The 57,671-nt window shown below is 41.4% G+C and carries 61 protein-coding genes (2 of these 61 cut by a window edge); all 61 read right to left on the bottom strand.

The annotated features are described in order from the left end of the window. Positions 1-448, bottom strand: partial view of a hypothetical protein gene (locus AC1TO6_RS04935; protein ID WP_482100488.1) — the 5' portion only. 326 nt of this gene lie to the left of the window's left edge; only the first 448 of its 774 coding nucleotides appear in the window; its start codon is at positions 446-448; its stop codon lies off the left edge, out of view. Next, positions 435-713 (bottom strand): YlmC/YmxH family sporulation protein, encoded by a 279-nt coding sequence (locus AC1TO6_RS04930; RefSeq protein ID WP_482100487.1) that lies wholly within the window; start codon positions 711-713, stop codon positions 435-437. The genes AC1TO6_RS04935 and AC1TO6_RS04930 overlap by 14 nt, the downstream gene beginning before the upstream one ends. Positions 714-784: 71 nt before the next feature. Next, positions 785-2,032, bottom strand: coding sequence for a M16 family metallopeptidase (locus tag AC1TO6_RS04925; protein WP_482100486.1), 1,248 nt, complete (start codon positions 2,030-2,032; stop codon positions 785-787). A 123-nt stretch (positions 2,033-2,155) separates the two neighbouring features. Further along, on the bottom strand, positions 2,156-4,273 hold the full coding sequence (pnp, locus tag AC1TO6_RS04920) for a polyribonucleotide nucleotidyltransferase (RefSeq protein WP_482100485.1): 2,118 nt from the start codon (positions 4,271-4,273) through the stop codon (positions 2,156-2,158). Between the two features lie 296 nt (positions 4,274-4,569). Next, on the bottom strand, positions 4,570-4,839 hold the full coding sequence (gene rpsO / locus AC1TO6_RS04915) for a 30S ribosomal protein S15 (protein WP_482100484.1): 270 nt from the start codon (positions 4,837-4,839) through the stop codon (positions 4,570-4,572). Between the two features lie 128 nt (positions 4,840-4,967). Continuing rightward, a complete protein-coding gene (locus tag AC1TO6_RS04910) occupies positions 4,968-5,915 on the bottom strand; it encodes a bifunctional riboflavin kinase/FAD synthetase (protein ID WP_482100483.1) in 948 nt (315 codons plus the stop codon). 14 nt (positions 5,916-5,929) lie between these two features. Further along, positions 5,930-6,841, bottom strand: coding sequence for a tRNA pseudouridine(55) synthase TruB (gene truB, locus AC1TO6_RS04905; RefSeq protein WP_482100482.1), 912 nt, complete (start codon positions 6,839-6,841; stop codon positions 5,930-5,932). Between the two features lie 85 nt (positions 6,842-6,926). Beyond that, positions 6,927-7,277, bottom strand: a complete 351-nt coding sequence (rbfA, locus tag AC1TO6_RS04900; protein ID WP_482100481.1) for a 30S ribosome-binding factor RbfA — start codon at positions 7,275-7,277, stop codon at positions 6,927-6,929. A gap of 22 nt (positions 7,278-7,299) precedes the next feature. Then, a complete protein-coding gene (locus tag AC1TO6_RS04895) occupies positions 7,300-7,578 on the bottom strand; it encodes a DUF503 domain-containing protein (RefSeq protein WP_482100480.1) in 279 nt (92 codons plus the stop codon). Continuing rightward, entirely contained in the window at positions 7,575-10,094 is a 2,520-nt protein-coding gene (gene infB / locus AC1TO6_RS04890; RefSeq protein WP_482100479.1) for a translation initiation factor IF-2, read from the bottom strand. The genes AC1TO6_RS04895 and infB overlap by 4 nt, the downstream gene beginning before the upstream one ends. After that, positions 10,042-10,419, bottom strand: coding sequence for a YlxQ family RNA-binding protein (locus tag AC1TO6_RS04885; protein ID WP_482100478.1), 378 nt, complete (start codon positions 10,417-10,419; stop codon positions 10,042-10,044). Before AC1TO6_RS04885 ends, infB begins: the two co-directional genes overlap by 53 nt. Then, the gene (rnpM, locus tag AC1TO6_RS04880; protein WP_482100477.1) at positions 10,416-10,694 is read right to left on the bottom strand and encodes an RNase P modulator RnpM; all 279 of its coding nucleotides are present in this window, start codon (positions 10,692-10,694) and stop codon (positions 10,416-10,418) included. The genes AC1TO6_RS04885 and rnpM overlap by 4 nt, the downstream gene beginning before the upstream one ends. Positions 10,695-10,713: 19 nt before the next feature. Further along, a complete protein-coding gene (nusA, locus tag AC1TO6_RS04875; protein WP_482100476.1) occupies positions 10,714-11,901 on the bottom strand; it encodes a transcription termination factor NusA in 1,188 nt (395 codons plus the stop codon). Between the two features lie 22 nt (positions 11,902-11,923). Continuing rightward, positions 11,924-12,400 carry a ribosome maturation factor RimP gene (gene rimP, locus AC1TO6_RS04870; RefSeq protein ID WP_482100475.1) on the bottom strand — a complete coding sequence of 159 codons (477 nt, stop codon included), beginning with the start codon at positions 12,398-12,400 and terminating at the stop codon, positions 11,924-11,926. A gap of 359 nt (positions 12,401-12,759) precedes the next feature. Beyond that, a complete protein-coding gene (locus AC1TO6_RS04865) occupies positions 12,760-17,070 on the bottom strand; it encodes a PolC-type DNA polymerase III (RefSeq protein WP_482100474.1) in 4,311 nt (1,436 codons plus the stop codon). 68 nt (positions 17,071-17,138) lie between these two features. Continuing rightward, on the bottom strand, positions 17,139-18,845 hold the full coding sequence (locus AC1TO6_RS04860) for a proline--tRNA ligase (protein WP_482100473.1): 1,707 nt from the start codon (positions 18,843-18,845) through the stop codon (positions 17,139-17,141). Between the two features lie 104 nt (positions 18,846-18,949). Next, positions 18,950-20,215: an RIP metalloprotease RseP gene (gene rseP / locus AC1TO6_RS04855; protein WP_482100472.1), complete on the bottom strand. Its 1,266-nt coding sequence runs from the start codon at positions 20,213-20,215 to the stop codon at positions 18,950-18,952. Positions 20,216-20,258: 43 nt separating this feature from the next. Continuing rightward, positions 20,259-21,404 carry a 1-deoxy-D-xylulose-5-phosphate reductoisomerase gene (locus AC1TO6_RS04850; protein WP_482100471.1) on the bottom strand — a complete coding sequence of 382 codons (1,146 nt, stop codon included), beginning with the start codon at positions 21,402-21,404 and terminating at the stop codon, positions 20,259-20,261. A gap of 18 nt (positions 21,405-21,422) precedes the next feature. Beyond that, positions 21,423-22,217 carry a phosphatidate cytidylyltransferase gene (locus AC1TO6_RS04845; RefSeq protein WP_482100470.1) on the bottom strand — a complete coding sequence of 265 codons (795 nt, stop codon included), beginning with the start codon at positions 22,215-22,217 and terminating at the stop codon, positions 21,423-21,425. Beyond that, positions 22,214-23,008: an isoprenyl transferase gene (locus tag AC1TO6_RS04840; RefSeq protein ID WP_482100469.1), complete on the bottom strand. Its 795-nt coding sequence runs from the start codon at positions 23,006-23,008 to the stop codon at positions 22,214-22,216. The genes AC1TO6_RS04845 and AC1TO6_RS04840 overlap by 4 nt, the downstream gene beginning before the upstream one ends. Positions 23,009-23,412: 404 nt before the next feature. Continuing rightward, positions 23,413-23,970 carry a ribosome recycling factor gene (frr, locus tag AC1TO6_RS04835; RefSeq protein ID WP_482100468.1) on the bottom strand — a complete coding sequence of 186 codons (558 nt, stop codon included), beginning with the start codon at positions 23,968-23,970 and terminating at the stop codon, positions 23,413-23,415. After that, positions 23,970-24,695, bottom strand: a complete 726-nt coding sequence (pyrH, locus tag AC1TO6_RS04830) for a UMP kinase (RefSeq protein WP_482100467.1) — start codon at positions 24,693-24,695, stop codon at positions 23,970-23,972. The genes frr and pyrH overlap by 1 nt, the downstream gene beginning before the upstream one ends. A 77-nt stretch (positions 24,696-24,772) precedes the next feature. Next, positions 24,773-25,657, bottom strand: coding sequence for a translation elongation factor Ts (gene tsf / locus AC1TO6_RS04825; RefSeq protein ID WP_482100466.1), 885 nt, complete (start codon positions 25,655-25,657; stop codon positions 24,773-24,775). Positions 25,658-25,743: 86 nt separating this feature from the next. Next, on the bottom strand, positions 25,744-26,472 hold the full coding sequence (gene rpsB / locus AC1TO6_RS04820; RefSeq protein WP_482100465.1) for a 30S ribosomal protein S2: 729 nt from the start codon (positions 26,470-26,472) through the stop codon (positions 25,744-25,746). A gap of 143 nt (positions 26,473-26,615) precedes the next feature. Continuing rightward, positions 26,616-27,128 (bottom strand): hypothetical protein, encoded by a 513-nt coding sequence (locus AC1TO6_RS04815; RefSeq protein WP_482100464.1) that lies wholly within the window; start codon positions 27,126-27,128, stop codon positions 26,616-26,618. A gap of 5 nt (positions 27,129-27,133) precedes the next feature. Next, positions 27,134-27,433: an RNA polymerase subunit sigma gene (locus AC1TO6_RS04810; protein WP_482100463.1), complete on the bottom strand. Its 300-nt coding sequence runs from the start codon at positions 27,431-27,433 to the stop codon at positions 27,134-27,136. Continuing rightward, the gene (locus AC1TO6_RS04805; protein WP_482100462.1) at positions 27,430-28,212 is read right to left on the bottom strand and encodes a FliA/WhiG family RNA polymerase sigma factor; all 783 of its coding nucleotides are present in this window, start codon (positions 28,210-28,212) and stop codon (positions 27,430-27,432) included. Before AC1TO6_RS04805 ends, AC1TO6_RS04810 begins: the two co-directional genes overlap by 4 nt. A gap of 370 nt (positions 28,213-28,582) precedes the next feature. Continuing rightward, on the bottom strand, positions 28,583-29,077 hold the full coding sequence (locus AC1TO6_RS04800) for a chemotaxis protein CheD (protein WP_482100461.1): 495 nt from the start codon (positions 29,075-29,077) through the stop codon (positions 28,583-28,585). 1 nt (position 29,078) lies between these two features. After that, positions 29,079-29,711 carry a chemotaxis protein CheC gene (locus AC1TO6_RS04795; RefSeq protein WP_482100460.1) on the bottom strand — a complete coding sequence of 211 codons (633 nt, stop codon included), beginning with the start codon at positions 29,709-29,711 and terminating at the stop codon, positions 29,079-29,081. After that, a complete protein-coding gene (locus AC1TO6_RS04790; RefSeq protein ID WP_482100459.1) occupies positions 29,701-30,168 on the bottom strand; it encodes a chemotaxis protein CheW in 468 nt (155 codons plus the stop codon). The genes AC1TO6_RS04795 and AC1TO6_RS04790 overlap by 11 nt, the downstream gene beginning before the upstream one ends. A 16-nt stretch (positions 30,169-30,184) precedes the next feature. Next, positions 30,185-32,242, bottom strand: coding sequence for a chemotaxis protein CheW (locus AC1TO6_RS04785; protein ID WP_482100458.1), 2,058 nt, complete (start codon positions 32,240-32,242; stop codon positions 30,185-30,187). 13 nt (positions 32,243-32,255) lie between these two features. Next, positions 32,256-33,404: a protein-glutamate methylesterase/protein-glutamine glutaminase gene (locus tag AC1TO6_RS04780; RefSeq protein WP_482100457.1), complete on the bottom strand. Its 1,149-nt coding sequence runs from the start codon at positions 33,402-33,404 to the stop codon at positions 32,256-32,258. Position 33,405: 1 nt separating this feature from the next. Beyond that, positions 33,406-34,272 carry a MinD/ParA family protein gene (locus AC1TO6_RS04775; protein ID WP_482100456.1) on the bottom strand — a complete coding sequence of 289 codons (867 nt, stop codon included), beginning with the start codon at positions 34,270-34,272 and terminating at the stop codon, positions 33,406-33,408. Further along, on the bottom strand, positions 34,265-35,371 hold the full coding sequence (gene flhF, locus AC1TO6_RS04770) for a flagellar biosynthesis GTPase FlhF (RefSeq protein ID WP_482100455.1): 1,107 nt from the start codon (positions 35,369-35,371) through the stop codon (positions 34,265-34,267). The genes AC1TO6_RS04775 and flhF overlap by 8 nt, the downstream gene beginning before the upstream one ends. Then, positions 35,371-37,401, bottom strand: a complete 2,031-nt coding sequence (gene flhA, locus AC1TO6_RS04765) for a flagellar biosynthesis protein FlhA (RefSeq protein ID WP_482100454.1) — start codon at positions 37,399-37,401, stop codon at positions 35,371-35,373. The genes flhF and flhA overlap by 1 nt, the downstream gene beginning before the upstream one ends. Positions 37,402-37,569: 168 nt before the next feature. Further along, positions 37,570-38,652 carry a flagellar biosynthesis protein FlhB gene (gene flhB / locus AC1TO6_RS04760; RefSeq protein ID WP_482100453.1) on the bottom strand — a complete coding sequence of 361 codons (1,083 nt, stop codon included), beginning with the start codon at positions 38,650-38,652 and terminating at the stop codon, positions 37,570-37,572. Position 38,653: 1 nt separating this feature from the next. Next, positions 38,654-39,430: a flagellar biosynthetic protein FliR gene (gene fliR / locus AC1TO6_RS04755; protein WP_482100452.1), complete on the bottom strand. Its 777-nt coding sequence runs from the start codon at positions 39,428-39,430 to the stop codon at positions 38,654-38,656. 4 nt (positions 39,431-39,434) lie between these two features. Next, complete coding sequence (fliQ, locus tag AC1TO6_RS04750) at positions 39,435-39,704, bottom strand: flagellar biosynthesis protein FliQ (protein ID WP_482100451.1); 270 nt, start codon at positions 39,702-39,704, stop codon at positions 39,435-39,437. A 12-nt stretch (positions 39,705-39,716) separates the two neighbouring features. Beyond that, on the bottom strand, positions 39,717-40,382 hold the full coding sequence (gene fliP, locus AC1TO6_RS04745; RefSeq protein ID WP_482100450.1) for a flagellar type III secretion system pore protein FliP: 666 nt from the start codon (positions 40,380-40,382) through the stop codon (positions 39,717-39,719). After that, positions 40,375-41,070, bottom strand: a complete 696-nt coding sequence (locus tag AC1TO6_RS04740) for a flagellar biosynthetic protein FliO (RefSeq protein WP_482100449.1) — start codon at positions 41,068-41,070, stop codon at positions 40,375-40,377. The genes fliP and AC1TO6_RS04740 overlap by 8 nt, the downstream gene beginning before the upstream one ends. Before the next feature lie 16 nt (positions 41,071-41,086). Continuing rightward, on the bottom strand, positions 41,087-41,449 hold the full coding sequence (locus tag AC1TO6_RS04735; protein ID WP_482100448.1) for a response regulator: 363 nt from the start codon (positions 41,447-41,449) through the stop codon (positions 41,087-41,089). Positions 41,450-41,468: 19 nt separating this feature from the next. Then, positions 41,469-42,659, bottom strand: coding sequence for a flagellar motor switch phosphatase FliY (gene fliY, locus AC1TO6_RS04730; RefSeq protein WP_482100447.1), 1,191 nt, complete (start codon positions 42,657-42,659; stop codon positions 41,469-41,471). Continuing rightward, on the bottom strand, positions 42,652-43,650 hold the full coding sequence (gene fliM / locus AC1TO6_RS04725) for a flagellar motor switch protein FliM (RefSeq protein WP_482100446.1): 999 nt from the start codon (positions 43,648-43,650) through the stop codon (positions 42,652-42,654). Before fliM ends, fliY begins: the two co-directional genes overlap by 8 nt. A 46-nt stretch (positions 43,651-43,696) precedes the next feature. Beyond that, positions 43,697-44,122, bottom strand: coding sequence for a flagellar basal body-associated protein FliL (fliL, locus tag AC1TO6_RS04720; protein WP_482100445.1), 426 nt, complete (start codon positions 44,120-44,122; stop codon positions 43,697-43,699). Further along, positions 44,112-44,333: a flagellar FlbD family protein gene (locus AC1TO6_RS04715; protein WP_482100444.1), complete on the bottom strand. Its 222-nt coding sequence runs from the start codon at positions 44,331-44,333 to the stop codon at positions 44,112-44,114. The genes fliL and AC1TO6_RS04715 overlap by 11 nt, the downstream gene beginning before the upstream one ends. An 83-nt stretch (positions 44,334-44,416) precedes the next feature. Continuing rightward, complete coding sequence (flgG, locus tag AC1TO6_RS04710) at positions 44,417-45,292, bottom strand: flagellar basal body rod protein FlgG (RefSeq protein WP_482100443.1); 876 nt, start codon at positions 45,290-45,292, stop codon at positions 44,417-44,419. A gap of 86 nt (positions 45,293-45,378) precedes the next feature. Continuing rightward, entirely contained in the window at positions 45,379-45,759 is a 381-nt protein-coding gene (locus AC1TO6_RS04705; RefSeq protein ID WP_482100442.1) for a TIGR02530 family flagellar biosynthesis protein, read from the bottom strand. Between the two features lie 19 nt (positions 45,760-45,778). After that, positions 45,779-46,426: a flagellar hook assembly protein FlgD gene (gene flgD / locus AC1TO6_RS04700; RefSeq protein WP_482100441.1), complete on the bottom strand. Its 648-nt coding sequence runs from the start codon at positions 46,424-46,426 to the stop codon at positions 45,779-45,781. 3 nt (positions 46,427-46,429) lie between these two features. Continuing rightward, positions 46,430-47,620, bottom strand: coding sequence for a flagellar hook-length control protein FliK (locus AC1TO6_RS04695; RefSeq protein ID WP_482100440.1), 1,191 nt, complete (start codon positions 47,618-47,620; stop codon positions 46,430-46,432). Positions 47,621-47,660: 40 nt separating this feature from the next. Then, positions 47,661-48,266 (bottom strand): MotE family protein, encoded by a 606-nt coding sequence (locus tag AC1TO6_RS04690; RefSeq protein WP_482100439.1) that lies wholly within the window; start codon positions 48,264-48,266, stop codon positions 47,661-47,663. A 4-nt stretch (positions 48,267-48,270) separates the two neighbouring features. After that, positions 48,271-48,720: a flagellar export protein FliJ gene (gene fliJ / locus AC1TO6_RS04685; RefSeq protein ID WP_482100438.1), complete on the bottom strand. Its 450-nt coding sequence runs from the start codon at positions 48,718-48,720 to the stop codon at positions 48,271-48,273. Then, positions 48,717-50,048 (bottom strand): flagellar protein export ATPase FliI, encoded by a 1,332-nt coding sequence (fliI, locus tag AC1TO6_RS04680; protein WP_482100613.1) that lies wholly within the window; start codon positions 50,046-50,048, stop codon positions 48,717-48,719. The genes fliJ and fliI overlap by 4 nt, the downstream gene beginning before the upstream one ends. Before the next feature lie 2 nt (positions 50,049-50,050). Then, positions 50,051-50,830, bottom strand: a complete 780-nt coding sequence (fliH, locus tag AC1TO6_RS04675) for a flagellar assembly protein FliH (RefSeq protein ID WP_482100437.1) — start codon at positions 50,828-50,830, stop codon at positions 50,051-50,053. Continuing rightward, positions 50,814-51,827: a flagellar motor switch protein FliG gene (fliG, locus tag AC1TO6_RS04670; protein ID WP_482100436.1), complete on the bottom strand. Its 1,014-nt coding sequence runs from the start codon at positions 51,825-51,827 to the stop codon at positions 50,814-50,816. Before fliG ends, fliH begins: the two co-directional genes overlap by 17 nt. A 14-nt stretch (positions 51,828-51,841) precedes the next feature. Beyond that, positions 51,842-53,434, bottom strand: a complete 1,593-nt coding sequence (fliF, locus tag AC1TO6_RS04665) for a flagellar basal-body MS-ring/collar protein FliF (RefSeq protein ID WP_482100435.1) — start codon at positions 53,432-53,434, stop codon at positions 51,842-51,844. 62 nt (positions 53,435-53,496) lie between these two features. Next, entirely contained in the window at positions 53,497-53,754 is a 258-nt protein-coding gene (gene fliE, locus AC1TO6_RS04660) for a flagellar hook-basal body complex protein FliE (RefSeq protein WP_482100612.1), read from the bottom strand. A 75-nt stretch (positions 53,755-53,829) separates the two neighbouring features. Further along, positions 53,830-54,291, bottom strand: a complete 462-nt coding sequence (flgC, locus tag AC1TO6_RS04655) for a flagellar basal body rod protein FlgC (RefSeq protein ID WP_482100434.1) — start codon at positions 54,289-54,291, stop codon at positions 53,830-53,832. A gap of 2 nt (positions 54,292-54,293) precedes the next feature. Further along, positions 54,294-54,686, bottom strand: a complete 393-nt coding sequence (gene flgB, locus AC1TO6_RS04650) for a flagellar basal body rod protein FlgB (RefSeq protein WP_482100433.1) — start codon at positions 54,684-54,686, stop codon at positions 54,294-54,296. Between the two features lie 326 nt (positions 54,687-55,012). Continuing rightward, a complete protein-coding gene (gene codY / locus AC1TO6_RS04645) occupies positions 55,013-55,789 on the bottom strand; it encodes a GTP-sensing pleiotropic transcriptional regulator CodY (protein WP_482100432.1) in 777 nt (258 codons plus the stop codon). Between the two features lie 85 nt (positions 55,790-55,874). Continuing rightward, positions 55,875-57,272: an ATP-dependent protease ATPase subunit HslU gene (gene hslU, locus AC1TO6_RS04640; protein ID WP_482100611.1), complete on the bottom strand. Its 1,398-nt coding sequence runs from the start codon at positions 57,270-57,272 to the stop codon at positions 55,875-55,877. Then, on the bottom strand, positions 57,272-57,671 hold the 3' portion of the coding sequence (hslV, locus tag AC1TO6_RS04635; RefSeq protein WP_482100610.1) for an ATP-dependent protease subunit HslV. The gene runs 146 nt beyond the window's last position; the window shows 400 of its 546 coding nt (coding positions 147-546); its start codon lies off the right edge, out of view; its stop codon occupies positions 57,272-57,274. Before hslV ends, hslU begins: the two co-directional genes overlap by 1 nt.

The following is a 57,671-nucleotide window of genomic DNA, read 5'->3' as shown; positions in this document are numbered from 1 at the left end:
CAAGTGCATGCGCAGTCGCCTTTCCAACTTTACCAAAACCCGCTATGCGGAAAGTACTACCGGAAATGCATCTGCCCGTGCGTGAATAATAATCGTGGATAAACCCCTCCGCAGTGAGTAGTGCATTTTGCCAGATGAACTGTTCTTCCTTAAGATAGGTATGGATTTGAAGTCCGGCCTCTTTGAAGGGCATCAGCCATTCTTCTGATGCGATCCCTGTATACAGTTCTGTATCTTTTCCTAGCAATGCGGGTGGTAGCGACCCACCCATTTGTAAAATCGGAAAAACGATATGCTGTGGTTTAAGTTCCTCAATCTGTTCACGAAGTTTTTCAGAAAAAACATCAGTCGCACTATGGTGACTGATGAATCCTTTCTCAGACCATATTCGACTACAAGCTGCTAATCTATTATCTGTTCCTATAAAAAGCCACTTATTCTCTGTCATCGCTATCCAACATTTCCATACTATGCGTTTTTCCAAACAGAATGCGGTGTTCTCCAATTAAGACAATCTCATGCCAAGGTATGAATTCATCGGAAGTTTCTTGACGGTTCTTGAATGAAAAGCGACCGAATTTCTTCTTTATTTCAAATCCGATAATATCACCTGTTTTCCCATTAAAAATAAGGTCGGTATCCGCCAAAAAACCATAGCGAACACCGTCCTCAACTTGAATAAGCTCCTTTTGAGCAAGTTCTGATAGTAGCATCGTCAAATCCCCTTTCTTTCATCTCCATTCATCATATGAGTTGAACAAGGAAAAACTGACTGACACGAAAATCATTTTTCATATTCGTTTATAATGTCTTTTGGTGCAATTATTGAAATAGCTCGCTTTCCTGTAAAAATATCATTTGCCATTCTATAAACTTGATTCAATTCGACTTTGTCAATCAGGGAAACGACTTCATCGGCTGTTTTATGTTCTTGCAAAATAAGCTCATTTTTACCATTGCGATGCATCCTAGCTTCTGAACTTTCTAATCCTAGCAGGAATCCACCTTTTAGCTGCTCTTTCGCATTATATAATTCTTTTTCAGTAATGCCTTCATTCAAAACTGAATGGATGACTTCATCGATTGTCTCGGATAATACCTTTAGGTTTTCGGGTGATGTCCCGCCGTAAATCATGAAAGTCCCAGCATTTCGATAGGCCGAGAAATAGGAATGGATCGAGTAAGCCAGGCCACGCTCTTCACGGACTTCCTGGAATAGGCGCGAGGACATCGAGCCACCAATTATACTGTCTAGAACTATTAATTCATGAATCCGTTTATCATCTACAGGAAGACCTGGAAAGCCTAGACAGATATGTGCTTGTTCAATATCTTTAGCTTTAAGAGAAAGACCTTCATGAAATGTTGGTATCGTAGAAAAAGCCTGTTCTTCAACCTTTTCAGCCCGTTTGAATGAACCAAATTGGACTTCAATGAGCCTGATTAGTCGTTCATCATAGTTTCCTGCAAGAGAAATAACAATCCGTTCGGGCGTATAATTGTTCTCCATAAATTCTTCTATCATTTCACGGTTAAATTTGTTGATTGTTTCTTCATTGCCGAGAACCGGTTTGCCGATTGGCTGTTCTGGATACATGGTTGCCCAAAGTCTTTCGTCCACATCATCATCAGGTGCGTCTTCAACTGCCGCGATTTCATCAAGGACAATCGATTTCTCTTTTTCTATTTCCACTTCATCAAACTTCGAGTTGAAAAACATATCCGTCAAAATGGAAAGTGCGCGTGGTGCCTGGTGTCCAAGCACTGTCGTATAATAGCACGTCATTTCTTTGGATGTGAATGCATTGACGTCACCACCGATACGGTCAAATTCCTCTGCGATCGTCCGTGCGCTTCTTGTTGCCGTTCCTTTAAAGAGCATATGTTCAATGAAATGGGCAATCCCTGCTTCTGATTCCATTTCATCCCTTGAACCCGTGCCGACCCATATACCGAGTGCTACCGAGCGTACATGAGGCATCGTTTCATGGATGATTCTAACGCCATTCTGGCATAGATGTGTTTTTATCATTTCTCTGATTCCCCCTTTTAAACTTAATTCTATTATAGCTGTTCCTAGTATAATTAATGAAAGAACAAAAAGCCTCCATCTTCACTTGAAGAGGGGCTTTTCAATCTGTAATTGTAATTCGATTCAGTTATTCGCTTTTTCTGCTGCTTCTTTTTCTTCAAGTATAACAACTTTTCTAGACAAGTTAACTCGTCCTTGGTTATCAATTTCAATTACTTTAACAAACATTTCATCATTCAGTTTTAGAACGTCTTCAACCGCTTTTGTGCGTTCTTCTGCAATTTCCGAAATATGAAGCAGTCCATCTTTCCCTGGGAAGAGTTCGAGGAATGCACCGAATTTTTCAACTCGTTTCACTTTCGCCATATAATATTCGCCGACTTTTGCTTCGCGAACAATATTTTCAATCATTGCTTTCGCTTTTGTATTCATGTCATTATTTGGAGAAGAAATGTAAATAGTACCATCTTGTTCCGTATCGATTTTGACATTTGTCTCTTCGATAATTTTATTGATAACTTTCCCGCCTGGTCCAATTACGTCACGAATCTTATCTGGGTTGATTTTGATGACAATAATTTTAGGTGCGTATTGCGAAAGCTCTTCACGTGGTCCTGAAATTGCTGTAATCATATGATTCAATATTACCAAGCGCCCTATTTTTGCTTGTGTCAATGCTTCTTGCAAGATTTCTCTAGATAGACCTTCGATTTTAATATCCATTTGAAGTGCAGTAATTCCTTTTTCAGTTCCTGCTACTTTAAAGTCCATATCGCCGAGATGATCTTCCATCCCTTGGATATCAGACAGGACAGAGTAGTTATCCCCTTTTTTCACAAGTCCCATTGCGATACCCGCAACCGGTGCTTTAAGTGGTACCCCTGCATCGAGCATCGCCATTGTTGAAGCACAAATGGATGCTTGTGAAGAAGAACCGTTTGACTCGAGCACTTCTGCTACAAGACGGATTGTGTATGGGAAGTCAGTATCATTCGGGAGAACTGCTGAAAGTGCGCGTTCTCCAAGTGCACCGTGTCCGATTTCACGACGACCTGGTCCACGAATTGGACCTGTTTCACCGACACTGAAATTCGGGAAGTTATAATGGTGCATAAAACGTTTTGTTTCTTCCAGGCCGAGGCCATCAATGATTTGTACTTCCCCAAGTGCTCCTAGTGTACAAACACTAAGCGCTTGCGTTTGGCCGCGCGTAAAGAGACCAGAACCGTGTGTACGTGGCAAAATGCCTACTTCTGATGCAAGTGGACGAATTTCATCGAGACCACGGCCATCAGGACGGATCTTATCATCTGTAATAAGACGACGCACTTCTTCTTTAACGATGTGCTCTAATACGCCTTTTACTTGTTTCATTGTCGCATCGTCCGCTTCGTTTTCTTTGTAGCGTTCAATGACTTCGTTTTTCACAGCATTGATAGCATCTTCGCGTGCATGCTTCTCAACTGTCTGGATTGCATTAACAAGATCGGTTTCGCAGCTATTTTTAATATCAGACATAATTGTTTCGTCCAATGTGAATAGTGCAACATCTGTTTTTGCTTTGCCAACTTCAGCAATAATTTTTTCCTGGAACTCAATCAGTTTAATGATTTCACCATGACCAAACATGATGGCTTCAAGAATGATGTCTTCAGCGACTTCTTGTGCGCCTGCTTCAACCATGTTGATAGCATCTTTCGTACCAGCGACAACAAGGTCAAGCTCACTTTTCTCCAATTGTGCCGGTGTTGGATTGACGATGAATTTTCCATCGATTAGTCCAATTTGAATACCAGCAATCGGTCCTTCAAAAGGAATGTCAGAAATCGACAATGCAAGTGAAGAACCGAGCATTGCTGCCATTTCAGATGAACAGTCTTGATCAACTGACATAACCATTGAGATAACTTGTACATCATTACGGAATCCATCTGCGAATAAAGGACGTATTGGACGGTCAATCAGACGGCTTGTTAAAACAGCCTTATCAGATGGACGTCCTTCGCGCTTAAGGAAGCCACCGGGGATTTTCCCAACCGCATACATACGCTCCTCGTAATTCACTGTAAGCGGGAAGAAATCTAACCCCCGTGAATTTTTAGAAGATGTTGCAGTTGAAAGTACTGTTGTTTCTCCGTAGCGTACGAGTACTGCTCCATTCGCCTGTTTTGCAAGTTGTCCCGTTTCAATTGTTAACGGTCGTCCTGCCCAATCAAGTGTGTATACTTTTTTTTCGGTCATAATTGAACCCCTCTCCACATCTCAGCCTGAACTGTTTACGTGTATGTATTAATAGTAGTGTAAGTGATAGCGCTCAGTGAACACAAGTTTTTATCATCATTAACCGTCGTCATGGCACATTTGTATAGTATACCACTTTATTGTCGTTTCTAATATAGAACAAGGTAATTAATGAAGTTTTGATTTTTTGTGGAGATTTGAACAGGTCGAAACACATTGTGCCAGTTACTGACACCAAACACTTTAAAAAACACAAAAAAAAGCGGGCACAAGGCCCACTTTCGATAGTCATCTTATTAACGGCGAAGGCCGAGTTTAGCAATAAGATCACGGTAACGCTGAACTTCATTGTCTCGTAAGTATCTCAAAAGTCTTTTACGAGTTCCGATCATTTTGTAAAGACCACGACGTGAGTGGTTGTCTTTCTTATGAAGACGGAAATGTTCTGTCAGGTTATTGATCTCTTCTGTAAGTACTGCGATCTGGACATCTGCTGACCCAGTATCAGTTTCATGAATTTTGTATTCACTGATCAATTCATTTTTACGCTCTTGTGTTATAGCCATCTTCTTCACCTCCAATAGTAAGATATCCCCGGTTCCCGAGCAAGCGTTGGTGATTCGCGATGCCAAGGAATGGTTTGTGCACATTGGCACGTATTTATAGTACCATGCCTATTTTTGAAATGCAACCATCATTGATGCGCTTCTAGAATGTCTTGTGCGCTAATTTTATCTTTGGCAATTTGTTCAACTAGCAGATCGATAGAACCGAATTTTTGCTCGTTGCGGATATGCCCAATCCAGTCTACAGATGCTTCCTTGCCATAAAGATCTCCGGTAAAATCGAGTACATGCACCTCGATGACAGCGGGCCTATCGCTCGGATCATGGAACGTCGGTTTAACGCCGACATTGCACACTCCCTTATAAGTTTTTCCATCCACAATAAAACGCACTGCATAGACACCATTTGCAGGCAACACTGTACTACTCTCAGGCATGACGTTGGCAGTTGGAAATCCAAGTAGTCTTCCCCTCTTCTCACCATCAACGACTATGCCCACAGTCCGAAAAGGTCTACCTAGAAGCAATTTCGTCTCTTCAACATTACCTTCAGACAAAAGCTTCCGAATTCGTGTTGATGAAATCTTTTCCTCGTTATCCGTCACTTTATTAATAACCGTTGTACCGAATGCTTCGTCTGCCAATGCAGCCATCTGTTCCATCGAACCTACACCCTTTGAACCAAATGTAAAGTCAAATCCTGCAGTGACATGCAAAACATTGAGTTCCTTCAAGAAAATATCAACAAATTGCTTAGGCGAAAGCGAGGCAAGCGCCCAGTCAAACGTTACGATGAACAAAGCATCAATCCCCATAGCACTAAGCAGCCGAACTTTTTCCTGATGCTGCGTGATATAACCTACCTTATTCTCACCATCACCAAATAGATGAGAGGGGTGTGGATCAAATGTCATAACTGCCGAACGGATGCCAAGTTCTTCAGCCTTTCTCTTCGCTTCGTTGATCACTGTCTGATGACCTTTATGCAAGCCGTCAAAGAAACCGATTGCAAGGGAATAATGCGAGTCGTTATCAACCATTATTGTTCCTGGATAATGTAATTTGTAAATGTCCATTGTAATCGCTCCCCTTACCTGTTCAATGGAAACATTTTTTCAGGCTTCATAAGACCAAGCTTGGTAGGATGCTTCCTGTAAATTGCGAGTGCCTTACCTTCATTCATAAATACGATTGCCTCTTCACTTTCAAGCAGTGGATGCTCAGGCAGCACTTGTCCATTTTCTACTTTTTCGAGAAGCTCTTTAGTGACTTCAATGGCAACGAAATCGCTCAGTGCATCTTCCAGCGGACGAAGTATCGTGGTAATTTGTCCTTCTTCCTGAAGTGACCTGACTTCATCCAACGTACGACAATCGTCCTGCACATACGTCCCTGAAGATGTCCGGACGAGGGCTGCCATATGTGCAGGAAAGCCCAATAGCTCGCCAATTTGTACCGCAAGTGTTCGGATGTATGTTCCTTTCCCGCATGCGACCCTAATACGGAATGAAATCGATTCTCCTGCGTACCATTCTACAGGGTCTAACAATTCGATTTCATGTATAAGAACTTTTCGCTCTGGCCTTTCAACCTCTATTCCTTTTCGTGCATATTCGTAGAGTTTGCGGCCGTTCACTTTCACAGCGGAGTACATGGGTGGAATTTGAGTAATTTCGCCTGTTAATTTTGTGAGAGCTGCTTCAATTTCGGTCCTTGTAATATGTTTTGGCGATAAGTCTGAAGCCACAATCGCTCCATCCGCATCTTCCGTTTCCGTTGAAGTCCCTATGGAAACAAGTGCCACATATTCCTTCCCAGAGTCCGTTACGTATTCAGCTACTTTTGTCGCTTGCCCGATACAAATCGGTAATACACCTTCTACGCTCGGATCCAGTGTACCCGTATGTCCCACTTTTTTAGTACCAAGAATTTTTCGCAATTTGAATACACAGTCATGCGAAGTCATCCCTTTTTCTTTCCATAAAGGAAGTATTCCATTCATTCATGTCGCCACCTTAGAAGTTACATTAATATGTAAAAATAGGAAGTCGGAAAGTCCTTAGGGACACCGACTTCCTACTCATTTCTTATTGATTGTCTTCGTTCTTCACCTGTTTAAGAAGTGATTCAATCCGAGTTCCGTAGGCTACGGAACTATCGAATTCGAATTTAATCTCAGGTGTAATTCGAAGTCTGATACGTTGGCCGATTTCAGTGCGAATAAATCCTTTCGCCTGATTGAGCCCTTTCAACGTATCTTCTTTTTCCTTTTCATGTCCTAGAACTGAAATGTAAATAGTCGCATGTTGAAGGTCTCCGGCCACCTCGACATCGGTTACTGTAACAAAACCGATCCGTGGATCTTTCAATTTTTGGCCGATGATTTCACCAAGTTCTTTTTTCATTTGTTCTGCAACGCGATTAGCACGCATTGACATGGGCGGTCACCCCAATCCTGTATTAATAATGGTCAAGCGTCAAGTTGGATAATTCCCAGTCCGGATTTGACTCCAGGAACCGTATCGCTCGTCTGACTTCACGCTCAGCTGCATCTTTTGATGAAGCAACGGCAACCAGAGCGATTGTTGTACGTTGCCACAAGTCTTGATGATCTATTTCTGCAATGGAGACATTATAAGCATTTTTCACTCTGTCTGTCATCCGTTTCAAAACTGACCGCTTGTCTTTTAGAGAAGCAGCCATCGGAATGAAGAATGAACATTCCGCATAGACAATCATACTCGTTTAATTTCTTCCATAATGAATGCTTCAATGACATCACCGACATGTATATCATCAAATTTCTTGATTGTAATACCACATTCGTATCCTTTTGCCACTTCTTTTGCATCATCTTTAAAGCGTTTCAAAGTATCAATTTCACCTTCGAAAATGACGATGTTGTCGCGAACAATACGAACGCTTGAATCACGAGTAATTTTACCACTCGTTACATAGCTTCCCGCAATCGTACCGATTTTAGACACTTTAATTGTTTCGCGCACTTCAATTTGTCCGATAACTTTTTCTTCGTATTCAGGGTCTAGCATACCCTTCATTGCCAATTCGATTTCTTCAATTACTTTATAGATAACACGATGTTGTCGAATGTCTACGCCTTCTTCGTCCGCCGCACGTTTCGCATTGACGTCAGGACGAACGTTAAATCCGATAACGATAGCATTCGAAGCAGCAGCAAGAGATATATCAGATTCATTAATCGCGCCGGCACCTGTATGGATAATTTTCACGTTAACACCTTCGACTTCAATTTTCATAAGTGAAGAGGCCATCGCTTCAACCGTACCTTGTACGTCCGCTTTAACGATTAAGTTCAATTCTTTAATTTCACCCTGTTTCATATGATCGAACAGGTTATCGAGCGTGACACGCGTTTTCTCAACACGTTGATCTTGCAGCGCTTCACCGGCTCTTGTTTCTCCGATTTGACGTGCTGTTTTTTCATCTTCAAAGACAACAAAACGATCTCCTGCTTGTGGTACGTCGCTTAGCCCAGTAATTTCGATCGGTGTAGATGGTCCTGCTTCTTTCACACGGCGGCCGATATCACTCACCATTGCGCGAACACGACCGTATGTGTTACCTACAACAATTGGGTCTCCAATATGAAGTGTTCCGTCTTGTACAAGAAGCGTTGCAACGGCTCCGCGTCCTTTGTCAAGTGATGCTTCAATAACACTTCCGCGTGCACGGATTTTTGGATCCGCTTTGAGTTCAGCAACTTCAGCAACGAGAAGGACCATTTCTATCAACTGGTCAATCCCTTCACCTTTCAACGCTGAAATTGGTACGAATATTGCATCGCCGCCCCAAGCTTCAGCTACAAGACCCTGATCTGTCAATTCTTGCATAACACGATCGGGATTTGCAGAAGGTTTATCCATTTTATTTACTGCAACGATAATCGGAACATCAGCCGCTTTTGCATGGTTGATGGCTTCAATCGTTTGTGGCATAACACCATCATCCGCTGCAACAACTAGAATTGTAATATCAGTCACTTTTGCTCCACGTGCACGCATTGTCGTAAATGCTGCGTGACCTGGTGTGTCAAGGAAAGTTATTTTCTTGCCATTCTCTTCAATTTGGTATGCACCAATATGTTGAGTAATTCCACCCGCTTCGCCTTGCGTAACTTTTGTATGTCGAATCGAATCCAGAAGTGTTGTTTTACCATGGTCTACGTGACCCATGATTGTTACAACTGGTGGACGTTCAATTAGTTCAGTTGCAACTTCTTCATGTTCTTCAAAATATGTTTCAAGATCAGTTACATCAATACGAATTTCTTCTTCTACTTCAACTTCGTAGTCTGCGCAGATAAGTTCAATCGCATCTTTGTCGAGTTCTTGGTTGATTGTAGCCATAATACCAAGCATGAATAATTTTTTAATAATAGCGGATGGCTCACGACCTAGTTTATTCGCAAGTTCTGCTACTGAAAGCGACTCATAGTAAGTAATTTTTTCCGGTAATGGTTTCTCTACCTTCGGAATCGGGTTGGCCGGACGATATCTTCTGCGCCCTTGGTTTATACCACGTGCTGGTGGACGTCCACCACGACCTCCACCTGAGCGGTTTGGTGCTCCGCCTGCCGGTCGGCTTGGTCCGCCAGAACTTGGACGGTTTTGGCCACCTGGCGCACCTTGCGCCGGACGGTTGCCACCTGTTGAGCCTTGTGCTGGACGGTTGCCACCTGTTGAGCCTTGCGCCGGACGGGTGCCGCCTGTAGAGCCTTGTGCTGGACGGTTACCACCTGTAGAGCCTTGTGCTGGACGGTTACCGCCTGTAGAGCCTTGCGCCGGACGGTTGCCACCTGTTGAGCTTTGTGCTGGACGGTTGCCACCTGTTGAGCTTTGTGCTGGACGGTTGCCACCTGTTGAGCCTTGTGACGGACGGCTGCCGCCTGTTGAGCCTTGTGACGGGCGGTTGCCGCCTGTTGAGCCTTGTGACGGGCGGTTGCCGCCTGTTGAGCCTTGTGCTGGACGGTTGCCGCTAGCAGATTGTGCAGCTTTTGGCGTTTCTTTTCGTTCAGCAGCTTTTGGATATACTTTAGGGGCATTTGGTTTATTCACATTGCCTCCAAATTTACTATCCAGTTTCGTAATTACATCATTATCAATTGTTGACATATGATTTGACACACTCACATTTATCTTTCCTAATTCATCAATAACTTCTTTACTCGACCGATTCACTTTTTTCGCATATTCGTGTACTCGAATTTTCGTCATTAGTCCACCCCCGGTTATATTCGTTGAGTAGCCCGGATATTTTCCTGGCAAAACCAGCATCCGTTAGGGCAAGTACTACCCGTGACTCTTTCCCAACTGCATGCCCGAGCTCTTCTCGATTCCCGAAGACATGCTTCTCAACGTTGTAAAACGTACTTTTATCAGTTAACTTTTTCATTGTATTTTTAGATGCATCTTCTGAAACAATTACTAGACGCGCGTTGCCGGAACGAATTTCCCGTACAACCAAATCTTCACCCATGATAAGCATCCTTGCTCTAGCCGCCATTCCAAGCATTTGATAAATCCTTTTCGGATCTGTCATTTTAATGCCTCCCGGCGGATAGCATGAAGAAGATCATCGTATACCTGTTCAGGTACAGCTGTTCCAAGCTGGCTTTCAATCGATCTGTTACGACGCGCGGATTCAACTGCTTCTTCGGATTTAGACACATATGTCCCACGGCCTGACTTCTTGCCAGTGAGATCGACTGAAACTTCCCCTTCTTTTGGGCGGACGATACGAATCATTTCCTTTTTCGGGAACATACCGCCAGTCGCCGCACATTTACGTAAAGGAACTTTTTTCATGTTTGTCATGTGTGCTCATCCTTTCTTTTCAGTTTTCGTTGTCCGTATACAGATCGATTGAATCGGTACTACTAATTTCTGTAGCATCATCCTCAACAAAATATGGATCGATTTCAGTTGACTCTTCTTCTAACAGACTCTCTTCAATCGGCTCTTTGAAAGCTGGCGGATAAATTCCTAGTTCACGTGCATCCGTTTCACTCTTAATGTCGATTTTCCAACCAGTCATCTTAGCCGCGAGTCTTGCGTTCTGTCCGCGCTTACCTATTGCAAGTGACAATTGATAGTCAGGAACCACAACAGTGGTAGATCGATCTTCTTCGTTTACCTGAACATCAATTACTTTCGAAGGACTAAGTGCATTTGCCACAAATATAGCCGGATCCTCGGACCATTCGACGATATCAATTTTCTCGCCATTCAGTTCATTTGAAATCGATTGTACCCGGGCACCTCTTGCACCTACACATGAACCGACCGGATCTACTGCATCATTATTCGTATGAACTGAAATTTTGGAACGGTCTCCCGCTTCTCGTGCAATCGATTTGATTTCTACGATTCCTTCAAAGATTTCAGGCACTTCAACTTCAAACAATCTACGGAGAAGTCCGGGATGTGTTCTTGAGACAAACACTTGCGGACCGCGTGATGTACGTTCAACTTTTGTAATATACACTTTGATTCGGTCATGGGGCTGATAAGTTTCAGTCGGTATCTGTTCACCAACCGGCAATACAGCCTCCACTTTACCGAGGCCGACATATAAGTTACGAGCGTCAAGCCGTTCAACAATACCGTTGACGATATCATCTTCTCTGTCGACGTACTCCTCAAAGATGATACCGCGCTCGGCTTCCCGCACTCGCTGTGTGACAACCTGCTTAGCAGTTTGCGCAGCAACGCGACCAAAATCGCGCGGAGTTACTTCTTCCTCAACAATATCTTCAAGTTCGTAGGCAGGATTGATTTTATGTGCATCTTCAAGACTGATTTGTAAACGATCATCTTCAACCTCTTCGACGACATCTTTTCTGGAATAAACTTTCATCGTCCCTTTATCAAGATTCAAGTCAACTCGCACGTTCTGCGCCTGATTGAAATTTCGTTTATATGCAGTTACTAGTGCCGCTTCAATCGCTTCTACCAAGACATCCCTTGAAATACCTTTTTGTTTTTCAAGGGCAGTCAATGCATCGAGTAGATCACTACTCATATTAATCACTCCTACTATTCAATTATGCGGAAAAGTCGATTGCCAAACGGGCAAATGCGATTTTTTCCTTGTCAATAACGACCGTCAATTTTCTTGTTTTAATACTTACTTCAACTTCTGCGCCTTCAGGACCGTATGCTAACAGATAACCTTCGAATTCTTTCATGCCATCGATGGCCTCGTACGTCTTAATGAATACGAATTGTCCAATTGCTTTTAGGAAGTCTTCTTCCTTCTTCAACGGACGCTCTGCACCAGGTGATGATACTTCTAGGAAATAGTTTTGTGGAATCGGATCAGTACGATCAAGTTCTTCACTTAACTTTTCACTCACCTGAGAACATTGCTCAATATCGATGCTCCCGTTAGGTGTATCAATATAGACTCGTAGAAACCAATCTCTGCCTTCTTTTATAAATTCCACGTCGACAAGTTCCAAGTCCAGTTCTGCAACAATTGGAATAACGAGTTTTTCGACTTCTTCCGTAATATTGCTCATCTTACCCCTCCCGAAATAGTAATCAAATACGCCTCGGCGTATTTGCGACCAGATTAAGTAGAGAAGTTAGTCTAGAAACGTCGCATCTCTGCGACAACCAGGGGGATTGAAACTCAATTCCACCTAGCCAACCAACCTGCATCATGCAGCTACGTGCACGATTAACTTCCCTACAAAATCCGTGGCATCCGCCGGAAGCTTTAACCAAAGTCGAAAATGAATTTAGACTCCCCTCCGACTTTGGTAAAAAACAGTACAGAACAACAGAAAAGAGCGGGAAATCCCACTCTTTTTGCGCAAGACTATTACAAAAGTTGTTCCCATCATACCATAGGATAAATGATGTAGCAAATAATGTGCTAGAAGAGGGAAAGTTGATTCGCCTCAGGCATTCCTTCCAAACAACCTAAAGTGTCCATATACTCGACAATTGTCTTCGAAACACGGCCACGCTGCTGGAAATCCTCTTTTGAAAGAAACTCTCCATCTTTCCTGGCTTCTACGATCGAATTAGCTACATTCGTCCCAAGAGACGGGACGGCATTGAACGGAGGAATTAGTGTGTTACCTTCAATTAGGAATGTCGCTGCATCAGATTTGTATAAGTCAGGTCTCGCCAATGTAATTCCGCGCTCCCACATTTCAAGTGCAATTTCAAGTACGGTTAATAAGCTTTTCTCTTTTGGTGTTGCGTCCAGGCCTTTAACGTTAATCTCTTTAATTTGTGCTCGTATAGAGGCAGAACCTTTCGTCATCGACAACAAATCGAAATCAGTCGCCCGTACTGTGTAATACGTTGCATAGTATAGTATCGGATGATGCACTTTGAAATATGCGATGCGCAGTGCCATTAGTACATAGGCCGCTGCGTGCGCTTTCGGGAACATATATTTAATTTTTTTACATGATTCAATGTACCAGTGCGGCACACCCTGAACCTTCATTTCCGCCTCAAACTCAGGAGTAAGTCCCTTACCTTTACGAACAGATTCCATAATTTTAAATGCCATCGAAGGCTCTAACCCTTGATAGATTAAGTACACCATTATATCATCCCGGCAACCGATAACATCGGAAAGTTCGCATGTCTTATTTTGAATCAATTCCTGTGCGTTGCCTAACCAGACATCAGTTCCATGGGATAGCCCTGAAATCTGAATCAGTTCCGAAAATGTTGATGGTTTTGTTTCTTCAAGCATCTGGCGTACAAATCTCGTTCCGAATTCAGGTACGCCTAGCGTTCCTGTTTTACATCCGATTTGATCCGGTGTGACACCAAGTGAAGTTGTACCACTGAATAATTGCATGACTCCTTCATCATCCGGTGGAATCGTCAATGGATCAATTCCCGAGAGATCTTGCAACATTTTAATCATTGTTGGATCATCGTGACCTAGAATATCAAGTTTCAACAAGTTGTTGTCGATTGAATGGAAGTCAAAATGAGTCGTCTTCCAACTTGAATTCAAGTCATTCGCAGGAAATTGGATAGGCGTGAAATCAAATATTTCCATATCATCAGGAACAACGATTATTCCACCTGGATGCTGCCCTGTATTCCGTTTAACTCCTGAACAACCTTGTACGAGTCGGTCTATTTCTGCTCCACGGAAATTCAAATTGTTGTCATTCATATAACCACGGACGTAACCATAAGCAGTCTTTTCCGCAACCGTACCGATTGTCCCTGCGCGATAGACAAAATCTTCGCCAAAAAGTTCCTTCGTATAGTTATGTGCCTTCCCTTGATAATCACCGCTGAAATTTAAATCGATATCCGGAACTTTATCGCCATTAAAACCTAGGAAAGTTTCGAACGGTATATCTTGACCATCTTTTTTGAATGCGGTCTTGCATGCTGGACACATTTTATCAGGTAAATCGTAGCCTGAACTGACGGACCCATCATCGAAAAACTCCGCAACTTTACACGTAGGACAAACATAATGCGGCGGCATTGGGTTCACTTCAGTTATCTCCATCAGTGTTGCGACTAGTGAAGAACCAACGGATCCCCGAGATCCCACAAGATACCCGTCATCCAGTGATTTCTTTACAAGTTTATGGGATATTAGATATATGACCGCAAACCCATGACCAATGATTGACTTTAACTCTTTTTCAATGCGTGCCTCGATGATTTCGGGTAACTGCTCACCGTATATTCCATGTGCCATCGAATATGTCAATTCTCGAACGTCATCGTCCGCCCCTTCAATGGTCGGCGTGTATAAGTCATCTTTAATCGGTTTTACCTCACCGATTCTCTCCAAAATGGCATGTGGATTATCAATGACTATTTCCTGCGCGATTTCTTCTCCAAGAAACGCGAACTCCTCAAGCATTTCATCGGTTGTCCGAAATTGGACCGCCGGTAGTGAGTGCCTGTTCATGGGATTGGCTCCCCCTTGCGATCTAACAAGCACTTGACGGAAAGTTGCATCCGTTTCGTCAATATAATGGACATTCCCTGTTGCACATACCGGGAGACCAGTATTTTTCCCGAGTTTGATCATTTTTCGCATGATATCTTCCATGTTCCACTCATCGCGAATCAATTCAAGTTCTAAGAGATGTGAGTAAACCGGTTTGGGATGGACTTCAAGGTAATCATAAAACTTTGCAATCTCCTCTACCTCATCCATCGGTTTCTGCATCAGCCCCTCGAACACTTCCCCTTTGTCGCAACCAGAGCCGACGAGCAAACCTTTTCGATACTTGACGAGTAAAGAACGCGGAATGCGTGGAACCCGGTAAAAATAATCCATATGGGAATAAGACACGAGTTTAAATAAATTTTTCAACCCTTCGTCATCCGTTGCTAATAGTGTACAATGCGACGGCCTCGCTCGTTTGTAAGAATCACCTTTACCAATATGGCGATTAAAATCATCCAAGTATTCGATGCCTTTCTCTTGCGCATCCTTCAACAAACGTAAAAATAGATGGGCAGTTGCTTCGGTATCATAAATGGCCCGGTGAGCCTGTGTTAGCTCGATTCCAAACTTTTTCGCCAACGTACCCAACCGGTGATTCCCCATTTCTGGATAAAGGAAGCGAGCGAGTTCAAGCGTATCTATGACCGGATAAGCAGCTGCTTCTAAACTAGATTTCTTACATGCTTCGTAAAAGAAGCCCATATCGAATTTTGCATTGTGTGCAACAAGAATTGAATCTCCGATAAACTCAATAAAATCCTTCGCGACATCCCCGATTTCCGGTGCATCTTTTACCATTTCATCTGTAATACCAGTAAGTTTTGTAGTGGTAGATGACAGGGGATGATGCGGATTTGAGAACCTCTCAAACGTTTCAACAATCTCACCGTTTTTCAATCTGACCGCAGCCAGTTCGATAATGGTGTCATATACCGCAGAAAGCCCTGTCGTCTCAACGTCAAATACAACATATGTATCTTCTTCAAGCTTCCGGTGTTGTTCTTCAAAAACAATCGGTACTCCGTCATCCACTAAATATGCTTCCAGTCCAAAAATAACTTTTACGCCATTTTTCTTACCTGCAGAATAAGCTTCCGGAAATGATTGAACGTTCGCGTGATCTGTAATCGCGATGGCAGGATGTCCCCATTTTGCTGCTTGTTCAACAAGAGCTGTTGCGGAGACAACTGCATCCATCTGACTCATCGTTGTATGTGCATGTAGTTCAATGCGTTTACGATCCTTTGGTGCTTTATCCTGTCTTATAATAGGTGATACTTCCATAACATCTTGAGCCATCATAATAAGGTCGCGTACGAATGTATCGTTTTGAATACCTCCACGCGCACGAATCCAAGCTCCTTTTTTCAAAGTCTTCATCATTTCTGCATCTTCATCATCCCGCGAGAACATTTTCACAAGAATGGAATCCGTGTAATCGGTCACTTTGATTGTCAGGAGTGACCTTCCGCTGCGCAATTCACGCACGTCCGTATCAAACACATACCCTTCAATTGTCACTCGGCGTTCTTCATCTTGAATTTGTTGAATTTCCAACATTGGCTCGTCAGGTTTGATAGGTGTACCAAGTCTGAATGGTCCAGAAACATTACCATTTTCCTTCTTGGTTGTTTCACGCAGTTTCAAATCAGCTAACGCTTTTTGACCATACGCTTCTTCTTCTGCATCACGTTGTGCAACAAATGCTTTACGCGCATCTTTGGCACCACTATCTTCCTCTGTCAATTTGAAATCGACGGCAGGTCTTGGAAAACCGAATGAAGTGTAGACATCCGAAATGATAGAAGCGTATTTACTTTTCATCGTTTGCAGTTCCATATCACTTGTACAAAGTAGCGTCATTTTACCACCTTGCATAACCGGCTTTTGGCTTATCAGCCGCTCTCTAATCGGTGGGGACATGTCGCTCATTTCTTCAATAATAAACGGCCAATAGTCTGTGATTAACTTGTTGTCCACATCTTGGGTTTCAGACGATATATGAATCTTGACCGTTGCGATAGCTGAGAATGTTTCATTTATGCGCTGAGAAAAAATTGTATATATATCTACCGGTAGTGGCTTATTTAAAGTTATATTGAATTGCCACACTCTTGATTTCCGGTGAATGTTCACACGGTTCAGTTCTGCATTTTCAAAGTGGATGACAAATTGGTCATCTGTCATTCCGATTTGCTGTAACAATATATATAATTTATTTAAAGCGTCCATAAGCCTCTCCAATCTTTCATTAGTGAAAAAGAAGGGAAGTACCGATGTGCGGCCTTCCCTCCTCTAACTTATTCCGCTGTGAAGAACGCCTGTAGTTTTTCGGTAAGTTCTTCTTTTTGCCATTCAGCCGATTCACCAGTTTGTCTGAATTTAACTTCAACAATTCCTTCAGAAGCTCTCTTTCCAACTGTAATCCGGACTGGCAAGCCAATCAAATCTGAATCAGCGAATTTGACTCCCACACGTTCAGGGCGATCATCATAGAGAACATCATATCTGTAAGATTCCAAAATAGTATATAATTCATCGGCCAATTCTTTCTGACTGTCATCTTTGACATTCACAGTAATGAGATGGATATCAAATGGGGCAATCTTCTTAGGCCATTTCAAACCATTCTCGTCATTGAACTGTTCTGCGACTGCTGCAAGTATACGGGATACACCAATACCATAACAACCCATGATATACGGTTTAGCCCTGCCGTTCTCATCAAGGAATGTTCCTTCCATCGGTTCGCTGTAAGTCGTCCCTAGCTTAAAGATATGTCCAAGTTCAATTCCTTTAGCGAACTTAATTGTACCAGTTCCATCTGGAGAAATATCTCCTTCGTGGATGAATCGAAGATCCGCATAGCGATCAACTGCAAAATCGCGTTCAGGATTGATGTTCGTTAAATGGAATCCATCTTCGTTCGCGCCGCAGACACCATTCACGACGGACGCAACTGAGTGATCTGCAATTACTTTAAGATCAATTGGCAATTTAACAGGACCGATTGAACCAACTTCACAAGAAAGAAGTTCTTGAACCTCAACCTCGCTAGCAAGTTCCACAAGTGTTGCACCAAGCGCGTTTTTAAGCTTGATATCATTAATTTCATAATCCCCACGGCACAGCACTGCAATTAGTTCATCATCTGCTTTAAAAACAAGCGTTTTAATGATACGCGATGCGTCAACGTCCAAAAACGTAGCTACATCGCTAATCGTACGTTGTTCAGGGGTCGCAACTTTCTCGACTTCTTGTAAATCTTCGTCAATCTTTTTATATGGCATATTGACTTCAGCCATTTCAACATTGGCTGCATATGATGATGCGTCACTATATGCAATGGTGTCTTCACCGATATCAGATAGCGCCATAAATTCATGCGTATCTGTTCCGCCGATTGAACCACCATCTGCCAAAACAGCGCGGAAATCGAGGCCGAGTCTTGTGAAGATGTTCACATAGGCTTGTTTCATTTCCTGGTATTTCTCGTCAAGACTTTCTTCTGTCGCATGGAAAGAATACGCATCTTTCATGATGAATTCGCGTCCTCGAAGAAGGCCAAAACGTGGGCGCTGTTCGTCTCTAAACTTTGTTTGAATCTGGAACATCGTAAGCGGTAACTTCTTATAGGATTTCACTTCGTCACGGACGAGAGAAGTAATCACTTCTTCATGCGTTGCTCCTAGAGCAAATTCTCTATTATGACGATCTTTCAGTCTAAACAACTCAGGTCCGTAATTAAACCATCTTCCCGTTTCCTGCCAAAGTTCGGCTTGTTGCAAAGCAGGCATCAATACTTCTACGGCTTCAATCGCTTCCATTTCTTCGCGGATAATCGATTCAATCTTCCGAATCACTTTAGTGCCAAGTGGAAGGAAGGAATATACCCCACTCGTATTTTGGCGGATAAATCCTGCACGTAAGAGTAACTGATGTGAAATAATATCAGCGTCAGAAGGTACTTCACGCATTGTTGGTATGAATGTTCGTGATTGTTTCATCTATGTTTCCCACCTCAAGTAATGTTTTTGAAATCCTGATCTATTGGCTAGACGTCAACGCCCTGAATTGCTTCAGAGCTGTATGTCTACTTTTACTACTTTCATTAGAAGAAAAAGCGCTGTATATCATTCCAGGTTACAACCAGCATTAGTACCATCAGGAGCATAATCCCGACAAAATGTACCATTCCTTCTTTTTGTTTGTCGACTGGCTTGCCGCGAATGGCTTCCAGTAAGAAGAACAACAACCTTCCACCGTCAAGTGCTGGTAATGGTAGTAGGTTCATAATTCCAAGGTTGATGCTTAAGATTGCTGCCCAGTTCATGAGTTGGTATACGCCGTATTGCGCGACTTCCTCCGTCGCTTTGTAAATGCCAACTGGACCCGATAAAGCGTCAATTGTGAACTTACCTGTTACAAGCATACCCAGTAATTCAAATATCCTGACAAACCAAGTTACCGTTTCTTCCGCTCCATATTGAACTGCTTTCAGCGGATTTTTAATCACCGGGCTTGTATAGCGCACACCGATTTGGCCGATTTCTTCTCCCGACTCTTTAACTTTAACTGTGTCTGGCACAACATCCAGCGTCAGCAAATCGCCGCTTCGATCCACTTCAAATTGGAGAGGCACGCCGGCACTCTCTTGAATGATAGCAGCAAACTCCTGCCATGTGCTAATTGGATTGCCGTCAACTGCTTTGACATAATCTCCATCTTGCATTCCAGCTTTTTGCGCGGAACCCTCACTTATGACGTCCGAAATAATAGGTTCATATGTTGGAACGCCTTGTAACAAACCGATTGCAAGGAATATGAAGAAAGATAAAATAAAGTTAAACAAAGGACCTGCAAAAATAGCCATCGCCCGAGCGCCAACAGATTTCGATTCAAATTGACGGTCGTATGGGGCAATAAGTGTCTTCTGCCCTTTCTCGAAAATGATAGCCTTTCTAGATACGTTATAACGTACTAGCTGCCCTTCATCATCATATCCTTCAATGAATAGTTCTTTTTCCAAATCTGAGGATTCTGTTTCCAGAAACAGAACATCTGGATTTGCAACATTACGGTTCAAATAAATTTTTTCAACTTCATTAGAAGCATTAATCAGAAGACCAACGCGATAACCCGGTTGTAATTCAACCGTATCGAAATCTTCTCCTGCCATTCTGACATAACCGCCAAGCGGCAGAAGTCGGATTGTATATAAAGTTTCACCTTTTTGAATTCCAATAATTTTAGGGCCGAATCCAATTGCAAATTCGCGCACCATGATTCCCGCCTTTTTCGCAAACAGGAAATGTCCTAGTTCATGAAAAAAGACCAAAGAACCGAATATGATGATAAACGCTATAACGGTTTCCATAAAAAACCACCTTCACTGACCTTATTGGCCTTTTCTAAAAAACTTATTCTATCATAGCATACACCATTTTTCGAGTCAGTGAATCCGTTTCTAAAATCGATTCTAGTTCCAGAGCAGAACTTGTTCGATGCGTGTCCATCACTCGTTCAATAATGTCTTCAATCTGTACAAAAGGTATGCGTCCATTCATGAATAGCGATACCGCTACTTCATTCGCTGCATTCATGGCTGCTGGCATTGTCCCACCCTCTTTACCGGCTGCATAGGCAAGCGCCAATGCTTTGAAACGGACTAAATCCATTTTTTCGAAATGGAGCTTGCCAATCTCCTCAAGACGAAGCGGTTTTGCGTTTTGCATTGGGATTCGATCTGGAAACGTTAAGGCGTACTGAATAGGAACTCGCATATCTGGTGACCCCAGTTGAGCCATAATACTTGTATCTTCGAACTCAACCATGGAATGGATAATACTTTCCTTATGAAGTAAACAATCTATTCTTTCATAAGGCATTCCAAAAAGATGATGGGCTTCGATTACTTCAAGACCTTTGTTCATCATTGTCGCTGAATCTATTGTTAATTTGTTCCCCATAGACCAATTCGGATGAGCAAGTGCCTGTTCTAAGGTCACATTTGTAAGTTCATCTCTTGTAAGATCTCTGAAACTCCCTCCTGACGCTGTCAAAATAAGCCGAGAGACACGTTTAGGATTTTCTCCATTCAATGCTTGGAAAAGCGCTGAATGTTCACTATCTACCGGTAAAATGGGTACACCATGTTTACGAGCTTCATTCATAACGACATCCCCGGCTGCTACAAGCGTTTCCTTGTTGGCGATAGCAATTGTAATTCCCGCACGTATTGCTTCAAGTGTAGGTTTGAGTCCCACACTTCCAATAACTGAGTTAACCAAAATGTCAGCGCCTGTGTGCCCTGCGATTTCAATCAAACCCGCTTCGCCGTATAAAAAGTGACTACTCGGGAATTCAGCTTGCAACTTCTCAGCATCTTCTCGTCTTATTACCGATACCGTTTTCGGTTGAAACGCAGAAACAATTTCCCGTACCTTATCAATATTCAAACCAGCCGAAAAAGATACGAGCTTAAATTTCTCAGGGTTCGAACCGATGATATCGAGCGTCTGTAAACCAATGGATCCTGTAGCACCTAATAAACTAATATTCTTCATCATAAGACATCCTTTCCGTTAACCCACGAAGTGTAAGAAATGAAGCAATGGCAAAACGAAAAGGAGACTGTCGAACCTGTCTAGGATCCCACCATGACCAGGCAGAAGTTGTCCTGAGTCTTTCACCTCGAAATGCCTCTTTAGTGCTGATTCGACAAGGTCACCCAGTTGTCCAATAATTGAGGCTATAATTGTCACTACAATAAGTATTATGTAAGTTGAAGCTACCGGGAAGAAGTATTGAAAGATGAATGCGAAGACAACTGCGGACAATACTCCGCCAATAAAACCCTCAACGGTCTTATTCGGGGATATTTCTGGCCATAGCTTACGCTTCCCTATTTTTCTGCCTATGAAATAAGCACCCGAATCAGTTGTCCAAATCACCATAAGTGCATATACGACATATTCGATTCCATAAACCCGTGTTTCAATCAAATAATAAAACCCGATTCCAACATATAATGCGCCCAAAACAGAAAACGCTGCATGGTCGAACGTAAACCGATTTTTAACAATGACAGTATAGATTAATAAAATAAGTACAATGGCGAATGTCAATTCGATTTTTGTATAGCCAATCATTTCAAATAGATTGACACTGGTAACTGCAGGCATTAATAATACTGCTAGCGCTATCCATGTCAAAAAACCTTCAATTGAAAATAGACGTATGTCTTTCATTCGCAATAGCTCATATAGTCCAATTGTTGCAATTACATATACCGCAATTGTGAATGGTATTCCTCCCATGATGACTAGCGGAACGAATAAAATTAACGCAACGATTGCAGTCAGTATCCTTTGTTTCAAACGTCCCCATTCCCTTCCACACTTCCAAACCGCCTATTTCTCAGTTGGAATTCTTCGATTGCATTCAACATGCATATGTCATCAAAATCTGGCCATAACACATCAGTGAAAGAAAACTCAGCATATGCCAACTGCCATAACATGAAATTAGACAATCTTACTTCACCGCTAGTTCGGATTAGCAGGTCTGGTTCCGGTAAATGGGCAGTCATTAGATGGGAACCGATGAGTGTTTCATCAATATCTTCAGGTTTAATAGAACCGTCCGCAATGAGTTCAGCAATTTCTTTTACAGATTCAACTAGCTCGAGTCTGCTTCCGTAGTTCATGGCGAAATTTAAAGTCAAACCGTCGTTGTGTTTCGTTTCTTCAATCGCTTTGCTAATTGCATCTTTTGTATGTGTCGGCAACATATCAAAGTTCCCAATCATTTCAACTTTCACGTTTTGCTCGATTAGTTCTGGGAGATATGTGCTTAAAAACTCACCAGGTAACTTCATTAAGAAATCTATTTCGAGTTTCGGTCGTTTCCAGTTTTCTGTGGAGAATGCGTAGAGTGTAAGTACTTTAATGCCCAGATCATTTGCAATACGCGTTATTATACGAACTTTTTTCATACCTTCATGGTGACCTGCAACTCTTGGTAAATTACGTTGTTTTGCCCATCTTCCATTTCCGTCCATAATAATTGCTACATGGGCAGGGATAGGCCTACTTTGAATTTTGGCAATTTTGTCCAACATCAAGCCCTCTGGCACCACTGTTTTTTTCCGAAAAAGTTTATCCAGCATATTGTTTCCTCCACTCAGCTACTGTCAGAGCAAGTTCATACTCTATCGTAACAAATTAGACGGTTAATTTCATTTTTTATTGCTGTTCAAAGAACAAACGCGGAAATACCTATTCTGAGATTATAGCCAAAAGGCGACTTAAGGAAGGCTGTCTAAGTTCGCGACAAGGAGTGATAAAGTTCAATCTTTCCACTCCATAACCTGCGTACTGCAGGCAATCGCGGCGTCATTTGCCATAAGCCTGGACTGACTCATAACCTAATCCTCTCCTCTAGATGTTGGAATCTAGACATGGAATATCGCCTATTTAAGGTTTTCCACGGTCCGTGAACTTTATAGTTTCCTTAGCAAAAGAAAAAGACGTCCTGAAATTAGGACGTCCAGAAATATAGAAAGTTCTTCTATCAGATTTCCATGATTTCATTCTCTTTATCTTTCGCGATTTCATCGATTCGCAAAATTTGTGAATCCGTCAGCTTCTGAATTTCATCACCATATCTGTGTAATTCATCTTCAGTAATTTCACTGCTTTTTTCAAGCTTCTTGAAGCCTTCATTTGCGTCACGACGAACATTACGTATTGCAACTTTTGCTTCTTCAGCTTCTTTTTTCACAGACTTCACCAGTTCTTTACGACGATCTTCCGTCAATGCTGGAACTGCAAGGCGAATGACAGTCCCGTCATTCGAAGGTGTAATTCCGATATCTGATTTCATGATTGCCTTTTCAATATCAGCCAATATTGTTTTGTCATATGGTTGAATGACAAGAAGGCGCGCCTCAGGTACTGAAATCCCAGCCATCTGTGATACCGGAGTAGCTGCACCATAATACTCAACCGTTAATCTATCCAGCATAGAAGCGCTTGCACGCCCTGCACGAATTGATGCCAGTTCTCTTGTATATCCACCAATTGCTTTTTCCATACGGTCTTTCGCTTCGTTCATAACTTCGTTTGCCATTATATATTCCTCCTGACGACCGTCCCGATTGGCTCACCAAGGACAGCTCTCTTAATATTTCCATTTTCCATAATAGAGAATACTACGAGCGGGATATCGTTGTCCATACATAGGGTTGAAGCTGTTGAATCCATAACTTCAAGTCCTTGGTTAATGACATCCAAAAATGATAGTTCTAGGTATTTTACTGCATTTTTATCTTTCGCTGGATCAGCGGAATAGACACCATCCACATTGTTTTTCGCCATAAGGATAACATCTGCTTCAATTTCAGCCGCACGTAGTGCTGCTGTCGTATCTGTAGAAAAGTAAGGATTCCCTGTACCCGCGGCAAAAATAACGACCCGTTTTTTTTCGAGATGTCGAATAGCTTTCCGGCGTATGTATGGTTCCGCAACCTGTCTCATTTCAATAGATGACGATACGCGCGTTTCAACACCGATTTTTTCTAGTGAATCCTGTAGAGCGAGGGAATTCATGACTGTAGCAAGCATGCCCATGTAATCCGCCGTTGCGCGGTCCATCCCCATTTCGCTGCCAACTTTACCACGCCAAATATTTCCGCCACCGACAACAACAGCAACTTCGACATCGAGATCGACAACTTCTTTCACTTGCGTTGCAACAGTTTTGATAACTTCTGGCGATAGACCGAAACCTTTATCACCTGCAAGCGCTTCTCCGCTTAATTTCAAGACGATACGTTTATATTTTGGGATGCTCATTTGTACCCTCCATCTACTATTTTTCTTAAAAAATGAGGAACACACGCGTGTGTTCCTCATTTTCACTTTATAATGGATCAGTTACCTTTAACTTGATTCATAACTTCGTCAGCGAAGTTATCTTCAGGTTTTTCGATTCCTTCACCAACAGCGTAACGAATAAACTCTTTCAATGTTCCGCCAGTTGATTTTACGAAGTCCCCAACTTTTTGATCGGAATTTTTGACGAATGACTGATCAAGAACACAGATCTCTTCGAAATATTTTCCGATGCGGCCTTCGACCATTTTCGCTACGATATTTTCAGGTTTACCTTCATTAAGTGCTTGTTCTGTAAGGATTTTACGTTCGTGTTCAACTTCCTCAGCAGAAACTTCATCACGTGAAACGTATTTAGGATTTAATGCAGCAATATGCATCGCAACATCTTTTGCAGCATCTGAATCAGTTGATCCTTCTAAGAGAACAAGAACACTGATACGACCACCCATGTGCAAGTATGGACCAAATGCATCGTTGTCTGTTTTCGTACGGATTTCATAACGGCGTAGTGAAATCTTCTCACCAATTTTAGCAACAGCATTAGAAATGTGATCTGCTACTGTTAATCCGTTTGGTAATTTCGATTCAACCGCTTCCTCAACTGTTGCAGGTTTTGTAGCAAGAATGTGCTCAGCAAGTTCATTTACAAGTGTTTGGAAACCTTCGTTTTTAGCTACAAAGTCAGTTTCAGCATTCACTTCTAAAATAATCGCTTCGTTGCCGTCAACAAGGATGTATGTTGTACCATCTGCTGCAATACGGTCCGCTTTTTTAGCTGAACTAGAAAGACCTTTTTCACGTAAGAAGTCAATTGCTGCTTCCATATCACCATTTGTTTCAGTTAACGCTTTTTTACAATCCATCATACCTGTACCTGTTTTTTCACGCAGTTCTTTAACCATTTGTGCTGTAATTTTCATTTTTCCATTCCTCCTATATTAAGCCGTCAATTCCGAAAAAAGACGATAAGGGTATAAGCCGCTTATCGTCTTTTCATTTACTGGATTTACTCTGCAGCTACTACAGTTTCCTCTTGAGTCGCTTCTTCGTCTTCGCCTTGTCTAGATTCGAGCAAAGCGTCAGCCATTTTACTTGTTAACAGACGTACCGCACGAATCGCATCATCATTCGCAGGAATGATGTAGTCGATTTCATCCGGATCACAGTTCGTGTCAACAATTCCGACTAGAGGAATTTTTAATTTAATTGCTTCTGCAACCGCGATGCGCTCTTTGCGTGGGTCAACAACAAACATAACATCTGGAATTGCTTTCATATCACGGATTCCGCCAAGGAATTTCACAAGACGTTCGTGTTGTTTTTTAAGTTGTCCAACTTCTTTTTTAGGAAGTACGTCGAATGTACCGTCTTCTTCCATTTTCTCGATTTGTTTCATGCGTGCAACACGTTTTTGGATTGTACCAAAGTTTGTAAGTGTTCCACCAAGCCAGCGTTGGTTAATATAAAACATTCCAGCGCGTTCAGCTTCTTCTTTAATTGCATCTTGTGCTTGTTTCTTAGTACCGACGAATAGAACTTTCCCGCCATCAGCACCCACTTGACGCATGAATGCGTAAGCTTCTTCTAATTTCTTCACCGTTTTTTGAAGATCGATGATGTAGATACCGTTACGTTCTACGAAAATAAATTTCTTCATTTTCGGGTTCCAGCGACGTGTTTGGTGACCGAAGTGCACCCCTGCTTCAAGCAGTTGTTTCATTGAGATTACTGACATTTGTTATTCCTCCTGTTTGGTTTGATTCCCTCCGTGTACTTCATCCGACAGAACGACCTCTCGGCACCATTTCTGACGTCCGTGCACGTGTGTAGTAATACCACTTGCTAATATAACATAGAGCTTTTACATTTGCAACAAGTTCATCGGAATTTCAAGATAAGTTCTATTTCCGTAAGTCCTTTACCTAGTTTCTTTGCAATTTCCTCATCAGAATGACCGGCGTCATGCAGGACAAAAGTCCTCGTCCTGTCATCCTCCACTACCGTTTCAATCACATCGGTCTGCTTAAGGTTCTGTGAGGTCGAGGCAGCATAGGACTTCAATGCAAGATTAACTGGCATTTTAGGCCTTTTCACAAGCAAAGTAGGATTGACCTCTTCTGATTCAGCGGTTTTTTCTGCAGAAAATGTACTCTTGTCAACCTTTTCAAACTTAGACGGTCTATCGCTTTCGGAAAGACGTTCTATTAAACGTTCATTCTCATCTTTCAATTCTGATAAATATGCTCCAATTGTATTGTCCATCTCTACCATAAGCTTTTGTTGTTTTTTTTCAAGATCATCGAACTTAGTCACTTTGGTATATAGCAAAGCTAGAAAATAAAAGCTTATTATTTGTATGATGAATAAAAACACTAAGAAAATTGTAGTCATTTAAATCAACCTGTAAAGTCAACGAATGAACCTTTATACGGGTGCACTGTCTTCTCTTCCTCTTCGTTTTGTTGGCGGTCCCCGTCCAGCAATTGACTTTGGTCCTGGGATTGACCATCCGCTGATGTCTTCATGCTATTCTCCAACTCAGTCACGGACTCTCTTCCCTTAAAAGTCTGCCTTTCTGTAAGGGAGTTGGCATGGTCCATGTTCAATTGGGCTTGCTGGTGTTTTTGTTCTGCTAGCTTACCAGCATCAAATGTTTTTGGTATGGCAATTTGCAGTTCAATACCCTTCAAACTCATAGTATCCCTCCATCGACTATTTCAGATGATAATAGTTTGCGAAGTTTAAACAACGCTTTCGAATGAATTTGAGAAATACGTGATGTGGATAAACTCAGAATCTCTCCAATCTCCGTCAGTGTCATTTCTTCCGTATAAAAAAAATCCAATACTAGCTGCTCATTCTTATTCAGTTCGGTGATTTTCGTTGCCAAGTCACCGATTAATTCACTCATCATGGTTTTTTGCTCCGGTGTTTTGGATACCTGATCTACAATAACGAAGGATTTGTGTCCGTCATCATCATCTTCATTCATTTTTTCATCGATTGATAAAACATTTGAAAAGTAATGTTCATGGACAGTTTGATATACCTGGTCAACACTTATTCCCATATGGCTAGCAATTTCATCTACAGTGGCATGGCGTTGCAGTTTCTGCTCCAGTTTTGTAATCTCTTCTTCTTGTTTTTTAGATTTCTCCCTTGAAGAACGCGGTAACCAATCCTCTTTCCGCAAGCCATCAATAATGGTCCCGCGAATTCGAAAAGAGGCATACGTTTCAAATTTCAAATCCCTACCAGGATCGAATTTCGTCAATGCATCAAATAAACCATGAAGTCCGAGACTCATAATATCATCGCGTGAAACATTTCGGGGTAATCCCGAGCTGATTCGCTGCACATGATAGGTAACAAGTGGAGTGTATTTTCGAACAAGTAAGTCACCTGCTTCGGGATCACGATTACGAATCCACAGGTCCCAACCTATATTCTCTTCCATTAAATCCTGTTTCGACATCGAATCCCTCACTTCCCATGATGATTCTGTCATAATTACTGCTATTATAGCAAACTAGCACAAAAAAAGGCGACTGAAGCGATCAGCCGCCGTCTTAATTCCTGAGCGGCCAGACGATTCCGCTTTTATTAATCAATCACACCTCGGTGTGATTGCGGCAAGATTTTGAATTGAGCTTGAGGCGTACAGGGGGGAAGGATTGAACTGCATCCTTCCTTGTAGGTCATGCAGTGGGGAAGGATGTAGTTCAATCCTTCCTTGTTGCGACAGGACGTCGCGAACTTAGACTGCCTTCCTCTAAACTCCCTTCAAAATCTGTGACATCCGCCGGAGGCTTTAATAAGGAGAAATGGAACTTAATATCTCCTTGTTAAATCTCTTTAGTATCTTTATTGACTGTTCGGACGCTAAGAATTGTTTGTGCAGGGTCAAATTCAATCGTTCTGCCATTTGAACCGCCTGTGTCTTCCCCTGTAATTGGAATGGACAACCGTTTTAATTCTTTTTTGACAGCCTCGACATTTCGTGGTCCAATTCGAATTGTATCGCTTGATCCGAATTGAAACATTTGTGAACCGCCGGCAATTTTTGCTTTCAAAGCCATTGGGCGGACCCCTTCCGTTTTCAGCAATTCCATCAATGCATAAATGCCCGTATCTGCAAATTTAGCAGCGTTCTGTTTATTTAATTTTCCCAGACTGGAATCTGGAAGCATTATATGTACCATACCCGCAATTTTCTTTTTATCATCATACAACACTACCCCTACACAAGAGCCAAGTCCAGATGTCCGGATTGTATTCGGTCCCCTGACAACATTCATATCTGCAATTCCAACTCTGACGACCTCTTTCAATATAATCATGTCACAAAACACCCAACGAGCGAAAAATCGTTCCATAAGAAGAAGGGTCAGGGAGTAGGAAAAAATGACCGTTAACGCTCGAGGCTCCATTAATGCCTTCCTCACGAATTTGCGTATCAATGACAATGACTTCATCGCTGTATTGGGATACTTCGATTAAGCCAAAGCTGACAATTGCTCCAACCATGTCAACACTCAAAGATGGAACGGTTGGGTAAATTTTTAAACCTGTTAAGTCAGAGAGTGCAGACAAATAAGAACCTGAAAGGATATTGCCAAGTTCCTGCATTGCAGATAGTCCTATTTCCGATACTTCGGGTGACGTAAAATCAAATGTTTCGTCCTGAATCAATTTCTTTATGAAGTGGTTAGCGGAATCCAATTGTAATACAAAAAACATGCTTCCGGACAAATCCCCTTCAATCCGTAGATAAATTCCAGCTACAATCGTTTCTGCGCCTCCGGCGAGTTCAAACATTTCATCAAATGAAACGAGTTCGACATTCGGAACACGCATGTCTATTTTGCGATCAAGCAACTGCGACAATGAAGTTGCTGCATGTGCTGCACCGATATTTCCGACTTCTTTCAATACATCTAGATGCATATCAGTGATCGGGATTTCAGAGTTCATCAGTCGTCACCCGCTTAATAGGTTCTAGGACCTTATCTAGGTTTAACATTATTAGAAGGTGTTTCCCTACCTTAGCAACACCCGATATGAAGTCTGATTCAATGGAGCCGACGACTTCCGGTTGCGGTTCGATTGAATCCACAGGAATATCCAAGACATCGTTTGCGGCGTCAACAATAAGTCCGACTTCATAATCTTCCAATGTGACGATAATTATCCTTGTGCTGTCGTCCAACTCACTAGTATCCAGTCCAAACCTTTCACGCAAGTCTACAATGGGTGTAACGAGCCCTCTAAGATTAATGACACCTTTGACATACGGAGGCGTCTTCGGTATACGTGTAATAGATAATACTTTCTCGATGGATTGGACGGCATCAACATTAATGGCATACTCCATATCCATTAGTTGGAAAACGATGACTTTTATTTCTTTCTGATTTAACTTGTCAGTCATTCTAGTTCCCTCCCGCCTATTTAATCAATGCGTTACAATCGACTATTAACGCAACTTGTCCATTTCCTAGAATCGTTGCGCCAGATATCGCGAATACGCTTTGTAAATAATTCCCCAGCGACTTCAAGACAATTTCCTGCTGCCCAATAAAACCACCGACAACAAGTCCTGCTAACTTATCACCTTTTCGTACGATAACAATTGACTGATGTTCGTCAGAAACACTAACTGTTTCCGGCATTTCAAAAATTTCCATCAAGTTGACAAGTGGTATAATATTGCCACGGAAATCAATTACTCTTTGGTTGTGGGCATTCATAATTTCCGTTGTTTGAATAATTGCCGTTTCAATGATAGATGATAGTGGAATTGCGAATACTTCATCTCCCAATTCCACAAGCATGACGGAAATAATAGACAGTGTTAACGGGAGTTGTACTTGGAACAAAGAACCTTGACCTTCTTTCGATTCAATCGAAATGAAGCCTCCGAGGGACTCAATTGTATTTTTCACTACATCCAGACCAACTCCTCGGCCAGAGACATCCGAGATTTTTTCAGCTGTCGAGAAACCGGATGCAAGAATGAGTTCTGCCACTTGACGGTCCGTCAATGTCTCAGACATTTCCTCCGAAATGATACCGCTCTTTATTGCTTTTGCCAGAACACGTTGACGATTAACACCTGCACCATCGTCCTCAAGTTCAATAAAGACATGATTCCCGGAATGATATGCGCGTAGTGTTACTGTACCTTCTTCAGGCTTGCCTTGTGCTAGCCGTTCGGCCGGACTTTCAATTCCATGATCCAATGCATTACGGATTAAATGGACAAGAGGATCGCCGATTTCATCAATAACTGTCCGGTCCAGCTCTGTTTCTGCTCCAATAATTTCGAGATTGATTTTCTTATTCAAATCACGCGCTAGCTGTCTTACCATTTTAGGAAAACGATTAAAAACTGTCTCAATGGGTATCATACGCATATTTAAGATAATTGTTTGCAAATCACCTGATATTCGTGTAATCCTTTCGACAGTTTCATTCAGTTCCGAATTATGGATTTCGCTAGCAATTGATTGGAGTCTGCCTCGGTCTATAACCAACTCTTCAAACAAGTTCATTAAGACATCCAGTCGATCAATATTCACTCGAATCGTTTTGTTGCCTGATGTCACACCTGTATTTCGTTTACCCTTTTGTTCATCTGGACTTTTACTCACGTCAGGGACATTTGAAATAGCCTTTTTGTTTTCCATAACTTCTTCTACCTGATCGTCATTATCCTGCTTCAGGTAATCATTTGTAATTTGCGTCACAGTAACATTTTGGATTTCAGATACTTTCATTACTTTAGTCTTTAATGCATCCGCATTTTCTTTTGTAATTAATGCAACAGTAAAGATTTCTTCAAAGTTTTCATTCTCAAGTTGTTCCACTTTCGGTTCCGACTTGATAATTTCTCCGGACTTCTCAAGTATTTCAAATACCATAAAAACCCTCGCTGCTTTTAATAAGCAGTCCTCACGCAGCTGAACGGTAATTTCAAACGCATTAAATCCTTGTTCAAAAGATTGGCTGATGACAGTCATTTCATATCCATCATAATGAAGGGGATTTCCTTCATCTTTACCATTTATAACAGGCGCTTCAGCAGTTGCTGCGGTTTCTGATGTAGCTTTGCTGACTGGATCTTTTCCAGCTTCGATTCTGTTGAGTGATTGGACAAGGTCCTGTACATCTTTCTTACCAGTCCCACCCAATGCAATATCCAAGACCATCTCTTCAAGATAGTCAACAGCCCTAAGTACAACGTCCAAAATTTCAGTTGTAACACGTATCTTTGAGTTACGGATTGCATCCAACACATTTTCCATCATATGAGTCAGTGCGGCGATGTCTTCATATCCCATCGTTGCCGACATCCCTTTCAATGTATGGGCGGATCGGAAAATTTCATTTACTATGCCAAGATCTTGCGGATTCTTTTCGAGTTCTAACAGATGTTCGTTGCATGATTGAAGATGTTCCTTACTTTCTTCAATAAACATTTCCAAGTATTGACTTGTATCCATCATGCCACCCCCTTCAATACTTTAAATTTTGCACTATCAGTCCTGCTATATTTTCCAAGTCTGCAACTTGATCAGCCAGTCCTGCTTCTTTTATGGCTTTTGGCATACCGTAAACGACTGATGACTTTGCTGATTCGGCTATAGTGATTGTCCTGCAGCTTTCCCGAAGAAGCACCATTCCATTTCTTCCGTCAAACCCCATTCCTGTCATGATAACGGTCAAATAGTTTAATTGATTACTTTTTGCTGCTGACTCAAGAAGTACGTCGACAGATGGACGATGTCCCATACGTGGTAGTTCCACTGCATCCAGATGAGCGTAGTAATTCATGCCTATTTTTTTAATTTTTAAATGCTTTCCCCCTGGTGCAATATACGCTGTCCCGTTTTCAAGCAACTCGGCATCTTCTGCCTCTTTGACATGGATATCACAAAGTCCGTCCAGTCTATCTGCCAAAGACTTTGTAAAACCTGGTGGCATATGTTGAACAATAAGTATGGGCGCGGATATGGATGCGGGCAAACCCGTAAGCACTTCTTGCAATGCCCTAGGTCCCCCGGTCGATGTACCTATTATAACAAATGTTTTAGTTGTTATCTTACTATTTATTCTGGAAACATTTATCGACTCTTTCTGATTATTAGAAGTCAAAGCAATCTCAGATGTAGTTCTGATTGGTTGATTAGTCAATTTTGATGGTGCCGGCTCGATTAACCGCAGATTAGTGAATTTCTTTGTTACTTTAGATATATCAACTTCTGCGGCCGCAATGACTTTTTCAATTATTTCTTCCTTCACCTCGTGAAGATTTAAGGAAATTGCCCCACCTGGCTTAGCGACGAAGTCAATTGCTCCGTATTCCATAGCCAGCATCGTATTTTCCGCTCCAATTTTTGTTGTGCTGGAAAGCATGACGACTGGTACCGGGTGATCAGTCATCATTTTTTTAAGTGCTTCGAGGCCATTCATAATTGGCATTTCAATATCTAGCGTAACTACGTCAGGTTTCAAAGACAGCACTTTTTCAACCGCATCCTTACCATTGCGAGCGGTCCCAATCACTTCGATTTCAGGATGCCCCGAAAGGAAATCTGATATGAGCTTACGCATAAACGCTGAATCATCCACGACAAGCACTTTCTTACGGTTGTCTCTATTCAAATTATCCACGCCCTTTCGTAAATAGGCTCCTAAGTTTTCCAAGGAACCTTTCTTCTATTTTGACCGCTTCAGTAGAGCTAGGGCTAATAAAAGTTTCTGCAATTGCAAATATTCTCTTGGAAATAGGGGCGTTTGGAAATAGAAGCAAAAATGGTTCTTGTGCAATAACCGCTTTATGAACAACTGGGTCTTCAGGAAGGAAACCTAGAATTCTCGTCTCTTTACCAAGAAACTTACGCATTGCATACTGAAGTCTTGTAATGGCATCGTTTCCATCATCTCCTTTTGTAACCCGATTGCTTACAATGCTGAACACTTTTTCAGAATCTTGAAGACAGATGAATTTCATCATAGAGTATGCATCTGTGATGGAAGTCGGTTCGGATGTCGAAATCACAATGATTTCATCGACCGCAACAATCAATTCAATCGAATTTTGAGTCGCACCGGCTCCCATGTCAAACAATATGAAATCATATTGTTTTTGCAGATACTCAAATGCTTGAATGAGTCTCTCGAACATTTCCGATGACCACTCCATCACCGTATCAAGGCCAGAACCTCCTGATATGAAAGACACACCCCCAGGCGCCTCATTAATCACTACATCCAATTCCTGTGTTCCTAGCAAATAATCTCTCAAACTATATTGTGGTGTCGTACCGAGAAGGATATGAATGTTACCCATTCCGATATCCATATCGATAATGAGCACTTTCTTCCCTTTTGAAATAAGCGCATAGGCAAAATTTGTTGAGAAGTTTGATTTTCCGACTCCGCCTTTTCCACTTACTATTGCAATCGATTTTGATATTTCACCTTGGGACTCCATCATCTTAAGTCTGAGCGTTTCAGCCTGATCACGCATCATAAGCACCCTTTAATAATAAAGTGATAAGTTTCATGCTATCTGCTTCAATGATATCTTCCGGCACTTCTTGACCGTCGGTGTAATATGCGGTTCCAATTCCATAATCCTTCATCAAATTAATGACGGGACCCATTGAGCCTGTTTCGTCCATTTTTGTAAAAATGAATTTCTCGATTGGAAATGCATTGAACTGTTCTACAATTACCCTCATATCTTCTTCCTTTGAAGTCACAGATAATACCAGATATGATTCCATATCCAGTGAAAAATCGATGAGGCGTGTCAAATCTTCTACGAACTTAGCCTCCTTATAATTCCGGCCAGCCGTATCGATAAAAACCAAATCCAAGTCTTTCAGTTTCTCAATCGCTTTTTCAAAATCATTGCTGTTGTATGCGACTTCCACTGGTGCTTGTAGTAGGTTCGCATATGTACGTAGCTGCTCGATTGCCGCGATTCTGTATGTGTCAGTAGTAATAAAACCGATTTTCTTCTTTTTTTCAAGTAGCGCTCTTGCAGCAATTTTAGCGATTGTAGTCGTTTTCCCTACCCCTGTAGGTCCCAGCACGTTAATGTATTTTTTGTTGAAAGATATTCCGCCGAACGGTAAACTTCCAATTTCTTGGTCCAAAAATTGCTTTACAATCTGAAGTTGCTCTTCCACAGTAAAATCTTTTTTATCAGCTTTCATCCGATTAAAAAGATTTTCACCTATTTGATGAATAGTGTTCTCCGACAACCCCTGTTTACGGAGATGCGCGAGCAACGGTTTGATTTCATCAGGAAACCGAGAATGAGATGCAGATTGCTGCATATCCCTCAGCATTTTTTTCACTTCAGTCATTTCTTTCTTCAATTCAACAGACTCGACTCTATCCACGTCTGATGCAATCAATGGAACTACAGTTTCTGCTACATTCATTACTGGTTCATCGAAGCCTGCGACTACTTCCACGGATTTCTTTTTAAATAGCCCTAGAAAACCTTTAGATTTAACGACAGATGAACTAAGAATGATCGCATCATCCCCAAAATCCATGCGTACTTTTTTCATGGCATCTACCATCGAATCAGCCGAATACTTTTTCATTTTCATCAGATATCCACCACCCCGACACTTTGGACTTCAATTGAAGATTCAAGTTCATTGTATGATAACACTGGAATTTGCGGAAAATACCGCTCAGTTATTTGTCTCAAGTACATTCGGATTGCCGGAGTACAAAGAACAACTGGAGATTGATCCATCAATGCAACACGCTCTACTTCGCCTGCGATTGATTCGAGAATTTCCTGTGAATGTTGCGGGTCAATTGATAAATAATTACCTTGTTCAGTCTGTTGAATATTGTCAGCAATCATTTTCTCCACTTTTCCAGACACCGTCAGTACTTTAAGTGATTGACCAGTTGCTGCATACTGATTCGTAATTTGCCTAGCAAGTGCTTGCCTGACATACTCCGTTAAGACATCAACATCAGACGTGAATTTAGAATAATCCGCGAGTGTTTCAAAAATAATTGGTAAATTCCGCACTGAAACATGCTCATTAAGTAATTTCGCAAGTACTTTTTGAATTTCACCAATCGATAATGGTGTAGGTGTCAACTCATCTACAAGGATTGGGAACGTTTCACGCACGTGATCAACAAGTTGTTTTGTTTCTTGACGCCCAATCAATTCTGCAGCATTCGCACGAATCACTTCGGTCAGATGCGTCGAAACGACACTTGGCGGATCAACAACTGTATAGCCAAGAATTTCAGCGTCTTCTTTCACCTCTTCAGTAATCCACTTAGCTGGGAGTCCAAACGATGGCTCGATTGTATCAATGCCTTCGATTGAATCATCTCCTCCTGGGCTCATTGCAAGATAATGATCCAGAAGTAGTTCACCTCTCGCCAATTCACTTCCTTTAATTTTGATCCTATACTCATTTGGTTGTAGCTGGATATTATCTCGTATACGGACAACAGGGATAACAAGCCCAAGCTCAATTGCAAGTTGCCTACGGATCATGACAACACGGTCAAGTAGATCCCCGCCTTGTGTTGCATCAACAAGCGGGATAAGCCCATAACCGAATTCAAATTCAATCGGATCGATATTGAGTAGATTAACAACGTTTTCAGGACTTTTCAGACCTTCCGTTTCTATATCCTCTTCCATTTCCAGCAATTCTTTGGGATCTTCTTCAACTTTTTTAGACATTACGTATGCTCCCACCGCTAATGCAAGTGCAATTGGCATTGTGAAAATGTCATTAATTGGTGTAGCTAGACCAAGCAATAGAACTGTAGCAGCAGCGACATAAAGCAGTTTTGGCTGTCCTAGTAGCTGTGAAGTTATATCCGCACCCAGATTACCTTTAGATGCGGCGCGAGTGACGACAATACCCGTAGCTGTCGATGTGAGTAAGGCAGGTATTTGGGAAACAATCCCGTCACCGACTGTTAGTTGTGAGAAGAGTAATGCCGCTTCCCCGAACGGCAGTCCCATTTGGGCTACACCGATTATCATACCGACGAGTAAGTTTATAATAACGATGATAATACCGGCGATTGCGTCCCCTTTGACGAATTTTGTTGCTCCATCCATTGCACCGTAGAAGTCGGCTTCATTACTAACTTTTTCACGTCTAGTACGTGCTTCTGTTTCCGAAATCATACCTGCGTTTAAATCGGCGTCAATACTCATCTGTTTCCCTGGCATTGCATCTAGTGTGAAACGGGCAGCTACTTCAGATACCCGCTCCGCCCCTTTTGTAATGACGATGAACTGGATGATTACTAGAATGATGAAAATGACGAGACCAACGACGATATTCCCGCCTGTAACGAACGTCCCAAATGTCTCAACGACACTCCCCGCATCACCGTTCGCTAAAATTGCACGCGTTGTTGAAACGTTGAGGCCGAGTCGGAAAAGCGTTAGAAGAAGAACTAATGTGGGGAAAATTGAAAACTGTAACGCTTCCTGCATATTCATGGCTGTTAAAAGAACTAAAAGTCCGAGTGTAATATTTATAATAATTAAGAAACTTAAAAGCCATGGTGGAAGCGGGATGACAAGCATCGCAACGATCATGATGACCGCCGCGAGCACTCCTATATCTCTGAATTGCATGTCATCCCTACTTTCTTGTATGTAATCAAATACGCCAAAGCATATTTATTTTCAGATTTTGAATTGAGCTAGTGATAGTAGGAAGGATATAGTTCGATCCTTCAAGGAAGGACTGTATTGTGTCCTTCAAGTAAGGATGAAGTTCAATCCTTACTACTTGTAACTGAGTTAAATTTTGCGCTGAATTCTATACACGTACGCAAGTACTTCAGCAATTACTTTAAAGAACTCTTCCGGGATCCTTCCGCCAATTTCGACATCATCATAAAGCGATCTGGCAAGTGGGCGATTCTCGACCATTACGACGTCATGTTCTTTAGCAATCAATTTAATCTTTTGAGCAATGAAGTCAACGCCTTTTGCAACAACAATTGGCGCGTCCATATCTCCATCCTTATACTTTAACGCAATCGCATAATGGGTAGGATTTGTAATGACGACATCTGCATTTGGTACTTCCTGCATCATGCGCCTCATCGACATTTCACGTTGAAGCTGCTTAATACGTGATTTGATGATAGGATCACCTTCAGAGTTTTTATATTCATCCTTGATATCCTGCTTAGACATCCGGAGATTTTTTTCATAGTCAAATTTCTGATACATAAAATCTAATAAGGAAATGAATAACAATACTAATGCAGCTACGATTCCCATTAACGCCGTCAGTTGGGCTACAGTCGTTAACGTATCCCATGGACTTTTGAACGCCAATCCAAGTACTTTGTCGATATTTGCCATGACGATAAGTGTTGTAGTTGTACCGATAAATGAAATTTTCAATATGGATTTCATTAATTCCACAATGGCACGAATGGAAAAAATACGTTTGAATCCTTTGATAGGGTCAATTTTCTTTAAATCCATTTTTAACGGTTCACCTGTAATAAGTAAGCCGAATTGGAACACATTCCCCGCTATGCCCGCAACGACAGCAATGAGCATAACAGGCAACAGGATAAAAGCCATTTGAATCAATACATCACTGTAAATAATCATTGCCTGGGCTTCATCCAATTTAGGTATTGTGATGAATTCATTAAACGCCTGATGGAAAAACACGAAAAAGCGGTCCCTCATCATTCCAGCCGAAAAAAACAGGAAAAGGAACACGGAAAGTAGAAGAATTGCACTTGTAACGTCCTGACTTTTAAGCACTTGCCCTTTCTTACGAGAATCTTGGCGCTTTTTTGGAGTGGCTTTTTCGGTTTTTTCCCCTGCAAAAAATTGCAGATTAAGCCGCAATAACATATTAACCACCTCCAAGAATAATCATCAAGTCCCTCATACTCAAAATCATCACTTCAAACAATTTCTTCATCACCTGAATCATAACGCCCATCATAATAAATAAAACGATGAAACTGACGCCAATTTTGATTGGAAATCCAACGACGAAAATGTTTAATTGCGGTACTGCCCTTGCTGTAATTCCAAGTGCCAAATCGACTAGGAATAAGGTTGCCACTATCGGTATTGACATTTGGAAAGCAATTGCAAATGTAGTCGCAAACGTTTTTATAACGAACTCAACCAACCGCTCTTCTCCAAAAGCTGGCCAAAGTTGATCCGCTGGAATGAATTGATAGCTGTAATAAATTCCATCCAACAACAAATGATGTCCGTTCAATGCGAGCAATAAAAGAATTGCTAGGGAGTTGAAAAACTGTCCTAACAACGGAGATTGTGCCCCCGTTTGAGGATCAATGACGTTCGCAATGGCGAAGCCCATCTGAAAATCGATGAACCCGCCAGCAATCTGAATTGCAGACATGACGATGAAGGCTATGACCCCAATAAATAATCCAGTCATTGCTTCTTTAATAATCAAGAGAAAATAAGCTCCATTTATCTCTAAATCAGGAATATCAATCGTATAGACCATTATCCAAGCAAGCACTACTCCGAAAATAATGCGATGCGTCGCGGGGATTGCCTTATAAGAGAACAGTGGAAGTGTTACAAAAAAAGCCGTGACCCGTGTTAATACGAGTAAATATGCTGCGAATGAAGGTACTAGTTCTTCCATCTAATCATCCGATATACCGACCAAGATTCTCAAAAATATCAGCCGTAAACGAAGTTACCCTCGCAAGCATCCATGGACCGAAAAAAACGACTCCTACGAGGACAGCAACTATTTTAGGAACAAATGCCAATGTCTGTTCTTGAATTTGTGTTGTAGCCTGAAATATACTGACAGCAAGTCCCGAAACGAGTGCAAGAATTAGAAGTGGTCCTGAAGTCAATAGAATGACCCAGATTGCACGCTCAGCTATTGATATAACCATTTCTTGTGTCATTCAAAACTCCTCCTAAAAACTCTGCAGCAATGATTTGATGATGAGATACCATCCATCTACCAGGACGAAAAGCAGTATTTTAAACGGTAAAGATATCATAACTGGTGGCAACATCATCATCCCCATTGACATTAAAATACTTGCCACAATCATGTCAATGACTAGAAATGGGATGAAAATCATGAAGCCCATTTGGAATGCTGTTTTTATTTCACTCAGCGCGAACGCCGGGACAAGCATCGTTAGCGGAATATCTTCAAGTGATTCAGGTCGATCTGCTTCATTGTATCGGAGGAATAACTCTAAATCTTTCTGCCTGGTATGTTTACTCATGAATTCTTTAAATGGCATACTGGCCAACTCATAGGCTTCTTCGAGTGTTATCTCTTCTTCAAATAAAGGTGTAAGTGCTTCTTCGTTCACTTGCTGAAATGTCGGTGCCATGATAAAAAATGTTAGAAAAAGCGCGAGCCCCACGAGTACTTGGTTTGGAGGCATTTGGTTTGTAGCGAGTGCTGTTCTGACGAATGATAGAACAATTATGATTCTCGCAAAAGAAGTCATCAAAATTAAAATCGCCGGAGCAAGTGATAAAACGGTCAGCAACAACATCATTTTAATGGATGTCGATACGTTGGATGGGTCACTATCCGAAAAAAATTGAGTAATATCATTCATCTCGGTTGCGCTCCTTTTCTGTCAAGCGGCCGATATGCCGTTTCCTTTCCTCTTTCATCTCCTCAATCCTCGATTTAAAGAGACTGCTAAAATCAGTTGACTCTTCCGAATTTTCATAAGGTGATTTTTTTGATTTCCCTGCTACTCTAACTAGTAATTGATTGAGCATTCCATTCGGCAAATCTGTAGTATCTGTATTGTAGAACTCAACAAGCTTGTCTATTTCTTCAGGGTCAGTAATCTCTTTTAATAATCGGATGTCATCACCTACACCAATGAGGTAATAGGCTTCTCCAATAACGACCAGCTGAATTGATTTATGCTGCCCAAGTGAGATACCACCCATATTTTTCATGAATCGACTTTTATCGTAAAGTTTATTTTTCCGATTAACGAACTTCAGAAGCCCAAATAATAAACCGATGACGAAAAGTAAAGCAAACATTGTTTTTATATAATCTCCAGCTGAAGTACCAACTGATTCTTTTTCTGTAGGTACGTCAGTTGGCGGAACATCTACTTCAGAATCTGAACGGTCTTCCGTTTCAGTTTCCGGGTCTCTAGTAAACAAATCTGACACAGGCTTATCGGGATCCGGCTCTGTGTCAGCATTAGCAATTATTAATGAGAATTGATTCACTAAAATAACGATTAAAATGAGAGCTAAAAAAAGCTTTTGTATATTCATTAATTTCATCCTTCGGTTATCCTAATGCTTTTTCAATTGCTTCGACGACTCGGTCTGCCTGGAACGGTTTGACAATGAAGTCTTTCGCTCCTGCTTGAATTGCATCGATAACCATACCTTGTTGTCCCATTGCTGAGCACATAATGACCAGTGCAGATGGGTCTTTCTCTTTAATCGCTTTCAGAGCTGTTATTCCGTCCATTTCAGGCATTGTGATGTCCATCGTAACGAGATCAGGCTTTAATTCTAAATACTTTTCAACCGCTTGTGCACCATCTGCCGCTTCTCCAACAACCTCAAAATTATTTTTTGTCAAAATATCTTTTATCATCATACGCATGAAAGCTGCATCATCTACTATTAATATACGTTTACCCATTTCCATGACCCCCTGTTAGTTATCTTAAATTATTCAAACGATCTGTTTGGCTTAAAATATCTGTAATTCGTACACCGAAGTTTTCGTCGATTACGACAACTTCACCTTTTGCGATATGGCGATTATTCACTAAAATATCAACCGGCTCGCCAGCAAGTTTGTCTAGTTCTATAATAGAGCCGCTCGACATCTCCAAAATCTCTTTAACAGAACGTTTTGTTCTTCCCAGTTCTACTGTAACCTGTAACGGAATATCCAATAGCATATTTAAGTTATTCGTTTCCGAACTATTCAAAGTGGGATTATCGAAACTAGCAAACTGTGCCTGCTGAACTTGCACTTGAGGTGGTTGTTCCCGCATAGGCATTTGTTGTTGTTGTTGTGGTACAGGTTGTCCATATTGTGCTTCATAGCCGGGCTGTTCCATGCTTTGATATGACTCTTGCTGAATAGGGGAAGAAGGTTGTTGCAGTTTAGGAGGAGCCATTTCTGCAACTGCAGCGGTTTCTTCCTCAGCATCCCCACCCATGAGTGAGGCAACTAAATTCTTTCCAAATACAAGTGGAAGTAATTGCATGATTTTCGAATCGATTAACGAACCTACTTTAAGTGTAAAGGATACTTTTATCAATAAATCGTCTTTCGGAATTAATTCCCGGCCCTTGTTTTCCAAGACATTCATCAAATCAATTGACGGGGGAGAAATATCAACTTTTTTATTAAACAAGGTAGACATCGATGTTGCAGCTGAGCCCATCATCTGATTCATGGCTTCTTGGACGGCACTTAAATGGATTTCACCAAGATCCATATTTGGCTCGGAACCGTCTCCTCCCAACATTAGATCTGCGATAATAGCTGCATCACTCAGTTTGATAACAAGTAGGTTCATCCCACTAAGCCCTACTGTATAGTCCACTTTGACGGCAACATACGGATGGATGAACTCCGCTTCTAATTCTTCCTTACTAACTACTGTAATAGTTGGCGTCGTAATTTCAACTTTTTGTTCAAGTAATGCAGATAATGCCGTCGCTGAACTTCCGAAGGAGATATTACCAATTTCACCAAGCGCATCCTGCTCCATTGCATCCAGATAATCTTCGGTTATCACACCTTTTTCCGGTTCAACCACAGACTCACTATTCGGTAATGGTTCCCCTCGTAACAACGCTTCAATTTCTTCCTGCGAAAGAATATTATCACTCATCATCTTCATCCCCTCTAATCTTCATATCAATTATCTGAACAGCCATACGGTTTTTCAGATGCCCTGGCTGTGCTGTGAATTTGGGTACTTCACCGATTTTGATAATGAGCGGATCATCAATCTTACTATCTAACTTAATGACATCCCCTAATTGGAGATATAGAAAATCTTCAACTGACATTTCACCAACCCCAAGCTCAGCAATAACGGACAGCGGAGCCTTTTTCAATCTGTTTTCGAGGACTACACTTTGCTCTGGGGTCGGCTCTTTTTTATTGGACTGCATAAAATAACGGACTGATAGTTGTGGAACGATTGGCTCCAAAACAACATGTGGAATACAAATGTTAATCATACCGCTAGATTCCCCAATAATAATATTAAAGGAAATGACAACGACCGTTTCGTTAGGCGATATCATTTGGAGGAATTGCGGATTCACTTCAATCTCAGTAAGGAAGGGATCGATATCAATGATTCCGGACCACGCTTCACGTAAGTTATCAAAAGAACGTTCAAAAAGGTTCGTCATAATCTTCAATTCAATTTCAGTCAGATTATCAACCTTTCCTGGGCTAGCTCCAACTCCTCCCATCAGGCGGTCTAGCATCGTATAGGCAATGTTTGGATTCACTTCCATTAGGATATTGCCATCCAGGGGTGGAACTTCAAAAATATTAATTAATGTCATATTCGGGATTGAACGAATAAATTCCTCAAATGGAATTTGATCGACCGACGCGACATTTATTTGGACATACGTTCGTAATTGTGCTGAAAAGTAAGTCGTCAAAAGTCTTGCAAAGTTTTCGTGAATCCTAGTTAAACTGCGAATCTGATCTTTGGAAAATCGCAGGGCACGTTTAAAATCATACACTTTAACTTTTGGAGTCTCATCTTCCTTCTTCATGTCTTCTGCAGACATTTCCCCTGTCGAAATCGCGGATAATAAAGCATCGATTTCGTTTTGGGATAAAATATCCCCGGACATACGGTCACCTCCCGGCCTCTAAATTTAGTGGACTAATAGTCAATCGTTATTGAATGATATAAGAAACGATATAGACTTTCACGACTTCCCCCTCTTGCATAAGGGGATTAAGTTGGGATTTCAATGCGTCCTCAAACGACATTTTCCCTGTTTTCCCCTCAAGGTCTTTCTCCGTCATTTCAGAAAGTTCTTGGATGACAATGTTTTTCACTTGAAAATCCCTTTTAGCAAGCTCCTCTGCCGCATCCTTATTTTCCGTTTGAATTTTTAAAGTGAGACGGATAAATTGTCGGTCACCCAGATTTGTTGTAATTTCTTCAACATCGACCGATGATTCGATAACCTCATCAATGGTGGGCTCTTTCACTTCATCATCTTTATTTAGCTGCATAACTAGTATGAGAGCGACAACGCCGATTAATGTAATACAAACTAATATGATTAATGATACTGTCAGTAATTTATTCTTCATTTTCTTCACCTCGTATATGCGGATTTGATAACAACTGGACCGCCTTATAAAATTCGACAATCCGGCTGTTTACATCATCAGCCGCATCGAGTACCACATATTTTGCCCCTGTCGTTAGGGTGATTGTCGTGTCTGGAAACGACTCAATTCTTTCTATGTACAGCGCGTTCAATGTGAACGCACTTCCATTTAGTCGAGTAACTTGTATCATATGTAAGGGGCCGGGCTGTAAGAGCCGGCCCGACCCTCCTTTTCTAATAAAGCTATGTTAGGTTAAATGATTAATATCGTTGCTTATCGTTTCAAGTTAACGAGTTCCTGCAGAATTTCATCGGAAGTTGTAATGATACGCGTGTTTGCTTGGAAGCCACGTTGTGCGACAATCATTTCAGTGAATTCTTCGGCAAGATCGACGTTAGACATTTCTAGGAAACCTGAGTTGATTGTTCCAATACCTGAAGAACTGGCCGTATTTAAAATGGCTGTCCCGGAGTTAGGAGAATTATTGAAGTTATTCCCACCGTTTTTGTCCAATCCACCTGGGTTAGGGAATTTTGCTAATATCAAAGTTCCCGCATATTTCAGTGCACCAGTATCGTCTACATATGAGACTTTTCCATCTTGACCAACACTCATGCTCTTAGCCGTTGTGGGAATAGTAATCGTTCCTAAGGTAGTTTCTGCAACAGATGGTGGCGTTCCCGTAGTACTGATCACGGGGTCTTGGCCATTTACAGCAGGGATTCCAACAACGTATTGACCATCCGAGTTTACTAAAGCCCCTACCTCATCCATGTAAAAGTTTCCTGCTCTTGTATATTGAATATTATCAATACCGTTTGAAGCATTTTTTTGGCCTACTTGGAAAAATCCGTCTCCAGACATCGCTAAATCCAATGTGTTTCCAGTAAACTGTGTCGAACCCGGTGTATGAAGTGTATCAATAGTAGCTATTTGCGATCCAAGTCCTACTTGTTTTGGGTTAACTCCCCCTCGTGTATCTCCAGGTCCTGAAGCCCCGGCAACTGTCTGTGAAATCAAATCCTTAAAAACCGTCCGTCCTTTTTTAAACCCATAAGTATTGACATTCGAAATATTATTACCAATTACATCAAGCTTCGTCTGAAAGTTTCGTAGACCTGAGATTCCTGAGTACATTGAACGTAACATTTATATTTTGCCCCTCTCGTTTGTAAAAAAGTGTAGCCGCATCTATCAGTCAGCGGCAATCGGCATCCATTAAGGTCCTGCCGGTATTAACTCAGTACGATTGTGCCATCGATATTTGTAAATAGTTGATCTTTCGCTTCCATGCGATCCATCGCTGTTATGACTGTTGAATTTTTCGCACTGACAATAAGTGCTGCCTGATCCATCAATACAAGCGATTCTTTGATTCCCTTCATCTTCGCTTCGTTTACCTTTTCAGTGACATGTGCCCATTCAGCATCCGAAATATGAATATTTCGTTCCGCTAGACGATCTGATGCGTGTTTGCTGATTTTAAGTTCAGCAGGTTGTACCGCTTTGTTCAGATGTTCTAAAAACGATTGTTTCGGGCTTTGCACAGTTAGTAGCGGTTGTCCTTGGCGTATGAGTGGCTGCGCTGGAATGCGATGAATGTTCATATTATCCATACAATCGCTCCGTTCTATCTTATTGGCTTATCGACGTAAAACTATTTCCATCAATCCTGTTTCCGTCGTTTAAAATATACTGCAGTTTCCCTTCTTTATTGGAAACGGATACGACTGTCCCTGTCTTCTCTTCTTCACCAACCGAATAACCGACCGTTTTACCGATTAACATGCTAGCTTCGACTAAACTATTAGAATTTCCTGACCCCGCGAGCACTTCTGATATATTTCCTGGTGTCAGTTCTTTTCCATCCTGCATCGTAAAGACCGCCGAACCATTCACAAACTTCACGGAATTAATCATTCCTGTTCCTTCATTGACAATCGGCTTACCATCTTCACCGACCTTATCCGACATCTCATGCCATTTAATACTTTTACCGACAAAACTGTTGTATTGGATCAGTTGTGATTGATTTTGCGCTTCAGCAAATTTATCAAAGGACTTCGTTAAATTCATTGTCTGTTCAAGTGAAGAAAATTGGGCCATCTGTGCAATAAACTCATTATCTTTCATGGGATTCGTAGGGTCTTGATTTTGCAGTTGAGCGATTAATAATTTCATGAAGTCATCTTTACCCATGACACCTTCTCCGGTTTTTCGCTCATCCCGTTTCTTATTGACCAAATACATCGAACTTGAAATGGGTTGTTGTTCATCAATCATTCTTTACACCTCCAACTCAATCATATATTCCTGGAATGACATCACTTCGTCTCCGTTTTGTTCATGTTTGTCTTCATCTTTAGTTTCTTGCTGGTTGAATGCATGCTCTCGATCATTCTTAGCTGTATCTTGCAGCGCTTGAGATATGTCGATACGTTCCACTTGCAGATTCTGCTGTAGGAATGCGTTTCTAAGCTGATGCAACTGACTGTCCAGCATTTCTTTACCGAGTGCCGTTGATGCAAGTATTCTTGCTGTCATGACACCGTTCGTCTGAAGTAACTCAATTCGAACTTGTCCAAGGTGTTCGGGATACAGTTTGATGAGTAAACGATTCGTTCCACCTGTCTGACCAAAGTTTGAACGTTTAAATATATTTTGCATTTCTCGTAGCAAGGTCTCATTTTTAGCGTTATTGCGGTTTTCTTCAGAAGGTAAAAGGTCCCCTTTTTCTGCTAGAATGACAAAATGTCCGATATGCTTGGATTCCATCAACTGTGCTATGCCGTTTTTTGCATTTTTTGCAGAGTTTTCATTTTCTTCGAAATGCTTATTTGCTGTACCCAAGTAGCCTTGCAAGGAGAAAACAAGCTGTTCCTGCTTCATGAGCAAATCGGTTTTTGGCGCGGCGAGTTCTACTGTTTTTAACAACGTTAATAGTTCAACCGCCTGTCTTTGCGGTATACCACCTTTTCCTTTAAGTGCGTCCGTCAATTGGTTGAAAAACTGTGGACCCACAACTTCAACAGCATTAATTATTGTCCATAGATCAGTCGTACTGGACACTGCTGACAAATCAGCTTCACTAAGTCCTGCTTTTTCTAAAAGTGAAAGCATGCTTTCCATTAGCTGTTTTGGATCTAAATCGAGCAAGTTTGCAAGCTCTTCCAAATTACCCGCGTTGGTAATTGAGTCTAGTTTATTGGTCGAATCTGTATTTTCATCATCTATTAAACCCTTTACAGCTGTATCAAGCTCCTTGAGGGATGTCGCTTCAAAAATCGCCATCATTGATTCGGCGGGTACGTCACTGTCAATTGCTTCAGATTTTATTCCTTCATTTGATGGAACTTTTCCAGCGATGCTGCTAAAAACTGAACCAAATGAATTTGTGGCCGACTGTCCTGATTGTGCATTATTCGACACTGCTTGGAGTTTCATTCCGTTCATTGCTTGTAGTGTTGCGATGTTCACTTATTCACCTCCCTTCAATACTATCGGTGAAAAACGTCTACTATTTAGTCATCATTGTGGTGTATTTTGCAGCATCATCAGGTGACATTTTTTCAAGGATTCCAGCAAGGGTATCAGTTTTTAAGCCAGTTAAAATCCGAATAGCTTCTGCATCACTCATTTTTGTAATGACAGGGGCTGCAGATTTTGACGACATCTGTTCAAAAGTTGTCACAATCTCTTTGAAATTTCGTTTGGAATCATCTTTTTCACGAATGAGAACGGCTATTTCATCAAGCAGTTTCTCCTGTTCAATCAGTAATTTCTCGATTTCATCAGATGATGTATCCAAATCTGTCTGGACTTTGAATAGTTGTGCTTCTTTCTCTTGAATTTCCGCTTGCATTGTGACAAGCCGCTCTTCAAGGACTAAATTCCCAGTGTCTGAATTCTCATTTTCCCTTTCAGCAATAAAGGGAAGGTTTTCCGTCAATCCTTTTGCCTTATCAAAAACATTAACGTCAAAAACAGTTGCTATGATTAAACCCACTGCCGTAACAAACAGGAGCGGGATAAGTACCCATAACAGAAGTACTTGAAATATCCCGGCACTTTTTTCTTTTTCGACGTTAGATTGTGCTACATTTTGTTTCATTTTTTTCGCCATATGATCACCCGTTTTCTCTTCTCCGGAACTTCAGCGTCGACAATTCATCAAGCTGAATTGCTTCTAGCTGTTCCATTTCAGCGCGATGATGTTCACGATCTTTTTCTTTCATTTTTTCAAACTTTCGCACCTCAAGCGTTTTTTCCAAAAGTTTATTCTCATACCAGTTCATTTTCGAGCGGGCTTGCATGACTTGTTGTTGCATTTCTGCAGTCCTTTTCTCTAAACTGGAAATGAATCTTGCATAGTGATGAATTTCATTAATTGAAAATCCAGCTGCCATCTTTACCTGCTGCTCTACGAGAATATCTTCTTTCTTCTTCAGTAATTCGTATAATTTGGTAGCAACTGTTTCAAATGCCTCAACTGCACCTTTAAATTCTACTTCAGTTTCTGTTTTTTCTTGTTCACGGAACGTCAAGACCTTTTCGAAGCGGTAGAGATAAGGTTTCATACATTCCCACCTCCTGTGCCAAGAGAAACGAGTTCCGCTATGCTGTCTTCCATTGAGATATTATCTTTATACCCTTGTTTTAAAAAGTTCGTAATAAGTGGCTCAAATTCAATTGCACGATCGATTTCATTCGATGTTCCCCGTTTATAGGCACCGATATTGATCAAATCCTCGGATTTATCGTATGTATAATAAAGATCACGCAGTTTTTCTGCTGCTTTTACATGTTCTTCATCTGCAATATGGTTCATAAGCCGACTTACGCTTTTTAAGACATTGATAGCAGGATATTGCCCTTTATTGGCGAGTGTTCGGTCAAGCACAATATGACCATCAAGAATTCCCCGTACCGCATCAGCAATAGGCTCATTCATATCATCGCCATCGACGAGAACTGTATAGAACGCTGTTATAGAACCGAACTCATTCGTACCCGTTCGCTCTAATAATTTAGGTAATATCGCAAAAACAGAAGGGGTGTAACCGCGCGTAGCGGGTGGTTCTCCGACAGCAAGCCCTATTTCCCGCTGTGCCATTGCAACCCGTGTTACGGAATCCATCATCAGCATGACGTTCATTCCTTTGTCACGGAAATACTCGGCGATTGCGGTAGCTGTGAACGCTCCTTTAATACGCATGAGTGCAGGCTGATCAGAAGTTGTCGCTACAACAATCGATCGGCTCATCCCTTCAGGTCCTAGGTCACGTTCGATGAATTCCCGAACTTCACGTCCCCGCTCACCGATGAGTGCGATGACGTTTAGGTCAGCTGTCGTATTGCGGGCAATCATGCCAAGCAGAGTACTTTTACCAACGCCGGAACCTGCAAAAATTCCGACACGCTGCCCTTTTCCAACGGTTAACATACCATCAATCGCTTTGACACCAACAGCAAGTTTTTCATTGATAGGTGGGCGAGTTAACGCATTCGGTGGATCCTGTTCTGTTCTGACAGTTGTCAGCCCTTTAGGAAGGATGCTATTGTCAATCGGATTTCCCATCGAATCGAGTACTTTTCCTACAAGATTCATCCCAACCTTGATTTCGAGTGGTTTTCCAAAGCTTTCAACAAGGCAGCCGCTTGAAATATCACGAATGTTTGTATAAGGCATCAGGATGACGATTTCCTCCTTGAATCCAACAACTTCCGCTTTAATAATCGAGGTATCTTTTCCAGAAGTGTTCAAATGAATATGGCAAACATCACCAATTGAGCTTTCAGGTCCTTGTGACTCAATCATTAAACCGACTACACGGACAACGCGTCCAAGTTTCTTGAAGGTCTTCACATTTGGAATGAATTCAATTAGTTCCTCCGCTTTTTTCATCATCAAACACCACTTTCTAGGATTTCGATGAGTTTTTCCCTTAGTTCATTCAATTGTTCATCAATGCTTACAACAATCCGTCCGTGGTTTGTTTCAATATAGCAATCTGCAGATTCAAAATCCTCATTTGAAAAAATAAGAAAAGGCACATTGGGCGGAAATATAGATGCAAGTTCAGAGCGATTCTCCGAAACAAGTTTAAAATAGTCGAGAGAAACGTATAATTTAATTTCTTTCATTTCCCGAGTCTCTTTCAAAGCTCTCTTAATAACCGATAAATACTTTTCCTTATCATCCTCAAGCGTCTGGCCGATAATTCTTTCGGCGGACAGCATTGCTAAATCGAGAATGACACGTTCCTGGCTATCTAGGTATTGGCGCGCGTTATCATCTGATAACTCCGTGACTCTATTTGCGGTCTCAATAGAGGCAGCTATATCTGATATAGATTTATTGTGCCCTTCCTCATATCCAACTTGGAAACCTTCTTCATATGCTTGTTGCTGCAGCTCGGTTTTCTCGTTCTGCCATGCTTTTTGCATAGATGCTATATCTTCAGTGGCGGTTTGTCTTAATTGTTCAATTGACGCTTTTTCAACTTCATTCGCTTTACTTGCTTCTTTTAACAAGCGGTCACGTTCAGCTAGCACTTCATCTAATGATGGTTCTACTATCGTGTTGGCTTCCTGCGAAACAGTCAGACTACGTATGGAAATTTCTTTCATTTCTCCAACTTCCAGTATCGTATTAAACGATCGAAATACATTAGACAATGATGTCATCTCCTCCACCACGCGCGATAATGATTTCACCTGACTCCTCGAGCCTACGTATAATGCCAACAATACGTGATTGTGCTTCTTCCACATCTTTCAAACGGACAGGTCCCATGACTTCCATTTCTTCTTGGAATGATTCCGCCATTCGTTGTGACATATTCCTGTAGAGAATATCCTTCACTTCTTCACTTGAAACTTTCAATGATAGGATTAGATCTTCATTTTCACAATCACGTACGATACGCTGAATCGAACGGTTATCCAGTGTAACGATATCTTCAAAGACAAACATCCGTTTACGAATTTCTTCGGCTAATTCCGGATCTTGAATTTCAAGCGCATCCAGAATCGTTTTCTCCGTCGTTCTGTCAACACCATTCAGTACTTCAACAACGGCATCAATGCCACCCGTTTCCGTATAATCCTGCGTTACAGTTGAAGAGAGCTTACGTTCAAGCACTGCTTCGATTTCACTGATGACTTCTGGTGATGTGGAATCCATCGTCGCAATTCTCTTTGCTATATCTGCTTGCATTTCTTGCGGTAATGACGATAAAATCATTCCAGCTTGTTCTGCCTCCAAATAAGACAGAATGAGCGCGATTGTTTGTGGATGCTCGTTTTGGATGAAATTTAATATCTGTGAAGGATCGGCACGTCTGGCAAAATCAAAAGGTCGTACTTGCAAAGATGAAGTAAGACGATTAATAATCGCTTGTGCATGTTCCTTGCCGAGCGCTTTTTCAAGTACTGTCTTCGCATAACCAATACCGCCTTGTGAAATATAATCCTGTGCAAGCGCAATATTATGAAACTCTTCGATAATTTCTTCCTTCACCGATGATTCAACTTTTTTAACCCCTGAAATTTCTAGTGTCAGTCGTTCAATTTCATCTTCATTTAGATGCTTATAGATTGATGCTGAAACTTCTGGACCGAGGGAAATGAGTAGGAGTGCTGCTTTTTGCTTACCTGTCATCCCTTTGCCTTTTTTCACCACAATTTATCCCTCCGTCATTCCTCGGCTATCCATGTACGCAATAATTTGGCAAACTCTTCCGGTTTTTCTTTTGCCATCTTCTCCAATTGTTTTCTACGGACAGTTCCTTCTGTTTCAAGCTCTGTGTTTATGTCATTTACATCAAATGATACAAGTTGTTCTTCGATAATTAGTTCATCTTCCAGTTCTTCGGCTCTTCTCCGTTTTTGGAAGAAGGCAAAGACAAGAATTGCGATGATAACTAGCAATGACACACCAATCACATAAACCCACCAAGGGATTACAGTTTTCGGCTCTGAGAAGTCCGTAATCTTGCCATTGAAAGGTTGGACAGAAACAACGATTTTGTCGTTCAACTCTGCATCAGTTAAATCTCCAGAAGCTTCTTTATCAATCGACGTTCTAATAATCGTTTCAAGAATCCGTTGGACATCTTCTTGCAAACCCGGTGGCATGGATGTTGCATCATCTGCTACTGGCGGTTCTACCATGACCTGAATTCCTATATCACGAATTTTATAAGGACTTTCAACAATTTCTTTACGGATTCGGTTCACTTCATTATTTACCGTTTCTTCTATCTTTTCATAATCTCCATTTGAAAACGTACCTTCCACAAACCCAGTACCGTTATCTGTTGGATCTTCTGCTTCAGGAGTGCCACCTGCAACTGGCCCATTCCCTGTAAATGACTCCGTGAGACGCTGGACGCTGAGCGCGATGCCTTCCATACTCTCCTCATCGACTGGTGTTACAAGATTCTCTTCCCTATTTTCAAGTTGAAAATCAATATCCGTTGTTACGGAGACCACAATTTTATCCTGTCCCATCATTGTTCCGAGCATCATCTGCACTTGTCGTTGTAAATCACGTTCTATTGTCTTTTTGACCGACATTTGATCTGCAATACTTGGTCCGGATGGATTATCGGTAGTCTTCAAGTCGAAGTATTCGAAATACTGGTTTGTTATAACAATATCGTCCGTTGATAGATTTGGGAGACTCTTCGAGACGAGGTTATATAACGCAGTGATCTGCGGTTCGCTAAACTGATGGCCAGCATCTGTATTAAGAACAATCGATGCACTAGCCTGTTGAGTGCTTTCATTCAAGAAAACACTTTCCGTTGGCAACGTAATCATGACTTTAGCATCTTTAACGCCTGCTATTCCTTTAATCAGGTTAGCTAGTTCCGTTTGCATTGAAGCGAGTTTAATCATATTAAACTCATTGTCCGTTGTTCCAAATCCTGCATTTTCCGCAAAAAAGGAATAATCTATCATTCCTGAGTTTGGAAATCCTTCCGCGGCAAGCGATACCAGTAAATCATCTACACGCTCTTTTGGTACGAGTATTGAAGTTCCACCTGGCGCAATTTCACTTGGCACGCCTTGGCTATCCAACTGTTCCTTTATCCGTCCTATTTCAGATTGGGATACTTCAGAATACAGGGGTACAAATTCTGTCCTTGATAGGAAGAAAGTCAGTATAGCAGCGATTATAATAACCGCAGCGGCAGAACCGAAATAGGTTATTTTTTGTTTTTTTGTACGACTTAACCAGAACGTCTGAATATCAGCTCTGATTTTCGCCAATCTTTCATTCATTGTAATCCTCCGGTCAGCTTACGGAATTCGAAAATCCAACTTAATTTGAATGAGTCACTCATTCATACAGGCATACGGATAATTTCCTGATATGCTTCCACTACTTTATTCCGCACTTCCATTGTTGCATTTAAGGCAATCGATGCTTTCTGCGATGCTATCATGACGTCATGAAGTTCAATATCTCCGCCACGCACAAGTTTTTCTGTCATCAAATCTGATTCATATTGTTTCGTATTTACTTCTTGGATTGCCTCTTTCAAGAAAGTCCCAAAGCTTTGTTGCGCCTCACTGGGTGTCGGCTTCATTTGTGTATCCATTTTTAAAAGTCCTGCTGACTGCACTGGATTGAAAACAGATTGTATCGCCATTCTTTTATCATCCTTCCTAAACTATCATTTACCGATTTCAAGTGCTTTCATGAGCATAGATTTATTTGCATTAATAACAGTTACATTTGCTTCATAAGAACGTGTCGCAGACATTAGGTCAATCATTTCACGTAACGGGTCAACATTTGGCATCGAAACATACCCATCCTCATTCGCATCAGGGTGAGATGGATCAAAAACAAGCTTAAATGATGTTTCCGTATCTTCTTTAATAGTTGAAACCGTAACACCGTACCCCGCTGATCCTTTTACCTGTTTTCCCATTGCCGCATTCAACATTGACGAAAACTGTCCTTCCCGGGGTTGAAACGAAACAGATTTACGGCGGTAGGGCTGCCATTCACCCTCAACCATTCTCCCGCGTGTTGTATCTACGTTCGCCATATTGGAGGATATAACATCCATCCTAAGACGTTGAGCAGTTAATGCAGATGCAGAGGTGTTTAAACTATGAAATATAGTCAATGTTAACGACCTCCTTTAATGACGTTTTGTAACGTACTAAACTTCCCATTAATCCGATCGACGACTGCGTTATAGTAAATTTGATTCGACGCTAAATTTGCTTGTTCTTTATCCATGTCTACACCGTTTCCATTTTGACGATAGCGGAGATTTGAGTAATTGAAAACTCCGGGGTGAGTCGTAGGTGTATTAAAAGCGATATGCCTTTTATCCGTTCTGTAGGTTTCTAGAGAATTACCCCTCGCTTCATCGAAAACTTCTTTAAAACTGACGTCTTTCGCTTTGTAATTTGGCGTGTCAACATTTGCTATATTTTGCGAGATTACTTTTCCTTTTGTAGCAGAATAATCTAAACCCCGTTCCAATTGCGAAATCATCGTTCCAAATAAACTCAATCTTCTCACCTCTCAATCTATATATTCCCCAATAGTATGATGCTAATCTCTATAATTCTGATTATATTTTAGTATTAATATAGCTACTACTATTGTAGCGGATTTTGTAGATTCTTGTCTATCACTATATGATTAATAACCATTAGTTCATTTAGCACTATTTACAATATATAAGTCATTATGAGGATAATAATAGTTCAAAAATAATGGGTACTATGTATTTATTTATTTTCTGAATTCAATACTCACTTTATGCACGCTTGTTTAATGCAAATAAAAAAGCACTTCTCTTTTTTCAAAAGAAGTGCTTGAAAATTAATTGTTAATTATGATTTTTGCTTTTCGAGTTCTTCTAGGAATTTATTGTTAAGAACTTTAATATAAGTTCCTTTCATACCAAGTGAACGAGATTCGATGACGCCGGCACTTTCAAGTTTACGCAAAGCATTTACGATAACCGAGCGAGTGATTCCCACGCGATCTGCAATTTTAGATGCCACTAGCAAACCTTCGTTACCGTCAAGCTCATGGAAGATGTGTTCGATAGCTTCGTGTTCACTGTAAGAAAGTGAACTGATTGCCATTTGAACAACTGCTTTACTGCGTGCTTCAATTTCGATTTTCTCAGATTTTTCACGTAAAATTTCCATACCTACGACTGTTGCTCCATACTCTGCAAGAATCAAGTCGTCATCTTGGAAGTCATCTTTAAGTCTTGCGAGGATAAGCGTACCAAGGCGCTCACCGCCACCGACGATAGGAACAATTGTCGTCAAACCGTCTTTGAATAATTCTCGGTTTTCATTTGGGAATACTGAATGAGTATTGTGGACATCAAGGTTAGAAGATGTCTCTCTCACGTCAAACAAGCGATTCGTATATTCTTCAGGAAATTTGCGATCGATGAACATTTGTTTCATGCGTTCGTTGTCAATTTTATGATGAATTTCTAGACCTAGCAATTTCCCTTTTCTACTAACGATAAAAGCGTTACATTCGATTACAAAGCTGAGTTTTTCAGCCATTTCTTTAAAGTTTACCGGTTTTCCTGCTGATTCTTGTAGCATTGCGTTAATTTCGCGTGTTTTTGATAATAAATTCATTTTTATATTTCCTCCTCAAAGTAATTGCTGTCGTTTAAAGAATATTCTAAAGGTTTTCAATCATTAAATAAACTAATATGTTTCGTTATAAGATAAATTGTGACAAATCTTTGTTTTTTGCGATATCTTTCAACTTTTCGTCGACATATGCAGGTGTTATTTTTATTGTTGCAGGTCCAATATCAGATGCTTCAAACGATAATTCTTCAAGTAACTTCTCCAAAATCGTATGTAAGCGTCTAGCTCCGATATTTTCTGTCGAATCATTCACTTCAAATGCGATTTCAGCAAGCCTACTGATTGCTTCATCCGTAAAGTCTAAAACGACATCTTCTGTATTAAGCAGTTTTTCGTATTGTCGGATTAATGAAAAGTCTGGCTCTTTTAAAATACGGATAAAATCATCTTTAGTTAGTTTTTCAAGTTCAACCCGGATTGGAAATCGGCCTTGCAGCTCTGGAATGATATCAGAGGGCTTTGACATGTGGAAAGCTCCCGCAGCAATGAATAGGATAAAGTCCGTTTTAACAGTTCCGTACTTAGTAGTGACGGATGACCCTTCAACGATTGGTAAAATATCTCGTTGTACACCTTCTCGTGAAACATCAGCTGAAGAACTACCTCCACCCCTACTTGCGATTTTGTCCATCTCATCAATGAAGATAATCCCTGACTGCTCTGTCAATTCAATAGCACGCCGAGCGATTTCATCAGTATCAATGAGTTTGTCGGCCTCTTCCGCTTCGAGGGCAATACGAGCGTCTTTTACTTTCAAATTCCGCTTCACTGTCTTTTTTGGCATAAGTGAAGAAAGAGCATCTTGCATATTTGCACCCATTTGTTCCATACCCGAGCCTTGCAAGCTGTCAAACATGGATGGCTGCTGAGCAGAAATTTCAATCGTAACCATTTGCTCTTCAAGTTCACCCGCTTTAAGGCTTGCGGCGATATCAGAACGTTTACGCTTCACATCGGCCATTTCTGCATAATCCGGCTCTTCTTGTTCTGTTTTTTGCCCGAACAGCATTTCAAAGGGATTTTGTATATTACCCATTTTCTTTTTTTCAGGAACGAGAAGTTCAATGAGACGCTCTTCGGCAAGGATAGATGCATTCTCTTTCACAGCTTCGCGTTGTTCTTCCCGAACAATCCGCACACCTGCTTCAGTTAAATCTCTTATCATCGATTCAACATCACGTCCGACATAGCCAACTTCTGTAAACTTTGTAGCTTCAACTTTTAGGAACGGCGCGTTGACAAGTTTCGCAATGCGTCTAGCGATTTCAGTCTTCCCAACACCGGTCGGACCAATCATTAGTATGTTTTTTGGAATGATTTCATTTTTCTCTTCATCCAATAAAAGACTTCTTCTGTATCTGTTACGAATTGCAACAGCCACTGCCCTCTTCGCTTTATCCTGTCCAATAATATATCTATCTAGATGCGCAGTTAGTTCTTTGGGTGTCAGCTCTACTTTATTTATCATTCAAGCACCTCCACAATAATATGGTCATTAGTAAAGACACATATTTCTGCAGCCGTCTCCAGCGCCGCTTGCGCAATTTCAGCAGCGTTCAGTGATTGACCGCTATACTTTTTCAATGCTCTTCCGGCAGCAAGTGCATAATGACCACCAGAACCGATTGCTAAAATTCCGTCATCCGGTTCAATCACTTCACCAGTACCCGACACAAGAAGTAATGTTTCGCTATCCATGACAAGCAACATCGCTTCAAGTTTACGAAGAATCCGGTCGCCCCGCCATTCTTTAGCAAGTTCTACTGAGGCCCGTTGAAGATTCCCATTGTACTCGGTTAGCTTTGCTTCGAACAATTCAAATAGTGTAAAAGCGTCTGCTACGGATCCCGCAAAGCCTGCCAAC

Source organism: Sporosarcina sp. Y352 (genome assembly GCF_056786535.1).
The sequence above is the reverse complement of the archived record's forward strand: the minus strand, read 5'-3'. Positions and strand labels throughout refer to the sequence as shown.

Bases quoted from the DNA above. Each gene is read 5' to 3' on its own strand.
- AC1TO6_RS04930 (WP_482100487.1), bottom strand. From the start codon at position 713: ATGCTACTATCAGAACTTGCTCAAAAGGAGCTTATTCAAGTTGAGGAC.
- AC1TO6_RS04925 (WP_482100486.1), bottom strand. From the start codon at position 2,032: ATGATAAAAACACATCTATGCCAGAATGGCGTTAGAATCATCCATGAA.
- pnp (WP_482100485.1), bottom strand. From the start codon at position 4,273: ATGACCGAAAAAAAAGTATACACACTTGATTGGGCAGGACGACCGTTA.
- rpsO (WP_482100484.1), bottom strand. From the start codon at position 4,839: ATGGCTATAACACAAGAGCGTAAAAATGAATTGATCAGTGAATACAAA.
- AC1TO6_RS04910 (WP_482100483.1), bottom strand. From the start codon at position 5,915: ATGGACATTTACAAATTACATTATCCAGGAACAATAATGGTTGATAAC.
- truB (WP_482100482.1), bottom strand. From the start codon at position 6,841: ATGAATGGAATACTTCCTTTATGGAAAGAAAAAGGGATGACTTCGCAT.
- rbfA (WP_482100481.1), bottom strand. From the start codon at position 7,277: ATGTCAATGCGTGCTAATCGCGTTGCAGAACAAATGAAAAAAGAACTT.
- AC1TO6_RS04895 (WP_482100480.1), bottom strand. From the start codon at position 7,578: ATGATTGTCTATGCGGAATGTTCATTCTTCATTCCGATGGCTGCTTCT.
- infB (WP_482100479.1), bottom strand. From the start codon at position 10,094: ATGACGAAAATTCGAGTACACGAATATGCGAAAAAAGTGAATCGGTCG.
- AC1TO6_RS04885 (WP_482100478.1), bottom strand. From the start codon at position 10,419: ATGACAGATCCGAAAAGGATTTATCAAATGCTTGGAATGGCGGCTAGA.
- rnpM (WP_482100477.1), bottom strand. From the start codon at position 10,694: ATGACAAACATGAAAAAAGTTCCTTTACGTAAATGTGCGGCGACTGGC.
- nusA (WP_482100476.1), bottom strand. From the start codon at position 11,901: ATGAGTAGTGATCTACTCGATGCATTGACTGCCCTTGAAAAACAAAAA.
- rimP (WP_482100475.1), bottom strand. From the start codon at position 12,400: ATGAGCAATATTACGGAAGAAGTCGAAAAACTCGTTATTCCAATTGTT.
- AC1TO6_RS04865 (WP_482100474.1), bottom strand. From the start codon at position 17,070: ATGGACGCTTTAAATAAATTATATATATTGTTACAGCAAATCGGAATG.
- AC1TO6_RS04860 (WP_482100473.1), bottom strand. From the start codon at position 18,845: ATGAAACAATCACGAACATTCATACCAACAATGCGTGAAGTACCTTCT.
- rseP (WP_482100472.1), bottom strand. From the start codon at position 20,215: ATGGAAACCGTTATAGCGTTTATCATCATATTCGGTTCTTTGGTCTTT.
- AC1TO6_RS04850 (WP_482100471.1), bottom strand. From the start codon at position 21,404: ATGAAGAATATTAGTTTATTAGGTGCTACAGGATCCATTGGTTTACAG.
- AC1TO6_RS04840 (WP_482100469.1), bottom strand. From the start codon at position 23,008: ATGCTGGATAAACTTTTTCGGAAAAAAACAGTGGTGCCAGAGGGCTTG.
- frr (WP_482100468.1), bottom strand. From the start codon at position 23,970: ATGGCAAACGAAGTTATGAACGAAGCGAAAGACCGTATGGAAAAAGCA.
- pyrH (WP_482100467.1), bottom strand. From the start codon at position 24,695: ATGAGCATCCCAAAATATAAACGTATCGTCTTGAAATTAAGCGGAGAA.
- tsf (WP_482100466.1), bottom strand. From the start codon at position 25,657: ATGAAAATTACAGCACAAATGGTTAAAGAACTGCGTGAAAAAACAGGT.
- rpsB (WP_482100465.1), bottom strand. From the start codon at position 26,472: ATGTCAGTAATCTCAATGAAACAACTGCTTGAAGCAGGGGTGCACTTC.
- AC1TO6_RS04815 (WP_482100464.1), bottom strand. From the start codon at position 27,128: ATGACTACAATTTTCTTAGTGTTTTTATTCATCATACAAATAATAAGC.
- AC1TO6_RS04810 (WP_482100463.1), bottom strand. From the start codon at position 27,433: ATGAGTTTGAAGGGTATTGAACTGCAAATTGCCATACCAAAAACATTT.
- AC1TO6_RS04805 (WP_482100462.1), bottom strand. From the start codon at position 28,212: ATGTCGAAACAGGATTTAATGGAAGAGAATATAGGTTGGGACCTGTGG.
- AC1TO6_RS04800 (WP_482100461.1), bottom strand. From the start codon at position 29,077: ATGATTATATTGAAAGAGGTCGTCAGAGTTGGAATTGCAGATATGAAT.
- AC1TO6_RS04795 (WP_482100460.1), bottom strand. From the start codon at position 29,711: ATGAACTCTGAAATCCCGATCACTGATATGCATCTAGATGTATTGAAA.
- AC1TO6_RS04790 (WP_482100459.1), bottom strand. From the start codon at position 30,168: ATGACTGACAAGTTAAATCAGAAAGAAATAAAAGTCATCGTTTTCCAA.
- AC1TO6_RS04785 (WP_482100458.1), bottom strand. From the start codon at position 32,242: ATGGATACAAGTCAATACTTGGAAATGTTTATTGAAGAAAGTAAGGAA.
- AC1TO6_RS04775 (WP_482100456.1), bottom strand. From the start codon at position 34,272: ATGCGTGATCAGGCTGAAACGCTCAGACTTAAGATGATGGAGTCCCAA.
- flhF (WP_482100455.1), bottom strand. From the start codon at position 35,371: ATGAAAATGAAAAAGTATTCGGCTGATTCGATGGTAGATGCCATGAAA.
- flhA (WP_482100454.1), bottom strand. From the start codon at position 37,401: ATGCAATTCAGAGATATAGGAGTGCTCGCGGCGGTCATCATGATCGTT.
- flhB (WP_482100453.1), bottom strand. From the start codon at position 38,652: ATGTTATTGCGGCTTAATCTGCAATTTTTTGCAGGGGAAAAAACCGAA.
- fliR (WP_482100452.1), bottom strand. From the start codon at position 39,430: ATGGAAGAACTAGTACCTTCATTCGCAGCATATTTACTCGTATTAACA.
- fliQ (WP_482100451.1), bottom strand. From the start codon at position 39,704: ATGACACAAGAAATGGTTATATCAATAGCTGAGCGTGCAATCTGGGTC.
- fliP (WP_482100450.1), bottom strand. From the start codon at position 40,382: ATGAATGATATTACTCAATTTTTTTCGGATAGTGACCCATCCAACGTA.
- AC1TO6_RS04740 (WP_482100449.1), bottom strand. From the start codon at position 41,070: ATGAATATACAAAAGCTTTTTTTAGCTCTCATTTTAATCGTTATTTTA.
- AC1TO6_RS04735 (WP_482100448.1), bottom strand. From the start codon at position 41,449: ATGGGTAAACGTATATTAATAGTAGATGATGCAGCTTTCATGCGTATG.
- fliY (WP_482100447.1), bottom strand. From the start codon at position 42,659: ATGAGTGATAATATTCTTTCGCAGGAAGAAATTGAAGCGTTGTTACGA.
- fliM (WP_482100446.1), bottom strand. From the start codon at position 43,650: ATGTCCGGGGATATTTTATCCCAAAACGAAATCGATGCTTTATTATCC.
- fliL (WP_482100445.1), bottom strand. From the start codon at position 44,122: ATGAAGAATAAATTACTGACAGTATCATTAATCATATTAGTTTGTATT.
- AC1TO6_RS04715 (WP_482100444.1), bottom strand. From the start codon at position 44,333: ATGATACAAGTTACTCGACTAAATGGAAGTGCGTTCACATTGAACGCG.
- flgG (WP_482100443.1), bottom strand. From the start codon at position 45,292: ATGTTACGTTCAATGTACTCAGGAATCTCAGGTCTACGAAACTTTCAG.
- AC1TO6_RS04705 (WP_482100442.1), bottom strand. From the start codon at position 45,759: ATGGATAATATGAACATTCATCGCATTCCAGCGCAGCCACTCATACGC.
- flgD (WP_482100441.1), bottom strand. From the start codon at position 46,426: ATGATTGATGAACAACAACCCATTTCAAGTTCGATGTATTTGGTCAAT.
- AC1TO6_RS04690 (WP_482100439.1), bottom strand. From the start codon at position 48,266: ATGGCGAAAAAAATGAAACAAAATGTAGCACAATCTAACGTCGAAAAA.
- fliJ (WP_482100438.1), bottom strand. From the start codon at position 48,720: ATGAAACCTTATCTCTACCGCTTCGAAAAGGTCTTGACGTTCCGTGAA.
- fliI (WP_482100613.1), bottom strand. From the start codon at position 50,048: ATGAAAAAAGCGGAGGAACTAATTGAATTCATTCCAAATGTGAAGACC.
- fliH (WP_482100437.1), bottom strand. From the start codon at position 50,830: ATGACATCATTGTCTAATGTATTTCGATCGTTTAATACGATACTGGAA.
- fliF (WP_482100435.1), bottom strand. From the start codon at position 53,434: ATGAATGAAAGATTGGCGAAAATCAGAGCTGATATTCAGACGTTCTGG.
- fliE (WP_482100612.1), bottom strand. From the start codon at position 53,754: ATGGATACACAAATGAAGCCGACACCCAGTGAGGCGCAACAAAGCTTT.
- codY (WP_482100432.1), bottom strand. From the start codon at position 55,789: ATGAATTTATTATCAAAAACACGCGAAATTAACGCAATGCTACAAGAA.